The sequence below is a fragment of the Aquimonas voraii genome, from assembly GCF_900101825.1.
Lineage (GTDB): Bacteria > Pseudomonadota > Gammaproteobacteria > Xanthomonadales > Xanthomonadaceae > Aquimonas > Aquimonas voraii.
Genome location: NZ_FNAG01000005.1, coordinates 1 through 57211, shown reverse-complemented (window position 1 = coordinate 57211; position 57211 = coordinate 1). Strand labels below are relative to the sequence as shown.

45 protein-coding genes are annotated in these 57211 nt (G+C 68.7%); 21 read left to right on the top strand and 24 right to left on the bottom strand.

Features of this window, described 5'->3' with window-relative positions; translation table 11 throughout:
- Window positions 1-92 precede the first annotated feature (92 nt).
- Both BLP83_RS10155 and BLP83_RS10150 read right to left on the bottom strand, forming a co-directional pair.
- Window positions 93-1082 (bottom strand): polysaccharide deacetylase family protein, encoded by a 990-nt coding sequence (locus tag BLP83_RS10155; RefSeq protein ID WP_143006632.1) that lies wholly within the window; start codon window positions 1080-1082, stop codon window positions 93-95.
- Between the two features lie 133 nt (window positions 1083-1215).
- The gene (locus BLP83_RS10150; protein ID WP_091242165.1) at window positions 1216-2775 is read right to left on the bottom strand and encodes a lipopolysaccharide biosynthesis protein; all 1560 of its coding nucleotides are present in this window, start codon (window positions 2773-2775) and stop codon (window positions 1216-1218) included.
- Between the two features lie 122 nt (window positions 2776-2897).
- On the opposite strand from BLP83_RS10150, the gene BLP83_RS10145 reads away from it, so the two are divergent.
- The gene (locus BLP83_RS10145) at window positions 2898-4010 is read left to right on the top strand and encodes a glycosyltransferase (RefSeq protein WP_176764116.1); all 1113 of its coding nucleotides are present in this window, start codon (window positions 2898-2900) and stop codon (window positions 4008-4010) included.
- Between the two features lie 38 nt (window positions 4011-4048).
- Here the strand turns inward: BLP83_RS10145 and BLP83_RS10140 are convergent, their stop codons facing one another.
- The 4 genes from BLP83_RS10140 to BLP83_RS10125 form a co-directional block, all read right to left on the bottom strand.
- A complete protein-coding gene (locus tag BLP83_RS10140; protein WP_091242161.1) occupies window positions 4049-5191 on the bottom strand; it encodes a glycosyltransferase family 2 protein in 1143 nt (380 codons plus the stop codon).
- Window positions 5191-6384: a hypothetical protein gene (locus tag BLP83_RS10135; RefSeq protein ID WP_091242159.1), complete on the bottom strand. Its 1194-nt coding sequence runs from the start codon at window positions 6382-6384 to the stop codon at window positions 5191-5193. Before BLP83_RS10135 ends, BLP83_RS10140 begins: the two co-directional genes overlap by 1 nt.
- A gap of 55 nt (window positions 6385-6439) precedes the next feature.
- Window positions 6440-7780, bottom strand: coding sequence for an O-antigen ligase family protein (locus tag BLP83_RS10130; protein WP_091242157.1), 1341 nt, complete (start codon window positions 7778-7780; stop codon window positions 6440-6442).
- Between the two features lie 410 nt (window positions 7781-8190).
- Complete coding sequence (locus BLP83_RS10125; protein WP_176764115.1) at window positions 8191-10410, bottom strand: HzsA-related protein; 2220 nt, start codon at window positions 10408-10410, stop codon at window positions 8191-8193.
- 388 nt (window positions 10411-10798) lie between these two features.
- Here BLP83_RS10125 and BLP83_RS10120 point away from each other — a divergent pair, with 388 nt between their 5' ends.
- The 6 genes from BLP83_RS10120 (at window position 10799) to BLP83_RS10095 (ending at window position 16376) form a co-directional block, all read left to right on the top strand.
- A complete protein-coding gene (locus BLP83_RS10120; protein WP_091242155.1) occupies window positions 10799-11518 on the top strand; it encodes an alpha/beta hydrolase family protein in 720 nt (239 codons plus the stop codon).
- Window positions 11515-12342 (top strand): hypothetical protein, encoded by an 828-nt coding sequence (locus tag BLP83_RS10115; protein WP_091242153.1) that lies wholly within the window; start codon window positions 11515-11517, stop codon window positions 12340-12342. The genes BLP83_RS10120 and BLP83_RS10115 overlap by 4 nt, the downstream gene beginning before the upstream one ends.
- Window positions 12339-13331 (top strand): UDP-glucose 4-epimerase GalE, encoded by a 993-nt coding sequence (gene galE, locus BLP83_RS10110; RefSeq protein WP_091242150.1) that lies wholly within the window; start codon window positions 12339-12341, stop codon window positions 13329-13331. The genes BLP83_RS10115 and galE overlap by 4 nt, the downstream gene beginning before the upstream one ends.
- Window positions 13315-13698: a VanZ family protein gene (locus BLP83_RS10105; protein WP_091242147.1), complete on the top strand. Its 384-nt coding sequence runs from the start codon at window positions 13315-13317 to the stop codon at window positions 13696-13698. The genes galE and BLP83_RS10105 overlap by 17 nt, the downstream gene beginning before the upstream one ends.
- A 75-nt stretch (window positions 13699-13773) precedes the next feature.
- On the top strand, window positions 13774-15609 hold the full coding sequence (glmS, locus tag BLP83_RS10100; RefSeq protein ID WP_091242146.1) for a glutamine--fructose-6-phosphate transaminase (isomerizing): 1836 nt from the start codon (window positions 13774-13776) through the stop codon (window positions 15607-15609).
- 5 nt (window positions 15610-15614) lie between these two features.
- Window positions 15615-16376: a pyridoxine 5'-phosphate synthase gene (locus tag BLP83_RS10095; protein ID WP_091242523.1), complete on the top strand. Its 762-nt coding sequence runs from the start codon at window positions 15615-15617 to the stop codon at window positions 16374-16376.
- A gap of 77 nt (window positions 16377-16453) precedes the next feature.
- Here the strand turns inward: BLP83_RS10095 and BLP83_RS10090 are convergent, their stop codons facing one another.
- The 12 genes from BLP83_RS10090 to dnaA form a co-directional block, all read right to left on the bottom strand.
- Window positions 16454-16855 carry an ExbD/TolR family protein gene (locus BLP83_RS10090; RefSeq protein WP_176764114.1) on the bottom strand — a complete coding sequence of 134 codons (402 nt, stop codon included), beginning with the start codon at window positions 16853-16855 and terminating at the stop codon, window positions 16454-16456.
- Between the two features lie 358 nt (window positions 16856-17213).
- A complete protein-coding gene (locus BLP83_RS10085) occupies window positions 17214-17624 on the bottom strand; it encodes an ExbD/TolR family protein (protein ID WP_091242140.1) in 411 nt (136 codons plus the stop codon).
- 12 nt (window positions 17625-17636) lie between these two features.
- Window positions 17637-18059 carry an ExbD/TolR family protein gene (locus BLP83_RS10080; RefSeq protein ID WP_091242137.1) on the bottom strand — a complete coding sequence of 141 codons (423 nt, stop codon included), beginning with the start codon at window positions 18057-18059 and terminating at the stop codon, window positions 17637-17639.
- A 29-nt stretch (window positions 18060-18088) separates the two neighbouring features.
- A complete protein-coding gene (locus BLP83_RS10075; protein ID WP_245680018.1) occupies window positions 18089-18853 on the bottom strand; it encodes a MotA/TolQ/ExbB proton channel family protein in 765 nt (254 codons plus the stop codon).
- A gap of 92 nt (window positions 18854-18945) precedes the next feature.
- Window positions 18946-19605, bottom strand: coding sequence for an energy transducer TonB (locus tag BLP83_RS10070; RefSeq protein ID WP_091242132.1), 660 nt, complete (start codon window positions 19603-19605; stop codon window positions 18946-18948).
- A 133-nt stretch (window positions 19606-19738) separates the two neighbouring features.
- The gene (locus BLP83_RS10065) at window positions 19739-21001 is read right to left on the bottom strand and encodes a tetratricopeptide repeat protein (RefSeq protein WP_091242129.1); all 1263 of its coding nucleotides are present in this window, start codon (window positions 20999-21001) and stop codon (window positions 19739-19741) included.
- 194 nt (window positions 21002-21195) lie between these two features.
- Window positions 21196-22158, bottom strand: coding sequence for an alpha-L-glutamate ligase-like protein (locus tag BLP83_RS10060; protein ID WP_091242128.1), 963 nt, complete (start codon window positions 22156-22158; stop codon window positions 21196-21198).
- A gap of 3 nt (window positions 22159-22161) precedes the next feature.
- Window positions 22162-23727 carry an inactive transglutaminase family protein gene (locus BLP83_RS10055; protein ID WP_091242125.1) on the bottom strand — a complete coding sequence of 522 codons (1566 nt, stop codon included), beginning with the start codon at window positions 23725-23727 and terminating at the stop codon, window positions 22162-22164.
- Window positions 23728-23986: 259 nt separating this feature from the next.
- Window positions 23987-26410 carry a DNA topoisomerase (ATP-hydrolyzing) subunit B gene (gene gyrB / locus BLP83_RS10050; RefSeq protein ID WP_091242124.1) on the bottom strand — a complete coding sequence of 808 codons (2424 nt, stop codon included), beginning with the start codon at window positions 26408-26410 and terminating at the stop codon, window positions 23987-23989.
- A gap of 59 nt (window positions 26411-26469) precedes the next feature.
- Window positions 26470-27543: a DNA replication/repair protein RecF gene (recF, locus tag BLP83_RS10045; RefSeq protein ID WP_176764113.1), complete on the bottom strand. Its 1074-nt coding sequence runs from the start codon at window positions 27541-27543 to the stop codon at window positions 26470-26472.
- A 17-nt stretch (window positions 27544-27560) separates the two neighbouring features.
- Window positions 27561-28661, bottom strand: a complete 1101-nt coding sequence (dnaN, locus tag BLP83_RS10040; RefSeq protein WP_091242120.1) for a DNA polymerase III subunit beta — start codon at window positions 28659-28661, stop codon at window positions 27561-27563.
- 250 nt (window positions 28662-28911) lie between these two features.
- Window positions 28912-30261: a chromosomal replication initiator protein DnaA gene (dnaA, locus tag BLP83_RS10035; protein WP_091242117.1), complete on the bottom strand. Its 1350-nt coding sequence runs from the start codon at window positions 30259-30261 to the stop codon at window positions 28912-28914.
- A gap of 370 nt (window positions 30262-30631) precedes the next feature.
- Between dnaA and rpmH the strand changes: the two genes are divergently transcribed.
- The 6 genes from rpmH to BLP83_RS10005 all read left to right on the top strand — a co-directional run bounded on the left by rpmH (window position 30632) and on the right by BLP83_RS10005 (window position 36880).
- Window positions 30632-30766, top strand: coding sequence for a 50S ribosomal protein L34 (rpmH, locus tag BLP83_RS10030; protein ID WP_091242116.1), 135 nt, complete (start codon window positions 30632-30634; stop codon window positions 30764-30766).
- A gap of 128 nt (window positions 30767-30894) precedes the next feature.
- Window positions 30895-31410, top strand: coding sequence for a ribonuclease P protein component (gene rnpA / locus BLP83_RS10025; protein ID WP_281187123.1), 516 nt, complete (start codon window positions 30895-30897; stop codon window positions 31408-31410).
- The gene (gene yidC, locus BLP83_RS10020) at window positions 31407-33074 is read left to right on the top strand and encodes a membrane protein insertase YidC (protein ID WP_091242113.1); all 1668 of its coding nucleotides are present in this window, start codon (window positions 31407-31409) and stop codon (window positions 33072-33074) included. The genes rnpA and yidC overlap by 4 nt, the downstream gene beginning before the upstream one ends.
- A 92-nt stretch (window positions 33075-33166) precedes the next feature.
- Window positions 33167-34561 (top strand): tRNA uridine-5-carboxymethylaminomethyl(34) synthesis GTPase MnmE, encoded by a 1395-nt coding sequence (gene mnmE / locus BLP83_RS10015; RefSeq protein ID WP_091242110.1) that lies wholly within the window; start codon window positions 33167-33169, stop codon window positions 34559-34561.
- Window positions 34562-34857: 296 nt separating this feature from the next.
- Window positions 34858-35685, top strand: a complete 828-nt coding sequence (locus BLP83_RS19265) for an energy transducer TonB (RefSeq protein ID WP_091242107.1) — start codon at window positions 34858-34860, stop codon at window positions 35683-35685.
- Between the two features lie 187 nt (window positions 35686-35872).
- The gene (locus tag BLP83_RS10005) at window positions 35873-36880 is read left to right on the top strand and encodes an energy transducer TonB (protein WP_091242104.1); all 1008 of its coding nucleotides are present in this window, start codon (window positions 35873-35875) and stop codon (window positions 36878-36880) included.
- A 53-nt stretch (window positions 36881-36933) separates the two neighbouring features.
- On the opposite strand, the gene BLP83_RS10000 is transcribed toward BLP83_RS10005, so the two are convergent.
- From BLP83_RS10000 to BLP83_RS09990, 3 genes are all read right to left on the bottom strand, one after another.
- Window positions 36934-37575, bottom strand: coding sequence for a ubiquinone biosynthesis accessory factor UbiJ (locus BLP83_RS10000; protein ID WP_091242102.1), 642 nt, complete (start codon window positions 37573-37575; stop codon window positions 36934-36936).
- Window positions 37576-37667: 92 nt separating this feature from the next.
- Window positions 37668-38486 (bottom strand): TatD family hydrolase, encoded by an 819-nt coding sequence (locus BLP83_RS09995; protein ID WP_091242100.1) that lies wholly within the window; start codon window positions 38484-38486, stop codon window positions 37668-37670.
- Window positions 38487-38587: 101 nt separating this feature from the next.
- A complete protein-coding gene (locus tag BLP83_RS09990; RefSeq protein ID WP_091242098.1) occupies window positions 38588-40081 on the bottom strand; it encodes an AAA family ATPase in 1494 nt (497 codons plus the stop codon).
- A gap of 170 nt (window positions 40082-40251) precedes the next feature.
- On the opposite strand from BLP83_RS09990, the gene BLP83_RS09985 reads away from it, so the two are divergent.
- From BLP83_RS09985 to BLP83_RS09970, 4 genes are all read left to right on the top strand, one after another.
- Window positions 40252-43749, top strand: a complete 3498-nt coding sequence (locus BLP83_RS09985) for a trypsin-like serine peptidase (protein WP_143006631.1) — start codon at window positions 40252-40254, stop codon at window positions 43747-43749.
- Window positions 43750-43760: 11 nt separating this feature from the next.
- Window positions 43761-44237 (top strand): SixA phosphatase family protein, encoded by a 477-nt coding sequence (locus BLP83_RS09980; protein WP_091242517.1) that lies wholly within the window; start codon window positions 43761-43763, stop codon window positions 44235-44237.
- A gap of 104 nt (window positions 44238-44341) precedes the next feature.
- Window positions 44342-44854: a YceI family protein gene (locus tag BLP83_RS09975; protein ID WP_176764112.1), complete on the top strand. Its 513-nt coding sequence runs from the start codon at window positions 44342-44344 to the stop codon at window positions 44852-44854.
- Window positions 44855-44889: 35 nt separating this feature from the next.
- Complete coding sequence (locus tag BLP83_RS09970; RefSeq protein ID WP_091242092.1) at window positions 44890-46785, top strand: phospholipase D-like domain-containing protein; 1896 nt, start codon at window positions 44890-44892, stop codon at window positions 46783-46785.
- Between the two features lie 187 nt (window positions 46786-46972).
- On the opposite strand, the gene BLP83_RS09965 is transcribed toward BLP83_RS09970, so the two are convergent.
- The gene (locus BLP83_RS09965) at window positions 46973-47785 is read right to left on the bottom strand and encodes a DUF2145 domain-containing protein (RefSeq protein WP_091242089.1); all 813 of its coding nucleotides are present in this window, start codon (window positions 47783-47785) and stop codon (window positions 46973-46975) included.
- Window positions 47782-48219: a hypothetical protein gene (locus BLP83_RS09960; protein WP_091242086.1), complete on the bottom strand. Its 438-nt coding sequence runs from the start codon at window positions 48217-48219 to the stop codon at window positions 47782-47784. The genes BLP83_RS09965 and BLP83_RS09960 overlap by 4 nt, the downstream gene beginning before the upstream one ends.
- 126 nt (window positions 48220-48345) lie before the next feature.
- On the opposite strand from BLP83_RS09960, the gene BLP83_RS09955 reads away from it, so the two are divergent.
- A complete protein-coding gene (locus BLP83_RS09955; RefSeq protein ID WP_091242083.1) occupies window positions 48346-49086 on the top strand; it encodes a helix-turn-helix domain-containing protein in 741 nt (246 codons plus the stop codon).
- Window positions 49087-49245: 159 nt separating this feature from the next.
- Here BLP83_RS09955 and BLP83_RS09950 read toward each other — a convergent pair whose 3' ends face one another.
- A complete protein-coding gene (locus BLP83_RS09950; protein ID WP_091242081.1) occupies window positions 49246-52023 on the bottom strand; it encodes a fibronectin type III domain-containing protein in 2778 nt (925 codons plus the stop codon).
- A gap of 206 nt (window positions 52024-52229) precedes the next feature.
- Between BLP83_RS09950 and thrA the strand changes: the two genes are divergently transcribed.
- Genes thrA through thrC form a run of 3 tightly spaced genes read left to right on the top strand, consistent with a single transcriptional unit; the run spans window position 52230 to window position 56976 of the window.
- Window positions 52230-54740: a bifunctional aspartate kinase/homoserine dehydrogenase I gene (gene thrA / locus BLP83_RS09945; RefSeq protein WP_091242078.1), complete on the top strand. Its 2511-nt coding sequence runs from the start codon at window positions 52230-52232 to the stop codon at window positions 54738-54740.
- Window positions 54737-55669: a homoserine kinase gene (locus BLP83_RS09940; protein ID WP_091242076.1), complete on the top strand. Its 933-nt coding sequence runs from the start codon at window positions 54737-54739 to the stop codon at window positions 55667-55669. The genes thrA and BLP83_RS09940 overlap by 4 nt, the downstream gene beginning before the upstream one ends.
- Window positions 55670-55671: 2 nt before the next feature.
- On the top strand, window positions 55672-56976 hold the full coding sequence (gene thrC, locus BLP83_RS09935; protein WP_091242073.1) for a threonine synthase: 1305 nt from the start codon (window positions 55672-55674) through the stop codon (window positions 56974-56976).
- The last annotated feature ends 235 nt before the right edge of the window (window positions 56977-57211 follow it).

Here is a 57211-nt window from a genome sequence, read left to right as displayed (position 1 = left end):
TTTCAAGCCGGCCGCACCCCTGTCCGGGTTCGGCATTGCTCCTGCGCTCCCACCCGTGCGTTGTGGCAGTGCCCGCGAAAGCGAGCCCCCCCTCACCCCCCACAAAACACCCGCGGCAAGCCAAAAATCCCCTCGAACAAGGCCGGCGCCACATACGGCTCAATCGGTTCGCGGCGGATGTCGTAGTCATCCTCCGTGTCCATTCCGTGGAAGCCGCCGTAGTACGAGAACGCGTAGCGCACGCCGGTTTCTTTCAGCACCTGGCGGGTGTCGGCGTTGAAGCTGTCGCGGTTGCCGACCGGGTAGGCGAAGGCGCGCATCGGGCGGCCGAGTTCGGTCTGCAGGCGTTCGGCGCAGCCGAGGATTTCTTCGCGCTGCTCCTCGATCGGCAGGCGCGACAGCACAGGGTGGTGCATGGTGTGGCCGCCGATGTGCATGCCGTGGGCCTGCATCTCGCGCAGCATGTCCCAGCTCATCCACTGCTCGCTGGCGTCGGGCTGCTGCGCGTCGGGGAGCTCGCGCAGGCGCTGCAGCAGGGCGGCGGCGCGCTCGCCGGGCAGGCGCTTGTACAGGCGCAGCAGCTGGTGCACGGCGTCGGGGCGCTGCTCGGGGGCCAGGCTGAGCGGTGGCAGCTCGAACTCGGGCAGGTGCAGGCGGCGGGCGCTCGTGCTGTCGATCAGGGCGTTTATGGCGTCCCACCAGGACAGGCGCGGGTTGTCGATGTAGCCGGTGGCGATGAAGAAGGTGGCGCGCGCGCGCTCGTGGCACAGCACTTCGAAGGCGGCGTGGTAGTTGTCGCTGTAGCCGTCGTCGAAGGTCACCAGCGCGAAGCGGCCGCGGCTGCGGCGCGCGTCTTGAATCTCATCGGGGGTGATCAGCTCGGCGTGGCGCTTGAGAAACCGGATCTGCGCGGCGAACTGCTCCGCGCTGGCGCTGATCACGCCGGGGTCGCAATAGCGGGGCAGCTGGCTGGCGATGCGGTGGTAGTTGAGGCACAGCAGGCCGCGCGGGCGGTAGACCGTTCGCAGCAGGGCCAGGGCGCCGCTGCGCTTGAGTGCATGGGCCAGCAGCAGTCGCTTCATGCGGTGTCTCCCCTCAGAGGCCGCGATGGGTGGGATGCGCGGGGTGCCTTCGCAGCTGCCGCGGCGGTCGCGCGCCCGTCCGGGATGGAGTGGCAGCGGCGGGCGCTGTCGCGGCCCGGATCGCGCCGCGTGCTCATGCCTCATGCTCGCGCATGCGCTGGCCCCAGCTGTGCAGCCAGGGGCCGAGGCGGGTCTGCAGGCGCGGCAGGCGGGCCAGGGCTTCCTGCAGGGTGTCGGCGTCTTCGCTGCGCCAGGCCCGCAGCAGCAGGCCCAGGCCGATGAACAGCAGTGCGTAGAGCACGCCGGCCGCAAAGCGCAGCCAAGGGTCGGTGGTGAGCAGGGCCAGGCCCACGGCGGGCACGGCGGCCAGCACAGCGGCGGCGGCCAGCCGCGACAGTTCGCGCCAGGGCAGGCGCAGGCCCAGCGCGAGGCGCGTGCCGAGCACCAGCACGCCCATCAGCAGCAGGCGCGAGCTCGCGTGCGCGGCCAGCGCGCCCATCAGGCCAAAGCGCGGTATCCACAGCAGCGCCAGCACCAGGGTGAGCAGGATGCTGCTGGCGGCGATCAGCGCGCGCAGGCGCTGGTGGTCGGTGGTCGACAGCAGGGCGCCAAAGGCGCCTTCGCTGAGCGTGAGGCCGCCGACGACGACCATCCAGCGGAAGACATCGGCCACCGGGGCATAGGCGCTGCCGTAGAGGAGCTGCACGGCGAGGTCCGCGGCCAGGGCGGCGCTGCCCGCCAGCAGCAGCCCGAAGAACAGGAAGATGCGCACCGCATGGCCAAGCACGCGGCCGACCTGCTCAAGACCGTGGGCGCCGTAGGCGTGCGCCATCATCGGCATCAGCACGGTCGACAGGCCGGAGGACAGCAGGTCGACGCCGCCGCGGGTGAGTGCGGCGGCGATGGCGAAATAGCCGACGGCAGCCGAGCCGGTGAACAGGTTGAGCAGGTAGGTCTCGACCGACTTGTTGCCGAGCGCGGCGGCGATGACCAGCGCGATGGTCCAGAACAGGTGCGGACGCAGACGCGCCAGGAGCTCGGCCGGCGGTGCCTCGCGCGCGCCGCGCACGTCGGCGCGGCGTGCGCCGACGAAGCCCAGTACGCCGAAAACCAGGCTGGTGGCGGTGAACACCAGCAGGTAGGCCAGCAGCGAAGCGCCACGCCAGAACAGCAGGGCCACTGCCAGCGCGTTGACGAGGCCGAGAGCCACGGTGATGCCGGCCTCCAGCTCGAAGCGGCCGTGGCCCTTGGCCATCGAGGTGTAGAAGAGGAAGACCGACTTGCCGCTCATGCTGAGCACGGCCAGCGCGGTGAACAGCAACAGCTGCTCCTGCTGCCAGCCGCTGCGCTCGATGAAGGGCAAGGTCGCGGCATAACCCAGGGCCACCGCGATCAGGCACAACAGCTGCCGGCGCCACAGCCAGCCCTGCACGCGCGCGGCGGCGTCGCGCTCGCCGCGGCCCAGTGATTCGGACACGAAGCGGATGCCGGTGGTGGTCAGGCCGTTGTTGGCGATGATGCCGAGCACGCCGGACAGCCACACCAGATAGGCGTAGTGGCCGAAGCGGTCGGGGCCGAGATCGCGCGCGATCAACGCGCTGACCAGCAGGCCGAGCGCATACACGGCATAGGTCGAGCCGGTCATCATCAGGGCGCCGCGCAGGGCGGCGACGCGGCCGAAGGCGCCGCTCATGCCGCGGCCTCCCGTGCGCCACGCGTCGCCGCTGCGACCTGCGCGCTGTGGAACAATCGCCGCCCGCAGGCGCCCGGCCTGCGCTGGCCTGCGAGAGTCTGCGAATGCCTGCCGATGCGTGCGTGCATCCCTGTCTGCTGCATGTGGTCGACAGCCTTGAGACGGGAGGGCTGGAGCGCTTCGTCTGCGATCTGGCGCTGAGCCAGCACGCGGCCGGCCAGCGCGTGGCGGTGTTCAGCCTGAACCGCACCGAGGGGTTTCGCGGCGAGCTCGAAGCCGGCGGGGTCGAGGTGATCCAGGGCGACAAGCGCGGCGGCTTCGACCTTGCCTTGATTCGACGCCTGCGCACGCTGGTGCGCGAGCGCGGTGTCGAGGTGGTGCACAGCCACAATTTCGTGCCCAACTACTACGCGGCGATCGCCCTGCTCGGGCTGCGCTGCGCGCTGGTGAACACCTGCCACAACATGGGCACGCGGCTGGCGCAACGGCGGCTGCGCATGTTCTTCCGCTTGAGCCTGCTGCGCACCGCGCGCGTGGCCACGGTGGGCGAGGCCGCGCGCGCGCATCTGGTCGGCGCGGGCCTGTTGCCGGCCGCGCGCACGGTGGCGCTGGACAACGGCATTCCGGTGCAGCGCTTCGCCCGCGGAGACAGCGCCCGCGCCGAGGCGCGCGCGCTGCTCGGGCTGTCGGCCGAGGCCCCGGTGCTGGGCTGCGTCGGCCGCCTGGTGGCGCTGAAGAACCATGCGCTGCTGCTGGGCCTGCTGCCGGCCCTGCGCGCAGGCTTTGCCGACCTGCAGCTGATGCTGGTGGGCGATGGCCCGCTGCGCGCGTCGCTGCAGCAGCAGGTACACGCGCTGGGCCTCGTCGACTGCGTGCATTTCGCCGGCGACCGCAGCGATGTCGCGCGGCTGCTCTGCGCCTTCGATGTGTTCGTGCAGCCCTCGCGCACCGAAGGCCTGTCGATCGCCCTGCTCGAGGCCAGCGCGGCCGGCTGCGCGATCGTCGCGAGCCGCGTCGGCGGCAATCCGGAGATCGTGGCCGACGGCGAGCGCGGGCGGCTGTTCGAGAGCGACGATGCGGCCGCGCTCGAGGCGCTGCTCGGCGAACTGCTTGGCGACGCGGAACAGCGCCAGCGCCTGGGCGAGGCTGCGCGCGCCTGGGCCGAGCGCGAGGTCGGCATCGAGCGCGCGCGCGCGCGCTACGCCGGGCTGTACGCGCAGGCGCTGCGGCGCTGAGCGCTGCGCAGGCCGAGGCGAATCTGGCGGCAGCGCGCTCATCGGGTCTTCCAGATGTCCTGCGCCGGGCGGTGCAGGATGTCGATGAAACCGCGCACCACGCAGAGCTGCATCTGCACGAAGCCGGTGATCAGGCCGGCCAGCGGCAGGCGCTTCAGCGCAGGCACGGCGGGTGCCAGCAGGCCCAGTGCCCAGGCGCCGAGATGCGGCAGCAGCAGCAGCGCCCAGAAACCGCTGTCGCGCACCAGCATCAGGTGGGCGAACAGGGCGAGCGCGAGGAACAGCGGGCCGGCGAGTCGCAGCAGCTTGTGCCCGACGAAGCGCAGGAACAGCGGATTGGCGGCGGGGTTCAGCAGCCGCGGTTCCAGCGCCAGCAGCTGGAAGTTGCCGGCCAGCGTGCGCACCTTGCGACGGCTTTCCTGGTCGAGCCCGGCGCTGGGCCGGTCCCAGGCGATGGCGCCGGCCTCGAACAGCACGCGCTCGCCGGCCATGGCGCGGCGCATCGGGATCAGGACGTCGTCGAGGATCGTCTGCGGCGGGATCGGCGAGTAGTCGGCGCGACGCATGGCATAGAGCGCGCCGCTGACGCCGACCACCGAGCCGGCGGCCGATTCGAGCCGACGGACGCGCTTCTCGTAGCGCCAGTAGGCATCGACGGTATGGCCGAAGCCCCGGGTGCCTTCGGCCTCGAAGGCGAGCTCACCGCCGACCACGCCAACACCCGGCTGCAGCAGGCGCGCGATCAACAGACGCGCAGCGCCGAGCTCGATGCGCTGGCGCACATCGCAGAACAGCAGCACCTCGCCATGGGCCGCGGCCACGGCGTCGTTGAGGCAGGCGGCCTTGCCGCGCCGCTGGGCGAAGGCCAACACGCGAACGCGAGGGTCGTGGACGGCCTGCGCCGCGGCCTCGGTGCGATCGCTGCTGCCGTCGCAGGCCAGCACGATCTCGATGCGCTTGGGCGGATAGTCCAGCGCCAGCAGGTTGCGCAGCTTGCGGGCGATCGCGGCCTCTTCGTTGTGGGCGATCAGGATCACGCTCAAGCGCGGCCACTGCGTCGGCTCGGGCGCGGGCGCATTCGGCGCGGCGCGGCGCGCACGCAGCCACAGCAGCAGCGGGTAGCCGAGCCAGGTCAGCGCGATCATGCCGACGCCGAACAGCAGCAGCGCGATCCACGGCATCAGGCGGCCTCGACGGCGCTGCGCGGCGCATAGGCGGGGCGGGCGATGCGGTAATCGCGGTACTGCCCGGGGTTGCCGGTTTCGCCGGCTTCGGCGGCCTTGGCGATGTTGTACATCTCGCGCGCCGAGACGTAGTGCAGCTGCCAGCGCTCACCGTCGTTGTAGGCCTGTTCGAGGTGGGCGAAGGCCTCGCGCATCGGCGCGCCAAGCAGGGTGTCGAGATCGCAGTCCTGGGTGCCGTGGGTGTGGATCTTGACGAAGGTCCATTCGGGGCGGCCCTCGACGTGGATGCCAGCGCGCACCCAGTCGTCGATGCGCGCGGGTGAGGGCGGGCTGACCGCGCGGATGTCCGAGTTCTCGATTCGCGGCAAGAGGCCGTACTTGCGGCTGCGGAAGTTCAGGCCAAGCACGCCCTGGATCAGCATCAGGTCGCCCCAGGGCTGGCCGCCGACACGCACCCGCTGGCCACGCTCGTGTGACTTCGGCCGCTGCGGATCGTCCTTGGCGTAGTAGATGCGGTTGATGTTCGAGGGCTGGGTCGGGTCGGGCGCCGAGGGAAAGGTGAAGTCGGCATAGCAGCCCTCTTCGCGCAGCACGATCAACTCGTTGTTGACCCCGCAGCCGTGGCCGTACGGGTGGCTGTTGTCCAGCGCCCAGTTGCCATGGATGAAGGCCCACTGTGGCTGGCCGGTGGTGGGATCGACCGGCAGCGCATCGTGGCGCTCGACCAGCTGGCGGGTGAAGCGGCGCAGGGTCTGACGCAGGTTGGCCTCGGTGTCGCGGTCGTGGTGCAGGTGCACTTCGATCTCGCCCAGGCCCATGCGGCACAGCTCGACCAGGGCATCGAGGTGCTCGGCGCGGTATTCCTCTTCCGGGTAGAAGAAGGTGTGCACCGGCGCGCGGCCATCGGCGTCGCGGTATCCCTCGCAGACCTTGGGGTAGTCCCTGCGCCAGCGGGTCACCCGCGCGCACTCGCGCGCGTAGTCGGCGCGGCCCCACTGCGGCTCGTAGTGGTCGACGAAGCAGAACAACAGATGTCGGGTGACGCCCGTGGGCGCCGGCGCGCGCCAGTCCTGGCGCAGCCAGGCGCTGAGCCAGCCCAGCACATGGCGGCGGTGGGCGAGGTACAGCACCGCCGCGAAACCGGCCAGACCGGCGAGCAGCAGCAGGACGAACAGCAGGGTGAGGCTCATCGGTTCCTCGCTGCGGACCCGGTCCGCGAGGCATGGCGTGGGGACAGGTCGGTGTTCATCCGGTGATGCGCTCCAGCACGACGAAGGCATAGACGACGACGATGCTGCCGAGCGCGGTGAACACGGCGGCGAACTGCCAGCGTGGCGCCGGCCAGTTGTGGGTTTCCGGGCTGGCCAGCGCCCTCTCGCGGGCTGCCCAGGCCGCGGCGATGCACAGGCCCAGCAGCAGGTAGAGCAGCGGCTGGTAGGTGCGCGAAAGGAACCAGGCACAGGCCAAGAAGCCGAGCAGGGCCATGCGCAGGGCCTCGGCCATGCGCGCCTCGGTCGAGCCGGGCGGTGCGAGGCCCGCGACCTGGCCGAGCTCGCGCCAGGCCAGCACCAGCAGGGCGACCCAGGGCAGCAGCCCGACCAGACCCAACTCGGCGAAGCAGAGCACGAAGCTGTTGTGCGCGGTCAGCGGGTGGTAGTCGGTGAAAGCCCCATAGCCAACGCCGAACAGCGGGTTCTCGCGGAACATCTGCAGTCCTTCGTACCAGGCCTCGATGCGCTGTCCGGCCGACTGCTCCTGGGTCGAGAATTCGCGCCCACCAGCGAGGCCGAGGCCCATCGCCAGTACCAGGCCGAGGGCGCCGATGACGGCCGTGCGCAGGCTGCCCAGCCAGCCGCGCAGGGCCATCAGGCCCAGGACCGCGATGCCGAGCAGCGCACCGCGCGAATGGGTGAGATAGATGGCGTAGAGCATCAGGGCCATCGGCAGGCCGACGATCAGGGCATTGCGCAGCGCGCGCCGCGGGCGCCAGGCCAGCGCCAGCAGCGGCAGGCTCATCACCAGGGCCTGGCCGAAGTCGTTGGGGTCGTTGAGGATGCCCAGGCCGTGCACACGCCAGAGGCTCTGGCCGGTGTCGTCCTCGGCCGGCACGCCGGTGTAGCCGGCGGCGACCAGATCGGCCTCGTCGCCGGTGCCCTGGCGCAGCACGAAGTCGTCGGCACGATGGCCGGTTTCGTAGGCGTTCACCGCGAACAGGCTGAGCACGAGCATGCACAGGGTCACGGTGGCCAGCGTCCACTGCAGCCGACGCAGGCGGGTGAGGTTCATCGCCGCGAGTACGAGCAGCAGGGCCGAGGCGCTGAACTCGGAGACCGCGTCCATCGCCCCGCCGGCCCAGCCGTTGGCCACGCGCGAGAGCGCCAGCGCCGCGATGAAGGCGATGAGCAGCCCGGCGTGTACAGGACGCAGGGCGATACGGCGCTGCATCAGGGTCGACAGCAGGGCCGCCGCGAACGCGAGCAGCCAGAGCACGAGCATCGGCCGCGCCTCGGCGAGGCCCGGAGCGAACAGCTCCACCGGACGCAGGAAGGTGAAGACGACATAGAGCAGGAACAGCGCGAAGGCCATGGACTGGCTGCCCGATGCTCAGCGCCGGGCCCGCGCGCGCGGGCCCGCGTTGACGCCAGCCGTCGGGTGCGCGGGTTGAGCGAAGGCAGCCAGGAGGCGGGTCGACACCGAGCGTGAACCCCAGGGAATGTGGATTGGTTCGCATTTTGCGGCCTGCAAAATGCGATGGCAATCACGCTATTCGGGATCCGCAGGGTTGGCGCGGGTGGGGGCGCTGCGTTCGGTGGGGCGTGGCCCGTGCTTGCCCGCGTCCTTCAGTCGGGCCTGCACAGCGTCTGCGAAAGCGGCTTGGAGAGCTGCGAAGTGCCTGGCCGGAGGATGCGGCCGAGGTGGGCCGCAACTCCGGGGCCGGCGTCGGCGGGGCCCGGGTGCGGAGGCAACCGAAGAGTACGAGCGATGAACCGCGCGGCTCAGCCGTCCTCAAGGCTGTCGGCAAAAATGCGCAGGGCCTGGGACGCGTTCTCGGCCTGCCAGCGCGTGAGCAGATCGACGAAGGCATCGGCCACCTGGGTGCTTGCCGGCTGGCCCGACTGGCTGGCGGTGTTGACGCCATGGCAGCCGTCACAGGCGCGGACTTCGCCGGCCTGCACCGTCAGCCAGTAGCGCTCGCGCACCACCGGTTCGCCATTGGGTGCGGTGCTCTGCCAGACCAGGGCACGCCCAGCCGGCACGAAGGCCGCCACCGAGCCATCGCCGGCGATGCGCACGCTGCCTGCCGGTGCGCCGGGGGCGGCAGGGTTCAGGCCCACTGCTGCGCTTTCGTGCATGGGCACGGCCAGCACGCGTCGGCCCGCGCGGGGGCTGCTGCCGCCCATGGTCAGGCCGCGGGTCTGGTCGGCCTGCAGGAACTGCATGTGACTGACGGTGTAGACCGTGCCGGTCGGATTCGGCGGGTTCTGGTAGCCGCTGCCGTCGACCCGCAGGTTGAAGGGCTGCTGACGGTCGGCGCGATCGCGGGTGGTAACATCGCGCATCACCACCACGCCGAGCTTGCGCTCGCGCAGGAACTCGCGGAACGCCTGCAGGCTGACGCCGGCCTGGGCGAAGGCCGCCTGCTCGGGCGACTCGATGTCCTCGGCGGTCTGCGGTGGTGCCGGACGCGCGCGCACTTCGACGGCACTGAGTTCCCACATCGGGCCCTCGTAGGTCACCCGCACATCCGGATCCCAGTATTCGACGCGGCGGACGATGCCGGTCTCGCCCAGCAGGGGTGTCGCCGAGGCGGCGAGGCTGCCGTTGTTGGCGACGCTCAGCCGGGTCAGGCGGTATTTGTGGCTGGGGTTGGGGTTGGCGCGGGTGCCCAGCTCGCGCGCAAGGCCGGTGCTGGCGGTGTGCGAAGCGATCACGCTGCCATCCGACAGGGGCAGCGGGTTGCGGTAGTGGCCGCTGTGGTTGGCCGTGGTGGTGGTACCGCCGGTGTCGGGATGGGTCACCGACTGCAGCTGCATCTGGTCGGGATTGGCGCCCATGGCGGCGTTGAAGCGGATGATCTGGCCGCCGCTCAAGGTGCCGAACTCGGGCGCATTCAGGGCATAGAAGCGGCCGGGCTGGGTAGGGTCCTCGGCCAGGTGCAGCAGGTTCAGCAGGCGATAGCTGTTGCCGCCGGAGGGCGTGAAATCGCGCAGGTTCGCGTCGTTGCTGAAGCTGCGGGTGAAGTAGCTGTGCAGCTCATGGCGGCCGACGTGGTTGAGGGTCAGGGCGGCTGTGCCGTCCTGGTTCACCTGCCAGGGGAAGAAGTGATTGAAGCGCAGGCCCTGCACCTGTGAGCCGGCGGCCGCCACGCGCGGCTCGGGGAAGTGCTCGGTGCGATCCGTCGTGCGCTGCGAGTTCGCCGCCTCCGAGCTGTAGTTGAAGGCGCCGTAGGGATTGGAGCTGCCTTCGTTCTGCTGGTCGCGCTGCAGGTGGTCCCAGCGCGAGAACACCACCCGCCCCGAGCTGTCGACCAGCGGATCGAAGGAGCCCGAGGGGGAGTGCTCCAGCAGTTTCAACTCGCCCGCTGGCGAAAGCTTCCACAGCCCGCTGACCGTCGGCGTCGACTCGTACTCATCGAGCTGCGGGTAGAGGTGGCGCTCGCCGCTGCGCGGACGGTCGGAGGCGAAGATGATCGCGCCGTCCGAGCCGTAGGTCGGCTGGATGTTGTTGTAGTTCTCGGGCTGCTGGGCCACGCGCGTGATGACAGCCGTCTGGCCCTGGCCCAGGCCGCTGACCTCATACAGCTGCCAGTAGAAGTTGTCGGCGCCGTACTGCTGGCTGGGTGCGCCGACCACCATGCTGAAGACCGCCTTGGTGCCCGACCAGTGCACCGCCGGGTCGCGCACGGCGATGGCATTGGCGCCCTGGAAGGCCGCCGCCGTGCCGAAGCCGGCCTCGCGGGTGAGGTTGCGCAGGCTGCCATCGGGATAGCGGAGGTAGAGATCGCCGCCGCGGCCGACCAGGCCCATGTTCGCCCGGTGGTTGGCGAACACCGAGCCGATCGCGGCGAAATCCGCCGAGATCGGCATCTGGGTGACGAACAGGATCGGATGCGGCGTGGTCTGCGGGCTGGTCTGCGCCACTGCCGTGGGCGCTGCAGCCATGCCGGCCACCAGGACGAGGACGATGCTGCCGAAGAATGCGGGGAGACGGGTCATGGGCGTGGCACCAATGTTTACAACCGCAGGCTACGCGGCCGCTTCCCGGGGTTTCGCGGGGTGGTTGGCACAATTGCGAAACAATTCGGTGACCCACTGCGCAGCTTGAAAAATCCGTTTTTGGACATGCACTTGCGGTCACACCAGGAGTGCGAGCAGGAACACGGGGCGCAAGGCTGGGGGATGGGAGTGGCAGGCCTGCGGGCTGGCAGCCATGCGGCCAGGACGAGCACCGCTGCTTTATGTGCGCCAGTTCACGGTTTGCCGGTGCAGCTGTTATCGTTCGCCGCCCCTCTCTGCTCGGCTCAGGACCCCACGACACCGTGCCCGCAGCGCCTCCGATTCCGCTGTCCGCCGCCTCCAGCCGGTGCCTGCTACGGGCTGCTGCATGAGCGCGCTGACCTTCGCTCCGGTGCGCATCCATGGCGCCAGCGGCTGGCTGGCCGGCCTGTATGCCGCGAGCGCGAAGCACGGGCCGCGGCTGCTGCTGGTGCCACCGTTTCCGCACGAGTGGCAGCGCGGCTATCGCCTGTTCGCCCTGTTGAGCCAAGCGCTTGCCGAACACGGCATCGGTAGCCTGCGCTTCGATCCCACCGGCTGCGGCGATTCCAGCGGCGAGGATTCGGCCTTCTGCCTCGACCAGCTGGGTGAGGACACGCGGCTGGGCCTGGCCTGGCTGCGCGCGGTGGACACGGGCCCGGTGCTGCTGCTGGGCGTGCGCGCGGGTGCGCTGGTGGCGTCCGCGCTGGCGCCGGAGCAGGGCGTGGACTGGATCGGCTGGCAGCCGGTGACCTCGGGCGCCACCTATCTCGCCACGCTGGAGGCGCGGGAACGGCAGGAGCTGCGCAGCCCGAACCGCTACGGCAGCCGCTCCGCCTGCAGCGAACCTGCCCCCGATGTGCTGCTGGGGCACCGCCTGCATCCGCGCTTGCGCGAACAGCTGAGCACGGCGCGCGTGTCGCTGCCGCCGCGTTTCGCGCTGGACGCCGAGCTGCCGCCGGCGCTGTCCGGCTGGGTGGAGGAGATCAACCTCAGCACGCCCTTCCCGGTGGTGCAGGTCCGCGCGCTGGCGGCGGAGCTGGCTCGACGCCTTGCGGGTGCGGGGTGAACGAGTCCGTGCTCGAACTCGATGGCGGTCGCTTCGGCGTCCTGCACGAAGCCATGGGCGCGACCGAGGTGGTGTTCGTACTGCTGAACGCGGGCTCGGTGCACCGACAGGGGCCGTTCCGGCTCTACGTGCATCTGGCCCGCCAGCTGGCGAGCCTGGGTTTCGCCAGCTTCCGCTTCGATCAGCCGGGTATCGGCGACGCGGTGATGGCAGCCGAACGACCGCAGCAGGCGCTGCTGACGGACGTGCTCGACCGACTGCAGGCCCGCACCGGCTGCCAACGCTTCGTGGTGGGCGGGATCTGCAGCGCCGCCGACGCGGCCTGGCAACTGGGGCTGCGCGATCCGCGCGTGCAGGGCCTGCTGCTGCTGGATCCGGTGGCCTACGGCGGGCGCTGGTTCCAACTCGCGCGCCTGCTGCAGCCGCGCTCGCCCGCCGCCCTGTGGCGCGCGCTCACGCGTCGCCTTGCCGCGCGAGGCGAGCGCGGACAGGCGGCGCCGGCAGCGGTCGAGGCCGACTATCGCGACTGGCCGCGGCCCGACGAGGCGCCGCTGCAGCTCGCCGCGCTGTGCCGGCGCGGCGTCGAGGTGCTGGCCCTGTACACCGGCGGGATTGCGCACTACTTCCTGCATCCACGACAGTTCGCGGCCACCTTCGGCGCGGCCGCCCGCGATCGACGCGTACGCTTCGATTACTGGCCGCGCGTCGATCATCTGTTCTACCGGCCTGCCGATCGCGAACGCCTGATCCGCCACGTCTGTGGCTGGGCGCAGGCGCGCTTGTCGGCAGCGTCGCCCAAGGAACCCCAGCGAGGATACCCATGAGTCGCAGCCCCATCCTGGTCACCGGCGGCGCAGGCTATATCGGCAGCCACGTGGTGCTGCAGCTGGTCGAGGCCGGCGAACGGGTCGTCGTGCTCGACAACCTCAGCACGGGCTTCCGCGAGGCGGTGATCGGTGCCGAGCTGGTGGTCGGCGAGGTGGGCGATCGCGAGGCCGTCGAGGCCCTGCTGCGCGCCCGCGGCATCCGCACCGTCATGCACTTCGCTGCCCGCACCATCGTGCCGGAGTCGGTCGAGGACCCGCTGCGCTACTACGGCAACAACACCTGCGCCACGCGCAACCTGCTCGACGCCTGCGCACGCGCGGGCGTCGAGCATTTCGTCTTTTCCTCCACCGCCGCCGTCTACGGCATTCCCGCCGGCGGCCGCGCCCGCGAGGACGCGCCGACGGCGCCGATCAATCCCTACGGCACCAGCAAGCTGATGAGCGAGTGGATGCTGCGGGATCTGTCCGCCGCCAGCACGCTGCGGCACGTGGCCCTGCGCTACTTCAACGTGGCTGGCTGCGACCCGGAGGGACGGATCGGCCAGTCGACCGAGCGCGCCACCCTGCTGGTCAAAGTCGCCGCCGAGGCGGCCGTTGGCACGCGCGCCGCGGTGCAGGTCTTCGGCACCGACTACCCGACCGCGGACGGCACCGGCGTGCGCGACTACATCCATGTCGTCGATCTCGCGGCGGCGCATCTTGCGGCGCTTCGCTATCTGCGCGAGGGCGGCGCCTCGGTCACCTTGAACGCCGGCTATGGCCACGGGTACAGCGTGCGCGAGGTGCTGGCGGCGATGTCGCGTGCGGCCGGGAGCACCGTGCCACACGTGGATCAGCCGCGTCGTGCGGGGGATCCACCGGAGCTGGTAGCGGACTGCACGCGGATCGGCGAGGTGCTTGGCTGGCGGCCCGCGCTCGACGATCTCGACGCGATCTGCGCCAGCGCACTCGCCTGGGAGCGGCGTCTGCATGCCCGGCGCGGATGAGGCCTCGTCGGTCTGGCCGCTCGCTCTCTTTGTCGGGCTCAGCGTGCTTGGCCTGATCGGGCTGCTGCTGCCGCTGCCCGAAAGCAGCGCTGCCCTTCGGCTGGCGTTGAACCTCGCCCACCTGCCGCTGTTCGCGCTGTGGAGCGGCCTGCTGCTGCGCCTGCATCTGCAGATGCGTGGCCCTGACCGGGCGCTGGCGGTGTGTGGCGCAATCGCCCTGCTGGTGGCGCTTGGCAGCGAGGCTGCGCAAGCGCTGCAGCCGAGCCGCGAGGTCGATCTGCGCGATGCGTTCAGCAATCTGGCCGGCGCCGGGCTGGGTCTGGCAATTGCGCGATGGCGTTTGCGCGCGCGGTTCGCGAAGGCCTGAACTGGGCTCAGAATGACGGGCCTCTAAGGCATTTTTCATTGACAGGGCGCATGCGCCCGCAGCGGAGCTGATCCCATGTGTGGAATCGTTGGAGCCGTGGCCGAGCGCGATGTCGGCGCCATCCTGATCGCGGGCCTGCACGCGCTCGAGTACCGCGGCTATGACTCGGCGGGGCTTGCCGTGCTGCAGGACGGGCAGCTGCAGCGCCGCCGCGCCAAGGGCAAGGTTCGCGATCTGGAGCAGCTGCTGGCCGAACAGCCGGTGGCGGCGAAGATCGGCATCGCCCACACCCGCTGGGCCACGCATGGCGTGCCCAGCACCCACAACGCGCATCCGCATGTGTCGGCGGACCGCGTTTCGGTGGTGCACAACGGCATCATCGAGAACCATGCCGAGCTGCGCGCGGAGCTGCAGGCGGCCGGGTATGAGTTCACCTCGGAAACCGATACCGAGGTGATCGCCCACCTGGTCGAGTCACTGCTGAAGCAAGGTCGGGACCTGCGCGCCGCCGTCGTTGCGGCGACCCAGCGTCTGCATGGCGCCTATGCGATCGCGGTGCTGTCGAGCGAGGAACCGGGGCGCCTGATCGGTGCGCGCCGCGGCAGCCCGCTGGTCGTGGGTATCGGCATCGGCGAGCACTTCCTGGGCTCGGACGTGCAGGCCCTGCTGCGGGTCACCAACCGCTTCGTCTACCTGCAGGAAGGCGACATCGTCGAGATCCGCCGCGACGGCTATGCGGTCTTCGACGCCAGCGGCGTCGCGGTCGAACGCGAGGAGCGGGTGACGGATCTTTCGGCCGATGCGGTCGAGCGCGGCGAGTACCGCCACTACATGCTGAAGGAGATCCACGAGCAGCCGGAAGCGGTGGCGCGCACGCTGGAAGGACGGATCAGCGGCGAGCGTATCCTGCCGAACGTGTTCGGGGTTGATGCCGAGCCGTTGCTGGCCAAGGTGAAGCAGTTGCATATCGTCGCCTGCGGCACCAGCTACCACGCCGGCATGGTCGCCAAGTACTGGATCGAAGCCCTCGCCGGCCTGCCCTGCTCGGTTGAAGTCGCCAGCGAGTACCGCTATCGCACCACCGTCGTGCCGGAAGGCACGCTGTTCGTGGCGATCTCGCAGTCGGGCGAAACCGCCGACACCCTGGCCGCGTTGCGTTCGGGCCGCGAGACCTCGCGCTACCTGGGCGCGTTGGCGGTTTGCAACGTGCCGGAATCCTCGCTGGTGCGCGAGTCTGATCTCGTGCTGATGACCCGGGCCGGCCCCGAGATCGGCGTGGCCTCGACCAAGGCTTTCACCACCCAGCTCGCCGCACTCGCCCTGCTGACCCTGGAGCTGGGCCGCCTGAACGGCATGGCTGAGCAGAAGTACGCGCGGTTGGTGAACCAGCTCGCTTCGCTGCCGCGCCTCGTGGCGGATGCGCTGAAACTGGACTCGCAGGTGCATGCGCTGGCGGAACGTTTCGTCGACAAGCAGCACGCGCTGTTTCTGGGTCGCGGTGCGAGCTATCCGATCGCCATCGAGGGCGCGCTGAAGCTCAAGGAGATTTCCTATATCCACGCAGAGGCCTATCCGGCCGGTGAGTTGAAGCACGGCCCCTTGGCCCTGGTGGACGAGCACATGCCAGTGATCGCGGTGGCACCGAACAACCAGCTTCTGGAGAAGCTCAAGTCCAATCTCGAGGAGGTTCGCGCACGCGGTGGCGAGCTGTTCGTGATCGCCGACAACGAGGTCGAGGTGCCGCTGGCGCCTGAGCGCGGCGCGCTGCTGAAGCTGGAGTCCGGCGGCAATCTGATCGGACCGGCAGTCTTCAATATTGCGCTGCAGCTGCTGGCCTACCACGTCGCCGTGCTGAAGGGCACCGATGTCGACCAGCCGCGCAACCTCGCCAAGTCGGTGACGGTGGAATGAGCGCCATGCACACGATGCTGAGCGTCAACCTCAACAAGATCGCGGTGCTGCGCAATTCGCGCGGCGGCAGTGAGCCTTCGATGCTGCGCGCCGCGCAGACCGTCGTCGATGCGGGCGGCTTGGGCATTACCCTGCACCCGCGCCCGGACTGCCGTCACGTGCGTCCGCAGGATGTGCTGGACATCGCCGCCTGGCGTCCGCAGGGCGTTGAATTGAATCTTGAGGGCAATCCCTTCGCCGGCCCTCGCCCGGGCTATCCCGGCTTCATGGAGCTGGTCGAGGCGGCGCGTCCGCAGCAGGTGACCCTGGTGCCTGATGATGATGGACAGATCACCTCGGACCACGGGTTCGACCTGGTGCGCGATGCGGCGCTGCTGGCGCCGATCGTCGCACGCTTGCACGCGCTCGGCGCCCGCGTCAGCGCCTTTGTCGATCCAGGCAGCGCCGGTGCTGCTGCGGGTGCGGCAATCGGCCTTGATCGCGTCGAGATCTATACCGGCCCCTATGCCGAGGCCTTCGCAGCGGGTAGCCCCGATACGGCGCTTGACGACTGCGCGCTGACGGCGTCGGATGCGCTGGCGGCTGGGCTCGGTGTCAATGCCGGGCATGACCTGAGCCAGGCCAATCTGGGCCTGTTCGTTTCACGTGTGCAGGGCGTGGTCGAAGTGTCGATCGGACACGCCCTGATCGGTGAAGCCCTGTACGCGGGCCTGGACGCCACGGTGCGTGCCTATCTGCGGATCTTGGAAGGGACGTCTTCGCGCTGAGGGTCAGCGGTCTTGGGGCACGCTGGCGGCTGCAGCGCCTGCAGGTCAGCGGGCGCTGCACTCCGGCGTTCTCGGCTTCAGTGCGTCTGCAGCTCGAAACGCTCCAGTCCGTGGCTGCGCGCCAGCGCCAGCACCTCGGTCATGCGCGCGTAGGCAGCCTCCGGCGCTACGTCGACCTGCAGCACGGGCGGCTGCTCGCGCAGCGCTTCCACCTGCAGGATGCGATCCAGCGCCGCGAGGCTCATGGGACTGCCGTCCAGCTGCAGAGCGCCGGCGGCGTCGATGCGCAGCAGCAGCTGGGCCTGTTCGACGTCGGGCTTCGGCGGCGTGCCGGTGAGCGGCAGTTCGATCTGCCGCACCAGCACGGGTGCTGCCACCAGGAAGATGATGAGCAGAACCAGCATCACGTCCACCAGGGGGGTGATGTTGATCTCGGCTTTGTCCGCGCGTGAAGGAACATCCGCAGTCATGAAGGCCATGGTCGTGCTCCCGTCTGGGCCGTCCCTTGCCTGCTGCCCGGCCTCCGAGGCCGATGGCGGCGCATGCCGCGGGTTCGACATTGCGCCTGAACTCAGTTCGCCGGCAAGCGCTTGCGGTTCTTATGAAAATGTCGACGCGCCGAGCTGTATTCAGCCACGCGTCCGTACTTGCTTCGGTGATGCCCAGCGCCTTGGCTTCTGCCGTTGTGGCTCGTTTCGCTGGAGTTCCGGCGAAGACGGTTCTCACCGGACGCAGCAGAGGCGACGGCGGTCGGTCCCTGTCTGACGCGTGTGCGGCCAAATAGCACAAGGCCGCCCGAAGGCGGCCTTGCAGGTTCAACCCAGCAAGTAGGAAGGCCTACAGCGTCTCGACGAAGCCGATCTTCTTCATGTCCGCGTTCTTGGCCTCGGACAGGACCTCGGTCAGAACGTGGTACTGCACTTCCTGATTCGCCTCGATTTCCAGCAGCGGCTGCGGGTCGCGGCTGGCTTCCACGCGCAGCGAGGGCAGCAAGGCCGCCTTCGGCATGGGCGAGTTGTCCCAGAACAGGCTGCCGTCGGCGTCGATTCGCAGTCGGATCGGCTGCGGCGGGTCGACGACTTCCTCGGGCTGCTTGTTGCTCTGCTGCGGCAGGTCGATCTCGATCTCGCGCGTCAGCATGGGCGCCGTCACCAGGAAGATGATCAGCAGCACCAGCATCACGTCGACCAGCGGCGTGACGTTGATGTCCGCCATCGCGCCGCCGCCACCCCCAGTAGTAAATGCCATGGTGGACTCCTGTTACCGTTCCGGGGTGATCACGAAGCCGACTTTGGCCATGCCGACGTCCTTGGCGATCTTCACCACATCCGACACCACGCGGTAACGCGTGGTGCGGTCGGCGCGGATCTCGACGCGGGGCTGGGGCTTCTTCTGCGCTTCCACCGCCAGCTGCGATTCCAGCAGGCTGCGCTGGATCGGCTGGTCGTTCCAGTACATCTCGCCCGTGTCCTTGATCGCGATGGTGATGGGCTGGCCCGGCACCGCTGCGAGTTCAGGGACCTCCAGCCGGTTCTCTGGCAGCTTCACCTGGATCTTGTGGGACATCAGGGGCGCCGTGATCATGAAAATGATCAGCAGCACCAACATCACGTCGACCAGCGGCGTGACGTTGATTTCCGCCATCGGCCCGCCCTGCTGGTCGTTTCCGCTGCTGAAGGCCATGGTTCAGGACTCCCGGTTCAACCGAAGGCTCAACGCTTGGACGCGCCTTCGCCGACGCGGGAGCCGGTGGCGAAGAAGTCGTGCAGGTCGTGGGCGAAAGCGTCAAAGGCCGCATTGGTGGTGCGGTTGATGCGGTTGAAGAAGTTGTAGGCCATCACCGCGGGAATCGCGACGACCAGACCCAGCGCGGTCTTCAGCAGCGCCTCACCGACCGGACCCGCCACGGCGTCCAGCGATGCGGAGCCGGAGGCGCCGATCTTGATCAGGGCCTTGTAGATACCCCAGGTGGTACCGAGCAGACCGATGAAGGGCGCGGCCGAACCGGTGGTCGCGAGGATGGTCATGCCGTTCTCGAGCTTGGAGCTCTCGCGGGTGACGGCCTGGCGCAGGGCGCGATCGATGAACTCGGAGCGCGACAGGGTTTCGGCCAGACGCGAACCTTCATTCTTCTGGTGGTGGGCCGCGGCGGTGGCGCAATCCAGGGCGATCTTGGAGAACGGCTCGTTGGCCGGCTGCTCTTCCATGAAACGGATCGCTTCCTGGGCGTTGGTGGTTTCCCAGAAGGTCCGGATCACGTGGTTGGCGCGGGCCTTGATCACCTGGTTCTGGATCGTCTTGACGACGGTGTAGTACCAGCACGCGATCGACATCAGCACCAGGGTCACCACGACCACCCAGGTCACGGCGAATTCGCCCGGGTGGGCGACCATGTTGTTCAGCAGGCTCGCGATGCCCATTTCCTTGAGCGCTGCTGCGTTGGTGTCAGCGACGACGCCACCGATGACCTGATCCATCGGCGCCGGCGTGGCAGCCTGGGTAGCAGCCGCGGCTGCCGGCGTGTTAGAGGCTTCTTGGAGCATTTCCTTACCCTTTTGCTAGTTAGGCGTCAGTCACTGAGGGAGAACTTGATCGGGACGAGCACCCAGCTCTGCACCGGGACGCCCTCCTTCATACCTGGGTTGAACACCCACTCACGCACCGCCTGGATGGCGGCCTGGTCCAGCAAGCGCGAGCGGCTGGACTTTTCCACCTCGATCTGGACCGGGCGACCATCGGTGCCGACCAGAACGCGGAGAAGCACTTCACCCTCCTCCCGGCGACGCATCGCCTGGGGCGGATAGCGCGGCGGCTTCGCCCGGCGGTAGGAGCTGTCCTCGGTCGCGCCGTAGCTCGGCGCGGGTGCCGAAGGCGCCGGCGGCGCCGGCGGCGGCGCCGGAATCGACATCGGCGTAGCCTCCTCCAGAATCACCGGCGGGGGTGCTTCCGGCGGGGGCGGGGTCGGTCGGGGACGCTCGATGATCTTCGGCGGCGGACGCTTGGGCGGCTCCGGCGGCGGCGGCGGCGGCGGCGGGGGCGGCGGCGGCGGCTCGATGAAGGTGACTTCAACGATTTCCGGGGGGCGCTCTTCCATCTGCGGTGGCGCCACCGGCACCAGCATCAGCACCAGGGCCATGGCATGCACGCCGATGGCGGCGGCCAAGCCGGCGATGCGCAGCCAGCTGAGCTTGCGGCCCCCGTTTTCCTGAATTTCTTGCTTGTCTGTCATGCGCAGTGTCGTGGTCGGAGATCAATCCATCCGCGCTGCCAGTCCGCCTGCCTAGACAAGCTGAACGACACGGGAACGGCATAGCTTATACCAAGAGGTCCACCTTGCCTAAGCCCAGCAAGGTGAACGAGTTTCAACGGTTGACCTGGCGCAGGTATGACTCGGCCATCGCCTTGGTTTCAGGGTACTTCGCGGCCTCGCGGTAAGCGGCGATCGCCGCGGGCTGGTTGTCCAGACCGAACTCCGCGGCGCCGAGGATCACGTAGGCATCACCCGGACGCTTGACGCCCTTGCTGATGGCGCGATTGGCGGCCGCCTTGGTCTCCGGCCAGCGCTCCAGCTCGGCCAAGGTACGGGCGTGGTTCAGGGCCATTTCGCCGTCGGTGGCGAGTTCATCGGCCTTGCCGAAGGCTTCCGCCGCCTGCGGGATGTTTTCCGAGAAGTAGTAGGCCTCGCCGAGGCCGCGGTAAACCTCGAAGCTCGGCTGAACCTTGCCGTCCTGCAAGGCTCGCGTGATCAGTTCGGCGGCCTTCAGATCCTGCTCGGCGTAGCGGTACATCTTGGACAGTTCGATGTAGTCACGCTCCTCGGTGAGGACGCCGCGGTCGATGCCGCCCTGCATGGTTTCAATCGCCTTGCCTGTCTCTTCCGCATTGATGTAGATCGCTGCGAGGTTGCGGATCAGGCTGACGTTCTGCGGATCGTTGGCGAGCAGGCCGGCAGCGATCTCGGCCGCTTCGGACGCCCGACCCAGCTCGAACAGGCTGCCCATCAACAGCTGGGAGACGGAGGCATCTGGCTTCTCCTGAAGCGAGATGGCTTTGCGCAGGTCTGCCACCGCCGGCTCGTACTGCTCCATGCGGTAGTAGGAGTTGCCGCGGAGCGCATAGATCTGCGCGGATTCGGCGCGGGTCTCTTCCAGCATCCGGGTGAAGGTCGCAGCGGCGTCGCCATACAGCTCCTCCTGGAACTGCAGCTGACCGATGTTCTGCATGATCTGGTAGTACTGGTTGTTCTTCAGGCCGCCCGCGTCCAGCGCCGCCTGGAAGTAGCCGATGGCACCGGGGTAGTTGTCGCGATCCAGCTCGATCTGGGCGAGGATCTGGTTGGCGAACGACTTCTCATAGGGGCCCGCCGCGCTGGCCGCGAGTATCGCCTTGGAGGCTTCTTCCGTCTGCGCCTCCTTGCCCTCTTCCTGCGACAAGTCGAACATCTGCTTCATCTGCCGCTGCAGACGGCCGACCGGCTTCAAAGTCGGCTCTTCACGCGTGGCATTCGGATACAGCACTTCCTCTTCGGCCTGCTTGCCGCGTCGCTGGGCGTCGGCCGTCGCGGTCAGTCCAAGCCCAAGGGCAAGAAGGAGGCTGGTCTTCAGGACGAAGAGTGGAGTACGCATCGCAGTGTTCCTGGGGAGGGAGCATGGCGCAAATGGCCAAGCAGGGCCGCCAAGCCTAACCGCAGTTGAACTGGCGACTCAAGGCGCGTTGCAGTAGTTGCGACACGTGAAATCGCCGGCTCTTGTTAAGGTCTACGCGCCATGCGCGAGCGAACGGAACTGTTCGATGTGGCGTCTGTCCGCTTCTGTTTTGTTCAGATGGTGGCGAAGTGTTCGCGTGCGTAGGCAACCCGCTCGGCGGGGATCGTACTGAGGCCACCGGATTCCATCAGCGCCTCGACCTTGCGCAGACGGTGCAGCAGACCATTGCCGTTCGCAATCTGGATGGCGAGTCCCGGACGTGCGTTCAGCTCCAGGATCATCGGGCCATGGTTGCGGTCGAGGACGAAGTCCACGCCGATATAGCCCAACTGCGACAGTTCGTAGCAGCGCGAGGCCATCTCCAGCAGTTCCTCCCAGCGCGGGATCTGCAGGCCAACGATGCTGTGCTCGGTGTCGGGATGTTCCTTGACCGGCTCGGTGCCCCAGACTCCGCGGCGCGTGGTGCCGGTCGGGATGTCGATGCCGACGCCGATGGCACCCTGATGAAGGTTGGCTTTGCCGTCCGAGAGGCGCGTGGGCAGTCGGATCATCGCCATCACCGGGTAGCCCATGAAGACGATGATGCGGATGTCGGGCACGCCCTTGTAGCTGACCTGATCGAAGATCGGGTCGAACTGCACGCAGTACTCGACCAGCAGGTGGTCAGGGTGGCCGCCAAGCGAAAACAGGCCGGACAGTCCGTTCGAGAGGTGGTGCTCGAACTCCTCCCGATTCATAAGCTGGCCGTTCGAGCGACGGTACTTGTCGCCGCGACGGCCGGTGATCACCAGGATGCCGTCGCCGCCGGATCCGTGGGCGGGCTTTACGACGAACTGCTCGCGCTGCGCGATCTTCTGGTGCAGTTCGTGGATCTCATGCTCTTCCCGCACCACGGCATAGAGTTCGGGCACGGGCAGGCCGGCTTCGATCGCGAGCTGCTTGGTGATCAGCTTGTCGTCGACGCGCGGATAGAAGCGGCGGCGGTTGTAGCGCAGGATGAACTCGGCGTTGCGCTGGCCCAAGCCCATCAGACCGATCGTGCGGAGACGGCGCGCTACGGCAAACAGGTTGAGCATGGTTCAGCCCTTTGCCGGAGTGCCGGTGGCAGCTTTTTCCTTGGCTTCCAGCTCCCGCGCCAATGCGCGGAAACGGAACAGTTCGCTCAGGCGATAGCCGGAATAGCGACCGATGACCAGGGTTGCAGCGAGCAGGATGAGGAGCGATTCCGGGAACACGAAGATGAAGTGCTCCAACGGTTCCCAGCTCATCGCCACATAGGCCATGCAGGCCACGACAAGGGAGCCGATGCCCTCCTTCAGCGCATAGCCGGGGCCGCGTTCTTCCCAGGCGACCGACATGCGCTCGATGGTCATCGCCATGATCACCATCGGGAACAGCGCCACCGAGAGCCCGACCTCGATGCCGAGACGGTTCGCCAGGATCGACACCGCCGCCATCAGCAGGACGACCAGGATCAGCACCGAGGTCAGTCGCGGCACCAGCAGCAGTCGCAATCGCTCCATGTAGAAGCGGACCAAGAGGCCGGCGCCCACCACCAGCACGAACAGGGTGACGCCGGCCAGCAGCTGGGTCTCGCGGAATGCGATCGCGATCAGCACGGGCATGAAGGTTCCGAAGGTCTTGATGCCGATGATGTTGCGCAGCAGGAGCATCAGGAAGGCGCCGATCGGCACCATCAGCAGCACCTTGTAGACCTCCTGGGTCTGCAGCGGCAGGCTGAGCAGGGAGTACCGCACCAGATCCGCGTTCTGCACTTCCAGGCGTCGCTCGGCCACAGCGATGGCATCGGCGAGATTGCGGCTGATGGAGAAGCTCAGCTCAGGTCGCGCAGCCTCCTCGATTTGCAGCAGGGGTGCGCGGGCGCCGGTCCACTGGAACAGGTTGTCTGGCCAGCCATCGACAGCGGTCTGCAGGTCGATGGTGGTCCAGGCGTTGCCGTCATGGACCTGCAGCCAGGGGCGGATTTCGGCGCTGGATTGACTGTCGCCCAGCATCAGTCCGCGAACGATGCGCGCCGGAATCTGGCGCATCGCCAGCAGCTGGGTGATGAAGTCTGCGCGGGCTTCCGGGTCGCTCAGGTTCTCGGTCAGCAGCGCCACCTCTTCACTGGGCGCGGCCACGTTCATCTGGCGCACCAGCTCCTTGGCATAGGTCGGCACGTTGGACGAGCCCAGGCGGACGTTGTCGAGCAGGGTCTGTGCGGCGGTGGCGAAGGGTTCCTCGAGTGTGGGCGGAGTCGCCAGCCGCGGCGCGACCTCGGTGGCTTCGGATTGCTTGCTGCGTACTACCGTAGCCCGGTAGTACAGGGCCTGACGTCCGGTGGCTCGCCGGATGGACCACTGGACCTCACGGCCCTCGCGCCTCGGCTCCTCGAGCTTGGAATAGTTCCGGGCAACGAAGCGCTCGTCGAGGATGGTGAATCCGGGGGTCACCGAGGGCAGCTGCAGGACCACGGTGTTCGCCGGCTTTCGGGGCTGGTATTCCACCCGCGCCTGGAGCGTCCAGACCTCGACCTCGGCCGCCGGCTGCAGCGGAAAGTCGAGGAACTTCCATTTGTAGTAGATCGCGCCGCCGCCGATGAGGCACAAGGCCAAAGCAAGCAGGTAGAGATGGGCTTTCTTCATGGGGCTGGGCGTCGCATGGGCGGGCGGCGTGGAAGGCCGCATTCAGCGGCAGTATAGCCAGCGCCCCGCGTGCGATCTTCGGCGGGCGGAGTCTTGGCTGTTCTTTGCGAGGATCGCTGCCGTATCCCTTGGCAAGGCTACGGAGACTTCAGGCAGCAGGCTTTCGTTCGGAGAGGGTCTTCGCGCGTGGTAGGCAAGCGTCGCCGGTGTCATCCGGCGACGCGTTGACGGCCGCGGTCGCGTCAGACCCGTTCCAAGGCTAGATGTCGAGGTTCGCCACTTTGAGCGCGTTGTCTTCGATGAAGTCGCGGCGCGGCTCGACCACATCGCCCATCAGGGTGGAGAAGATCTGGTCGGCGGCGACGGCGTCCTCGATGCGCACCCGCAGCAGGCGCCGGGTTTCCGGGTTCACCGTGGTCTCCCAGAGCTGATCCGGGTTCATTTCACCCAGGCCCTTGAAGCGCTGGATCGTGCGGCCGCGCTTGGCTTCCTCGAACAGCCAGTGGTGGACATCGGCAAAGCGGATCACCGGCTGGCTGCGATTGCCGCGGCTCACGCGAGCGCCCTCCTGGAGCAGGTCATGCAGCTCGCGGGCGGCATCCACGACGGGCTTCAGTTCACCGGACTCGAACAGCGACAGCGGCCAGACCTGCTCGACCGAAAGGCCATGGTGCTGGCGTTGGACGCGCAGGGCCGACGGTTGGCCGCTTTCGGCGGCGATCCAGTCGAGGAGATAGCGCGGTTTGCCCAGGCCCGATCGGGCCAGCTTCTGCTGCGCCGCAGCAATCCATGCCTTGGCCCGGCTGGCGTCGGCGAACAGCTCGACGGTCAGCGGCGGCAGTTCAAGCAAGGCCTCCAGGATCGCGGGGTCATGGCGGTGGCTCAGGCGGCGAATGGCGTCCTGGGCGCTGCCGTAGAGGCTCAGCAGGTGCTCCAGCGCCGACGCGCTGACGGCCGGCTGGCCCTCGCCGCAGACCAGCTCCGCGCCTTCGACGGCATGGCTGATCAGGTAGGCGTTGAGCGCCGCATCGTCCTTGAGGTAGAGCTCCTGCTTGCCCTGTTTCAGCTTGTACAGCGGCGGCAGGCCGATGTAGACGTGACCGCGCTCGATCAGCTCCGGCATCTGCCGGTAGAAGAAGGTCAACAGCAGGGTGCGGATGTGCGATCCGTCGACGTCCGCGTCGGTCATGATGATGATGCGGTGATAGCGCAGCTTGTCCGGATTGAACTCTTCCCGGCCGATGCCGCAGCCCAAGGCGGTGATCAGAGTGCCGACCTCGGCCGAACCCAGCATCTTGTCGAAGCGCGCCTTCTCTACGTTCAGGATTTTGCCGCGCAGCGGCAGGATCGCCTGGGTGCGGCGGTTGCGTCCCTGCTTGGCCGAGCCGCCCGCCGAGTCACCCTCGACGAGGAACAGCTCGGACAGCGCTGGATCCTTTTCCTGGCAGTCGGCGAGTTTGCCGGGCAGTCCGGCGATATCCAGAGCGCCCTTGCGGCGGGTGAGATCGCGAGCCTTGCGCGCAGCTTCGCGGGCGCGGGCGGCGTCGACCACCTTGGCGGCGATGGCGCGGGCGTCCTGCGGATGCTCCTGCAGGAACTCCTCGAAGCGCTTGGAGACGATGCTCTCCACCGCCGTCTTGACCTCGGAGGACACCAGCTTCTCTTTCGTCTGCGATGAGAAGCTCGGGTCCGGTACCTTGACCGAAAGCACCGCGACCATGCCCTCGCGCATGTCGTCACCGCTCATGCTGACCTTGGCCTGCTTCAACAGCCCGGACTGCTCGATATAGGCACCCAGGGTGCGGGTCAGTGCCGCGCGGAAGCCCGCCAAGTGGGTGCCGCCGTCCTTTTGAGGGATGTTGTTGGTGAAGCAGAACATCGTTTCCTGATAGGCGTCGGTCCACTGGACGGCGACGTCAACCACGATCCCGCTTTCCTCGCCCGAGAGCGGGATCACCGCCGGATGCAGGGGCGTCTTGAGCTGTGCCAGATGCTCGACGAAGCTGCGAATGCCGCCTTCGTAGCGGAACTGGTCACGCTTGTCGCTGCGCTCATCGGTGAGGTCGATGCGCACACCGGAGTTCAGGAACGACAGCTCACGCAGGCGCTTGGCCAGGATGTCGTAGTGGAACTCGACGTCGGAGAAGATCTCCTTGCTCGGCAGGAAGCGGACTTCGGTACCGCGCTTGCTGGAGGGCGCCACCTGCTTGAGCGGGTACAGCGGCTCGCCCAGCTTGTACTCCTGCTGATGTTCGAAACCATCGCGCCAGATGCGCAGGCTGAGATGCTCCGAGAGGGCATTGACCACCGAGACGCCCACGCCGTGCAGGCCGCCGGAGACCTTGTAGCTGTTGTCGTCGAACTTACCGCCGGCGTGCAGCACGGTCATGATGACCTCGGCCGCCGAGCGCTGTTCTTCGTGGTGGATATCGACCGGAATGCCGCGACCGTTGTCCTGGACGCTGACACTGCCGTCTGCGTGGATAGTCACCAGTACAGTGTCGCAATGGCCGGCCAAGGCTTCGTCGATGGCGTTGTCGACGACCTCGAAGACCATGTGATGCAGGCCGGTACCGTCGTGGACGTCACCGATGTACATGCCGGGACGCTTGCGCACGGCTTCGAGGCCGCGCAGCACGGTGATTCGACTGGAATCGTAGTCGTTCGAGGTCTGGTCGCTCATGGGTTCCCTGCTTGGCGGGACAGCCGTGGCGCATCGGCCGGCGGCATAAAGGCCGCGAATTATAGCAGGGGGGTGATGGCGCCCCGTTCCACGTGGAACAAGGCGTCTGCCGGGCCGCGCCCCCACTCGGGACGCGACACGCCAGTAATCAACACCTGCGCATTCGCTTCACGAAGTACCGCCAGAACGCGAGAAGCGTGGCCCTGATCCAGCTCGCTGCAGAGGTCATCGAGCAAAAGCAAGGGCCAGCGACCCAGACGCTGGGAAAACAGCCGGGCAAGCGAAAGCACCAAGGCCAAAGCAATCACCTTGGATTGTCCGCGGCTGACACGCTCGCGGGCATCCGCCCCCTGCCAACGAAGGACTATGTCGGAACGGTGGGGACCCGATCCTGTGAACCCCAACTGCACATCCGTGTCCCGCTGCGCGCGCAAAGCCTCGAGCAGACCGGCATGCGCCCTGCCCCACCCGCGTCGGAACCCGAACTCCAGATCTGCCAACTCCGGCGACAGCCAGGCTAGCGTGCGCGTCGCTTCTGACAACCACACCGCAACGAACTCGGAACGCGCAGCGGTGAGCTGTTCACCGCGCTGGGACACAACCGCGTCGTAAGCATCCAGCGCTCCGAGGTCTCGACGGCGGAGCGCCTCGTTGCGCTGCTTCAATGCGCGCAGCCATTCAGACCATAAGCCGCTCGGCGCCCGTTCCACGTGGAACAAGCCCCAGTCCAACAGCCGTCGACGACGCTCAGCGGGCCCGGTCACGATGGCATGCGCACCTGGCTCAAAGCACAACATGGGAGCCCGAGCCGCAAGGTCCAAAGCACGAGCGACCGAGACACCATCCATGCGGTAGCGCCAGCCGCCGCCCCGCTGTTTGGCACAAGCGATACGCGATACCTCACCGCCAGCGGACAGCCATTCCGTGAACACAAAGGCTTCGTGGTCACCGGTTCGCAGCGCGCTGTCGAAATGGGCACAGCGAAACGAACGCGCGTGCCCGAGCGCATAAAGTGCCTCGAGGACACTCGTCTTGCCCGCCCCATTGTCCCCAACCAACCAGGACAAACCTGGACCCGGAAAAAAATCAGCCCCGGCGAACACGCGGAGCCCGCCGAGGCTGATGTGAGACAAGCGCATCGGGTTGGCTATTACAGGCGCATCGGCATCACGACGTGGCGATTCCGGCCGTGGCTGGGCTCGCGGACCAGTGCGCTCGAACCCGAATCCCGGAACAGCAGGAGCGCGTCGTCCTCTGACAGCGCACCCAACGCCTCAAGCAGATAGCTCGCATTGAAGCCGATCGACAGACCGGAAATCGTCGTGTCAGCCTCGACCTCCTCAACCGCCTCTTCCTGCTCCGGGTTGTGCGCCGACACCCGAACGACCTGCGGGTCGATCTCGATCCGGACACCACGGTACTTCTCGTTCGAGAGGATCACAGCCCGCTGCAGAGCTGCACGCAAGGCGTCCCGATTGACTTTCACCTCCTTGTCGGCACCCAGCGGGATCACTGCCTCGTAGTCCGGGAAGCGACCATCGATCAACTTGGAACTGAACGACACGTCCTCTCGACGCAGGCGAACGTGCGTGCGTCCGACCTCGAGTTCGATCTCTCGATCGCTGTTCTCAAGCAGTCGCAGCAGTTCAAGCACGCCCTTGCGCGGCACGATCAGCTGGCGGCGCACTTGGGGACCGGACAACAGCGCAGTCTCGCTGAGCGCGAGGCGGTGGCCATCGGTTGCGACACAACGAAGCTCGGTGCCGCTGGCATCGAGCAACAGACCGTTCAGATAGAAACGCACGTCCTGCTGTGCCATCGCGAACGCGGTGCTGTCGAACGCTCGCTTGAGCGCTCCTTCGGGCAAACGCAGCCGCTCGACGATCTCCGACTCGTCGCTGTTCGGATACTCGTCGGCGCTCAAACCGGCCAGGGTGTAACGGCTCCGACCCGCGCTCACCGCGATGCGGTCGCCGCTGACCGACACGCTCACCAACACCCCATCGGGCAGAGCGCGCACGATCTCGAAGAACTTGCGCGCGGGAATAGTGATCGCGCCTGGCTCACCGTCGCTGCAGCCCACCCGGGCCACAAGCTCAACCTCGAGATCCGTGGCGGTCAGCGAGAGCGTGCCCTTGTCCAGAACGACGAGGAGATTCGAGAGTACCGGCATGGTCTGGCGCTTCTCGACCACGCTGACCACCTGCTGCAAAGGCTTCAACAACACTTCGCGCGTCAGACTGAACCGCATACCTCAACCCTCAAGTTCTTGAAGCTTTTAAAAGACTGTTGGTGATGATGGACTTCCGGCAAAACCGGGGATAAGCCCAACAAACCACTGAGTTCAAACGTTTTTTGGGGGACCACCAAGCTGTGGGGGAAGGCGCGTGCTCCTGTGGGGAGCCTGTGGATAAAAAAGCCGCCTTTCCGTAGTACCCGCACCATCTGCAGCTTATCCACAGCTTACCAAGTTGGATCGCGCGCACCGCGTCGCGAAGGGCTTACTCGGTAAGCCGACGAACCAGCTTGTCCCAGTCCTCGCGCGCCTTGGGATCGTCGCCAACCAAGGCGCGAACGACCTTGCACGCATGCATCACCGTGGTGTGGTCGCGGCCGCCGAAGGCGTCTCCGATCTCCGGCAGGCTGTGCTCGGTCAATTCCTTGGCCAGGGCCATCGCCATCTGCCGCGGTCGCGCCAGCGAGCGCGTGCGGCGCTTGGATAGCAGGTCCGAGACCCGCAGCTGGAAGTAGTCCGCCACAGTCTTCTGGATGTTCGCCAGCGAGATCACCGCCTGCTGCGCGCGCAGCAAATCGCGCAGGGCCTCCTGGGCGAACTCCTCGGTGATTGCCCGGCCCATGAAGTTGGCGCGAGCCGCTAGCGTGTTGAGCGCGCCTTCGAGGTCGCGCACGTTGGAGCGCATGCGGCGGGCAATCAGGAAGGCCACGTTCTCCGGCAGCGGCACGCCCTTCTGCGCGGCCTTGGCGAGCAGAATCGCCGCCCGGGTTTCGAAATCCGGGGGTTCGATCGCCACCGACAGGCCCCAACCGAGGCGCGACTTCAGCCGCGGCTCCAGGTTGTCGACCTCCTTCGGATAGCGGTCGCAGGTCAGGATGATCTGCTGCTTCAGCTCGAAAAGCGCATTGAAGGTGTGGAAGAACTCTTCCTGGGTGCGGTCCTTGCCGGCGAAAAACTGGATGTCGTCGATCAAAAGCGCGTGCACCGAGTGGAACTGCCGCTTGAACTGCTCCATGGCCTTGTCGGCCAGCGCCTTGACCATGGCCGCGAAGAACTGCTCCGAACGCAGGTAGAGCACGCGCATGCCCGGGTTGCGGGCCAACATGTAGTTGCCAGCGGCGTGCATCAGATGGGTCTTGCCCAGGCCGGTGCCGCCGTAGAGCAACAGCGGGTTGTAGGCCTTGCCCGGGTCCTTGGCCACCTGCAGGGCGGCAGCGCGGCCGAGCTGGTTCGAGCTACCCTCGATGAAGGTATCGAAGGTGTAGCTCGGGTCGAGGTTGCTTGCGATCGGCTTGCCCTGGGGACCGCTGGCCTGCAGCCGCACCGCTCCCGCGGCGCTGGCGGCCGGCGCTGCCGCCGGCTCGCGTTCACGGCTGCGCGGAGTGCCCAGTTCGAGGCCCACCTGCAGGCCGGCATCCTCGGCGTAGTGCCTCAGCAGCTCGGTGATGCGCGGCAGGTATTCGTCGCGGACGGTTTCAACGACGAAGGCATTGGGAGCCAGCAGGGACACGCCACCCTCGCGGGCTTCGGCGTGCAGGGGCTTGATCCAGGTGTAGAAACTCTCGGCCGGCAGTTCGGCTTCAAGGCGTTCAAGACAGCGCAACCAGGGCGACATGCAGCTTCCCGAGTAGAGCCGAGCCAGACCCCACGCAAGGCCGGACGGGCGCTGCACGGATCAGGCGGGCATGGGGATGGGAGGGAGCCCGACGCTACCGGAGCGGATGCCGCCTTGAGGTACAGGTCGTGCGGTCGCCGCTGCCAGCGATCCCGGACCGCGAGCTGCAGAACCGGGCCGTTGTCCCGCCTTTTCCTGGGCGGTGCGGCATGCGCGCTGCGATTCCTCGACAGGCACCCAGCCCCGGCTGACCGGGCGGCCTGCCAGTCTACGCCGCGCGGCTGGCAGTGCCAACCGCGCCGCGCTTGACAGACGACGAACACGCCCCGTATGCTCCGCGGTCTTTCTGCCCAGACATCGAGTCGCTGTCATGAAGCGCACCTTCCAGCCCAGCAACCTCAAGCGCGCCCGCACCCACGGTTTCCGTGCCCGCATGGCCACCGCCGACGGCCGCAAGGTCCTGTCCGCTCGCCGCGCCAAGGGTCGCAAGCGCCTCTGCCCGTAAGCGGGCACGCGTTCCCCAGCGGTGCCTGAAGGCGCCGCGGCGCTTGCCGACGAAGCTTCCACGCGTCGATCGGTATTCGCAGGCCTGGCATCCGCCGGGCCTGTTGCGTTTGCGGGGTCGCCACTCCTATGCGCGAAGACGCCTCCGATACCGCTGCCCGGCCGCGCCTGCGGCCTTCGGCACGCATGCGCCTGCCGCGTGAGTTCAGCCGTTGCCTCGATGACGGCCAGCGCATGGGCGGCGCCTACTACCGCTGTACGGTCCTGCTGGACCCGCAGGCCTCGGGACCGCGGATCGGTTTTGCCATCTCGCGCAAGGTCGACAAGCGTGCGGTGGTGCGCAACCGCCTGAAGCGTCTTGCGCGTGAAGCGTTCCGCCAGCTGCGCGCTCGCCTGCCGGCGGGCGACTATGTGTTCATGGGCAAGCGCGAGGCGGCCAGCGCCAGTCCCGCGCAGCTGCGACGTGACTTGGAACGCCTGCTGGAACGGGCCCGCGCGTTGAAGCCCCCTGCCGCGCACGTCACAATGCCGCCCGCATCCACGCCCTGCCCCGGCCCCGCCGACGCTGCGCCGGGCGCCCCATCGTCTTCCCTTCCGCAAGCCGGGTCTGCTCCCCGCCCCGGCGACGACCGAGTGTCCGAATGAACCAAGCGCGCACCTTCCTGTTGATTGCCTGGCTGATGGTCGCCTACCTCGCCTGGGACACCTGGCAGCAGGACTACAGCCGGCCGCGGCCGCAGGCGGCCGAGCAGATCGAGCAGGCGACCCCGCCGGCTGCCGGAGAGCTGCCAGAGTTCCAGCCGGGCGCCAGCACCAGCGCTGTTGCAGGCGCCGCGCCTGCCGCCGCCACGGCCTCCGCGGGCCAGCGCCTGAGCGTGCGCACCGATGTTCTCGATCTGGTCATCGACACCCAGGGCGCCAGCCTGGTGCAGGCCGACCTGCTGGCCTATGCGCAGGAGCCCAAGTCGGGCTCACCGCCCGTGCGCCTGCTGAGCACCCAGGCACAGCGCTACTTCATCGGCCAATCCGGCTACGTGGGCACGCGCGCCGACCTGCCCAACCACCTGAGCCTGTTCCGCGCCGACACCGATCGCTTCGATCTCGGCGACGAGGCGCGTCTCGAAGTGCCGCTGCGCTGGACCTCCGCGGATGGCCTGAGCCTCGTGCGCACCTTCGTGTTCGAACGCGGCAGCTATGTCATCGATGTCCAGGACCGCTTCGAAAACGCCAGCGGCGAGCCGGTTCAGCTGAGTGCCTACCGCCAGCTGGTGCGGGTGACGCCGCCGGCGCTGCCGGGTTCGAGCTTCACCAACCCGGCCGCCTACAGCTTCGTGGGAGCGGCTTGGTACAGCCCGCAGACGAAGTTTGAGAAGCGCAAGTTCGTCGACTTCAGTGAAGGCCCGACCGAGCTCACAGCCAGCCAGGGTTGGGTGGCGATGCTGGAGCACTACTTCTTCGCCGCCTGGATTCCGACGTCCGAGGAAAGCCAGACCTTCAGCACCGCCACCGAGGATGGCGGCCGCCATCGCATCCGTGCGGTCGGCCCGCAACTCAGCGTGGCCCCGGGTGCCGCCATCGAGAACAGCGCGCGGCTCTATGTCGGGCCGAAGCTGCAGGATCGCCTGGAAGCCATCGCCCCGGGCCTGAAGCTGACCATGGACTACGGCGTGTTCACCCTCCTCGCCCAGCCCATGGCCTGGCTGCTCGGCGTGCTGCATGACATCACCGGCAACTGGGGCTGGGCGATCGTCCTGCTGGTGGTCATCCTGAAGCTCGCCCTGTTCAAGCTCTCTGAAGCCCAGTACAAGAGCTTCGCCAAGATGCGCGCGGTGCAGCCGCGCATCGAAGCGCTGAAGGAGCGCTATGGCGAGGATCGCCAGAAGTTCCAGACGGCGATGATGGAGCTCTACAAAAAAGAGAAGATCAACCCGATGGGAGGCTGCCTGCCCATCCTGATCCAGATCCCGATCTTCATCTCGCTGTACTGGGTGCTGATCGAAGCGGTCGAGCTGCGCCACGCGCCGTGGATCCTGTGGATCCACAACCTCACTGCGCCGGACCCCTACTTCATCCTGCCGGTGCTGAACCTTCTGACCATGTGGGCCACCCAGAAGCTGTCGCCGACGCCGGGCATGGATCCGATGCAGAAGCGGATCATGCAGATCATGCCGATCGCCTTCGGCGTGATGTTCGCCTTCTTCCCGGCCGGTCTCGTGCTGTACTGGACCACCAATGGTGCGTTGGGTCTGCTGCAGCAGTGGATCATCCTGCGTCGCCACGGCGATCAGGCCACGCCCAAGGCGGCCTGATTCGCCATCGGGAACTCACGATTCTCGACAGAACCAGCGGCCGCGGCGCGCAAGCACGCGGCCGCTGCCGCATCCGGAGGGAGGAAAACGCCATGCGCCACGCTTCTGCCGGGTCGCAGTCCGCGGCCTCCGCCGCGTCGTCGAGCGAGCGCACCGACACCATCGCCGCCATCGCCACCGCCGCGGGCCCCGCGGGGCTGGGCGTGGTCCGGCTGTCGGGGCCTCAGTCGATCGCGATCGCGCGCCGCCTGGGCGGTATCGAGCCCAAGCCGCGCCACGCCCACTACGTACGCTTTCGCGATGCCGAGGGCGAGGTCATCGACGATGGCCTGCTGATCGCCTTCGTCGCTCCGGCGTCCTACACCGGAGAAGACGTGGTCGAGCTGCAGGCCCACGGCAGCCCTGCCCTGCTGCGCCTGCTGCTGGCGCGCTGCGTCGAATTGGGCGCACGCCAGGCGCGACCCGGCGAGTTCACCGAGCGGGCCTTCCTCAACGAGCGACTGGACCTCGCCCAGGCCGAGGCCGTGGCCGATCTCATCCATGCCTCGTCGGAAGCCGCGGCCCGCGCCGCGCGGCGTGCACTGGACGGCGAGTTCAGCCGTCGCGTAGACGCGCTTACCGAGGCCCTGATCGCCTTGCGCATCTACGTCGAGGCGGCAATCGATTTTCCCGAGGAAGAGATCGATTTCCTCGCCGGCCCTGAACTCAAGTCCCGTCTGCAGCAGGTGCGCGAACTGATGCAGGCCCTGCTGCGCGAGGCCCGTCGCGGCCAGCGACTGCGTGACGGCCTGCACGTGGTGATCGCCGGCCCGCCCAATGCCGGCAAGAGCTCGCTGCTGAACGCGCTGGCCGGCAGCGAGCGCGCCATCGTCACCGACATCGCCGGCACCACCCGCGACCTCCTTCGCGAATCGGTGCTGATCGACGGCATCGAGCTCACCCTGGTCGATACCGCCGGCCTGCGCGAGGGTGCCGATGTGGTCGAGGCGGAAGGCATGCGCCGCGCCCGCGCCGAGTTCCAGCGCGCAGACCTCGCGCTTGCCGTCGTCGAATGCGGTTCCGAGCAGGCCCAGGTTCCCGCCCTGCGCGAGGAACTGGCCGCCCTGCCGCAGGTGTTCTGGCTGCACAACAAGTGCGAGCTCGCTGCTGAGCCCGCTCGTCGGCAAACGCACGACGATGGCGAGCACTTCTGGCTGTCGGCGCGCGAGGGGATCGGCCTCGATGCCCTGCGCGATGCCTTGAAGCAGACCGCCGGCCTCGGCGAAGCCGCCGAGGGTGCGGTCAGCGCACGCGCCCGCCACGTCGAGGCCTTGCAGCGCGCCCACACCCAGCTTGAAAGCGCCGCCGAACGGCTGGCCGAAGGCAGCGGCGAACTCGCTGCCGAAGACCTGCGTGCCGCCCAGGAGGCGCTCGGTGCGATCACCGGCCGCGTGAGCGCGGATGATCTGCTCGGCCGCATCTTCGGAAGCTTCTGCATCGGAAAGTGATACGCATCGCGGAACCGCGATCACTTCGCCATTTTTTGCAACGCTGCCAGAGCCCGACTTGCGCACGAATGTGAGCGTGTGCCCAGAATCGCAGGCGAAGGTCCGTTGAACAGTGCGCCGGGGGTGGCGCCACGGGCCCGATCGATCCTCACGGGGGAATTGCAATGGGTAAGTTCAGGCTGCGCGGCTGCCCAGTGTCGATGCTGGCGGCTGCACTTTTGGCCGCATGTGGGGGCTCCGAGACGCCACCGGCCGATCCCGGGACCGCGGCAACGCCCGCCCCTGCAGCGCAACCGGTGGCGGCAGAAGCGGCGCCAGCACCCGCACCGATCCTTGTCGAGGGCGCGGGCAGCATCGAGGTCGCGGAAACCGCTCTGCGCGAGCAGCGGTTGTTCACCCCGGCCGGCGACAACGCCTTCGAACTGTTCCTATTGGCGATGGATCGCGACCCGGCTTCGCAGCGGGTCAAGGATGCGCTGACCGACCTGTTCCCCTATGCGGTGCTGCATGTCGAGCAGCGCACTGCCGCCCGCGATGCCGATGAGGCGCGCCGTGTGCTTGGCCTGATGGCCCGCGCCCAGCCGGATGCGCCGGCGTTGGAACGCCTGGAACGTGGCGTCGAGGCCCTGGAGCGTCGACTGGCCGCCGAAGCCGCCCAGCAGCAGGCCGCCGCCGCGCGCGCCAGTGCGCCCGCTCCCGCGCCGACGCCGGCGCCACAGCCTGCCCCGGCGCCGGTCGAGACCGCCCCGGCCACCCCGCCGCCTGCCGCTGCCGTGCCTGCACCGGCTCCCGAGCCTGAGCCTGAGCCCACGCCGACCCCAACGCCGGCGACCGCTGCCGCGCCGGTAGCCCAGGCGCCAGCCCCTGCACGGCCGCCGCGCGTGCTGCGCCAGCCATCGTTGCGCTACCCCGATCAGGCGATGCGCCAGGGCATCGAGGGTAGCGTTACCCTCGATTTCCAGATCAACGCCGATGGCAGTGTCTCGGATGTCCGAGTGATCCAGGCGACTCCGCAGGGTGTGTTCGAGCGCGAGGCCATGTCGGTGGTGCGCCGGACCCGCTTCGAACCCCCGCCGGAACCCACCCGCGCCCGCCGCACCATCGAATTCAGCCTCGGCAACTGAGCCGATAGGCGCTGGCCGTGGCCCCATTCGCGGGCCGCGGCCAGCGAGCGGAGGCCCTAGCTTCGCGTGAAGTGCATCGCAGCTTCAAAGCACAACGCGCGGCCCGCATCGAAACTGCAATCCACGCTTGGCATCCTGTAGGGCTTGCCGCGCCGCTGAAAGTCGCGGCGCCATCAGGGGTAGTGCCATGCGAATCCGCACCAAGCGTCTGCCGATGACCGGCCCGAGACAGGCATTCCGTTTCGGCACCGGCCTTTGCCTTCTGAGCTTCGCGCTGCTGCTCGGCGCCTGCAGTGGCGACAAGAATGCGCCCGCGGAAGAAAGACCGGCGGAGCCGAACTCCACCGATCTCGGCAGTAAGCTGCAGTCGGCCGCCCCGGTGTCCGCGATCGCCGCGGGCGATGCCGCCGAGCGGGGTGAGATCGCGCTGCGCGAACAGCGGCTGTTCGTGCCGGCGGGCGACAACGCATTCGAGCTGTTCCTGGCTGCGGTCGAAGCGCGTCCCGAGGACGAGCGTTCGCGACTCGCCCTGCAGGATCTGCTGCCCTATGCGGCACTGCACGTGGAGCAGCGCCTGGCTGCCAACGACGCCGACGGGGCCGAGCGCGTCCTCGCCCTGCTGGTGCGGGCATCGAGCGATGCGCCGGCGTTGCCACGCCTGCAGGCGGGCCTTGCCGCCCTTCGCGAGCGCGAGGCCAATACGCGCGACGCCGCCGGCCGTGCCGCCGCCCCCACCGCGGTCCCAGCCGCCCCGGCCCCCGCCCCGGCGGCTTCCGTCTCCGACCCCACCCCGAGCGCGGCCCCGTCGCCGCCCGCGTCGCCGGTGCTCGCCGTCGCCAGCGAACCCGGCCCGCAGCCGCCGCCATTGGAGCCCGTCGAGCAGGCGGCGGCCGCTGCGTCCCCCGCGCCGTCGCGTGCCGAGCCCGCTCCTTTGGCGCAGCCCGTTCCCGAGGTGGTGTATCGCCCACCGCTGCGCTATCCGGCCATGGCCGAGCGCCGCAGGTTGGAGGGTTTCGTCGAAATCGAGTTCACCATCGGCGCGGACGGCAGCGTCTCGCAGCTGGAAATCCTGCGCAGCCAGCCCGAGGACGTGTTCGATCGCGAGGCGCTCGCCGCGATGCAGCGCTGGCGCTTCGCGCCGCCTGCGGCGCCGATGCGCGCGCGGCGCACCCTGGAGTTCAAGCTCGCGCGTTGACCCTGCTGCCGCCGTCGCGCGCGGCAAGCGCCGGAGCGCGCTCCGCCTGCGCCTCAGGATTCCGAGGGCAGCCGCTGCTGCAGGCGCTGCAACCTGCGCTCGCTGCGCTCGACGCCATCGCGCAGAGAATCGACGTCCTCACAGAAGGCGTCCAGTTCGGCCCGTCCGACCAGCACGCCGGCTTCATCGCGCAGGTAGTCGGCGCCGGCTGCGGTGAGTTCGCGCGAACCGCGTCGGACCCCTTCGAGGGCGGCCCGCAGGGCCTTGGCGATCTGCACGCCCACGATGTCGCCCAGTCGGGCCGACAGTGCGGCCTCGAGATCGGGGCTGTAGCGCTGCGCGATCCGTTGCAGGGCCTGGGCGAGCTCGATGTCGCCGGCGATCTTCATGCGTCCCGGCGTGGCCTGGGTCGCGCCCGGCAGCACCCGCGACAGCACCGCGCCGAGCGTGGCCTTCAAGCTCAGGTCGGGCTCCTGCGTGGGCTGGGCGGGACCGACCGCGAGCCGCCCCGCCTGCACCTCGATGCGTGCGGCCAGCTTCGGTGCGGCCAACTCCAGCTCGATGCTGCGCCCTTCCAGCGACTGCAGCTGGCCGGGCAGGTCGGGGTCAAGCGCCACCGCGCGATTGAGCGCGAACTCCAGCGCCTGGCCGCCGAGAGCGAGCAGGGGATTGGGGCGGGTGGGGCTGTCGGACATGGCGGGCTCGGGCAGGACGGGGCGATGAGAATCCGGAGGTGCGGCATACGCCCGCGCTGGATCAAGCAGCGTGAGGCTGCGCGCAGTATCGGTCAGGAGGCGCGCGCGTAGGCGCCCACGCCCACCTCGGGCAGGTGGAAGAAGGCACGCGCGGTCGACGTGGTGTCGGCCTCGACCTGGGCGTAGCTGACGCCGCGGTCGCGGGCCAGCTCCTCGGCGATGTGCTGCAGGTACATCGGCTCGTTGCGGCGGTGCGAGGGCATGGGCTTCAGGTTGCGCGGCAGCAGATAGGGCGCGTCTGTCTCGATCATCAGCCGGTTCGCGGGAATCTCGCGCACGAACTCGCGCAGGTGCTGGCCGCGGCGCTCGTCGCAGAGCCAGCCGGTGATGCCGATGTGGCAGTCGAGGTCGAGGTAGTCGTACAGCGCCTCGCGACTGTCGGTGAAGCAGTGCACCACGGCCGCCGGCACGCGGTCGCGCACCTGCTTCAGGATCGCCATGAAATCGCCGTGCGCCTCGCGCTGGTGCAGGAACAGCGGCTTGCCGAGTTCGACCGCGATGTCGAGCTGGCGCTCGAACGCGCGCCGCTGCGCCGGCCGCGGCGAGAAATCGCGGTGGTAGTCGAGACCGGTCTCGCCGACTGCGCGCACCTCGGCATGCGCATGAATGGTGCGCAGCTCGCGATCGGCTTCCTCGGTGTACTCGATGGCGTGATGCGGATGCACGCCGGCGGTGGCGAACAGGCGGCCGGGATAGCAGCGAGCGAGTTCCAGCGCGTCCGCGCTGCCCTGGCGGCTGGCGCCGGTCACCACCATCTGCGCCACGCCGTGCGCGGCGGCGCGCGCCAGCACGGCCTCGAGATCGTGGGCGAAGGATTCGTGGGTGAGGTTGGCGCCGATGTCTACGAGCATGGGATTCGGGATGGGTGATTCGGGATTCGATTGGAGCAGGGCGTGGCAAGTCTTGCAGTCAGCGCTTCGGATCAACGACACGAGCCTGCCACCGGATAAGTTCAGGCAGGATCAGGCTCATCGGCGGGCACGCAGCGCTCGGCGGCCCATTGGCGCAGGCGCGCGACCTGTTCGGCCATCACCACCGAGATCGGGCGAGTGCCGCGCAGTGCGCGCAGCAGATGCGACTGATCGAGGCGCTGGCCCTCGGCGTGGCTGTCGTAGAGCGCGGCCACCACGGCCTGTTCGATCTCGGCGCCGGAAAAGCCCGCGCTGGCCGCCGCCAGGGCCGCGAGATCGAAGGCCTCGATCGACTGCTGTCGTCGGCCCAGATGAATCGCGAAAGCGTGTTCACGCGCCGAGGCACCCGGCAGGTCGACGAAGAAGATCTCGTCGAAGCGGCCCTTGCGCAGCAGCTCCGGCGGCAGCTGTTCGATGCTGTTGGCGGTGGCGACCAGGAACACCGGCTGCTTGCGCTCGGACATCCAGGTCAGCAGGGCGCCGAGCACGCGGCGGCTGACGCCATCGTCGCTGTTCGAGGTGGCAAGGCCCTTCTCGATCTCGTCGCACCACAGCACGCAGGGCGCCATCGCCTCGGCGGCGCGCAGGCTGTCGCGCAGGTTGCGCTCGGTCTCGCCGTGGTACTTGTTGTAGAGCGCGCCGAAATCCAGCCGCAGCAGGGGCACGCCGAAACCTCCGGCGCAGGCCTTGGCCGCCAAGGACTTGCCGGCACCCTGCACGCCCAAGAGCAGCAGGCCGCGCGGCGGGTCGAGGCCAGGTGGACCCTTGCCCTCGATGAAGATGCGCCGGCGCTGCTCGATCCAGCGCTTGAGCCGAGAGAGCCCCGCAACCTGATCGAAGTGTGCGACATCGGCTTCGAAGTGCAGCACGCCCCCCGAACCCAGCAGCTTGAACTTGGCCTGCTGCGCGCGGGCCACATCGTCATCACGGATCGCGCCGTCATCGTGGATCAGCTGGCGCACGATCTGGCGGGCGTCGAGTAGGGACAGCCCGCGCAGGTGGCGCAGCAGCTGGCGCTGGGCAGCCGCTTCGACCTGCACGCGCTTGCCGCCGTGCTCACGCGAATAGGCGAAGGCCTCCTCGCGAAGCATCTGGCCAAGCCGCGCCTCGTCGGGCAGGCGCACCTCGAAGCGGGTCGCCAAGGGTTCCAGTTCTTCCGGCAGTTCCACCTTGGCGCCGACCAGCACCACGCTGTGCTTGGCCGCAGCCTGGCCCAGCACCACTTCGCGCAGGCGGCGAATGCTCATCGCGTAGCGCAGGTAAGGCGAGAAGTCGAACAGCAGCCAGATCGAGCGGCGTGCATCGGCGTGCATGAGCTCCAGCAGCTGGCTGGAATCGTTGCAGGCAGCTAGCCCTTCCTCGTCCAAGTCGAGGCGCTGCAGACCCTGGGTGATGCTCCAGCTGAACAGCGGTCGCAGCAGTTCGGCCACCACCTGCCTGAAGGCCTCCAGGAGCAGGCCCTCCTCGTGGGTCTCGACGACGACGAGCGGCGCGCCGGAGCGCAGCAGGGCGGCGAGATCGCGGGCTTCGAACATGCGCTTGACGGGGCTCGCAGGAGCGTTGCGGGGGCGCCAGTGTAGCGGCCTGCGTCGGGCTGAACGCGCGTTCACGCCTGCGTCGGCGGTCGCGGGCAGGGGTGTATCCTCGCCCCTCGACCGTCATTCCACCCATGACCCTTCGGGCCGCGCTGTCCGGGAGCCTCTGCATGAAGCGCACGACTCGTCTTTCATTTTCACCTTGCCTGCTCGCGCTCTTCGCGCTCTCCGCAGGTTCCTTGGCCCAGGCCGAGCAGCTGACGCTGCCGAGCCTGGACCTCGCCAAGCTCGCGGCCGAGGATCGCGGGCTTGATGGCAAGGCTGGCGTGCCCCTGCGCTACGGCCAGGTGCAGGACTTCGGCGACAAGGCCCTGGGCCTGCCCGAGCGCGGCCTGCATGCGGGCGGCAGCTGGACCACGGCGAAGGACGGTCGCGCCCAGTGGTGGCTGCAGGTCGAGGCCGCCCAGGCGCGCAATCTGGCGCTCCACTTCGAGGCCTTCCGCCTGCCTGCGGGCGCCGAGCTGCGCCTCTACGCCGCCGGCGAAAAGACCTCCCGTCTCGTCTACACCGATGCCGACAACCGCCTCGAGGGCGATCTGCGCACGCCGATGCTCGACGGATCGAGCCTGCGCATCGAACTTCTGGTGCCGCAGGAAAAGCGCGATCTCACCCGGCTGCAGCTGGGCAGCGTGGTGCAGGGCTACCGCGACCCCTTCGTCGCCCTGACCCAGCTCAAGTCGGGCAGCTGCAACATCGACATCGCCTGCCCGCAGGGCGATGCCTGGCGACCCCAGAGCCGCTCGGTGGCCCACTACACCTTCAACAGCGGCGGTGGCAGCTTCGTCTGCACCGGCCAGCTGGTGGCCACTGGCAATCCATCGCAGGACGTTTCAAGTCCACGCTTCCTGACCGCCCACCACTGCGTCAGCACGGCCGCCGAAGTGCAGTCGATGACCTTGTACTGGCGTTACGAGAGCCCGACCTGCCGCGCTCCGGGCAGTGCCGCCAGCGGTCAACCGCTCGCCAAAGAACCAAACACCGTCGCCACCCAGAGCGGCGCCAGCCTTCTGGCTACCCATCAACCGACCGACTTCACCGTGGTCGCGCTGAACGCTCCGGTGCCCGCCGCGGCCGAGGCCTGGTACACCGGCTGGGATCGCAGCAGCAGTGCGCCCACCGGCGCCATTGGCATCCACCATCCCGCCGGCCACGAAAAGCGCATCAGCATCGACAACGATCCGCTGACCACCGGCCCGAGCTGCATCATCAGCGGCGCCACGGCCAACACCCATTGGTTCATCGGTGCCTGGGACGAGGGCACCACCGAAGGCGGCTCTTCGGGCTCGGGTCTGTGGCGACGCGACAGCGGCCGACTGATCGGCGTGCTCTCCGGGGGCCAAGCCTTGTGCAGCAATCTCACGGGCTTTGATTGCTATGGCGCCCTGGACAAGGGCTGGACCGGCGGCGGCACGGCGACGACGCGCATGAGCGACTGGCTCAATCGTGCCGGCGGCAGCCCGACGACCCAGGACGGCCACGGTGGCTGCACGGCGCCCTCAGCCGGCCTGAACTCGACCGCCTTCGCCAGCGGCGTGCGGGTCGGTGATTCCGTGAGCTTCACCGCCAGCGCCAGCGGCGGCAGCGGCAGCGGCTATGTCTACGAGTGGGATCTGGATGGCGACGGTACTTACGAGCGTCGCGGCAGTGCGAACAGCGTCAGCCTGCGCTATGCCAAGGCCCAGAGTGGGCAGGTGCGCCTGCGGGTGAGCGATGGTGCCGGCTGCTCAAGCGTGGTCAGCCGGGCGCTGGACGTGCAGTCCGCCCGCATCACCGCCAGCGGCGGCACCGCCCAGCAGGTCTGCGGCAACGGCAACGCGGGGCTTGACCCCGGCGAGCGCTGGCGCCTCCCGGTGACACTCACCAACACCGGCGATGCGCCCCTGCCCGCGGGCGCGCACGCCCTGTTCGCGAATGCGGTCGGCGGCGGCGCCAGTCTTTTCGGCCCCGACAGCTTCGGCTACCGCGGCACCAACAGCGCCACCGATCCGGGCGCCTGTGGCTACGGCTTCGTCGACATTGGCGATGCCCCGGCCCTGGCGCTGACGCCGGCCGGCACCTTCCCGGCGGCCGACGATGGCCGCAGCAGCGTCATTGCCCTCGGTGGCGCGGGCTTCCGTCTGTATGGCCAGACCCACACGCAGGCGGTCATGTCGACCAACGGCTACGTGTCCTTCTCCACTGCGGACACCGGCGGCGACTTCGACAACAGCTGCTCAGGCGTGATGGACAACGGCGGTGCCGGTCCGCGCCTGCACGTGCTGCACGACGATCTAGTGGTGGGCAGCGGTGGCGCGTTGCGCTATCGCTACTACACGGACTGCCCGCGCGCGCCGATCGGCGGCGCCGACCAGTCCTGCCACGTGTTCCAGTGGGACGCGATGCAGGACTACTCGCAGACCGCACCCAGCGGCAACGCCTCCTTCCAGGCCATTGCCTATCCGGGCAACGGCCAGGTCGTCTACCAGTACCGCAGAGCCAACAGCAACGCCGGCGCGGGTGCCACCATTGGCCTCATCAATGGCAGCGGCAGCACCCAGCTGCAGGCGTCCTGCGATACCAGCAATGCCGCGCCCGCTGAATCAGCGATCTGTGTCTTCGACCCGCAGAACCTGCCGGTGACCTCGGCCGCGCTTCTGCTGGAGTCGCCCACGGTGTCGGTGCCGGCACTCGCGGTTGGCGCCAGCACCACCGTCGAGCTCAATCTGCGGGTGCCCGAGGGTTCGGACTGTGGAGCACCAGTCGGCCTCGACTACCTCGCCACCGCCCTGCATGGCCAGCACAGCATGCAGCCCTCGACTGTGTTCGCCGGCCAGCTGGCCTCGAACTGCGCCGCGGTCAGCAGCTGCCCGGCGGCGGCATCGCGCCCGCTGCCGCGGCGCGGCTTCTTCAATGATCCGGCGCGCGATGGCAACGGGCTTGCCCTGTTCAACTATGGCGATGCCGCCAATCCGGTGCTGGGCGCGATCTGGTACACCGGCGACCGCAGCTATCTGAGCGACTGGTACACCTTCGCTGGCCCGCTGCGCGGCGGCCTGATGGAGGCCTCGCTCGCGCGCACCCGCAACACCCAACCCTCGGGCTTCGCGCCGGTCACCAGCGAAATCGGCCGCAGCTGGCTCGCCAGCGTGGATGCACGCACCCAGCTGTTCGCCTGGGATTTCGGCAACGGTGAGCGCGGCGCCGAGCTGCTCAGCACCACGGCCGGCACCCTGCCCTATGCGTCGACCAACCACACCAATGCCTGGATCCAGAGCGGCCAGAGTGGCTGGGGCCTGGGCATCGAGAGCGTGCAGCTGCCCGACCGCGCCCTTGAGTTCCACGGCGTCTACCTGTTCGACGCCAACGGTCAGTCGCGCTGGCTGACCGGCGATTCGTCCGACCTCAACGGCGGCGCCGTCCAGCTCAGAAGCCAGCCGACCCACTGCCCCGGCTGCCCCTTCTATGCCGACAACGCTGCCCTCGCGCAGCCTGCCGGAACGCTGACCCGCAATTACGTGAATCGAATCCGCGCGACCATGAGTACCAGCATCACCCTGCCCGCGCCGCTGTCGGGCACGTGGAACCGCAGCAACGTCGAAATCACCGCCTTCGGAGAATCCAACCCATGAGTGAACGCCGCCTGCGCCGCCTGATCCTGCTGCGCCATGCCCACGCCCAGCCGCAGCAGCCGGGCCAGCTCGACCGCGAGCGCCCGCTGTCGGACACGGGCGAGGCCGAAGCCGACGCGGCTGGACGCTGGCTGCGTGAGCACGGCCCGCTGCCGCAGCGTCTGGTGGTGTCGCCGGCCGAGCGCACCCGCGCCACCGCCGAGCGCGTGCTGGCCCAGACCGGCTACATCGACCAGCGCAGCGATGCGCGCATCTACGAAGCCAGCCCCGGCGACCTGTTCGAGGTGGTGGTGAGCCATGCCGAGGTCGAGGTGCTGATGCTGGTCGGCCACAACCCCGGCTTCGAGTCACTGGCGGCCCTGCTGTCGACCGGCCAGAGCGGCGACCATCGCGGCATGCCGCCGGCCGGCATCGCGGTGCTCGACTTCGAGCCGGGAGCCGAGATCGAGCCCGGCGCCGCCCGCCTGTCTGCGTTTTGGGCACCCTGAGCCCATCACTGCGAGCCATGCCGGCGGCCACGGCCAGACCCTCACGCTTGGGAGCGCTGGCCGCCGGCCTTCTCGCATGTGCCCTGAGTTCGGCGTCCGTGCCGATGGCGGCAGACGAGCCCGGCCTGCGCATCGACACCGCGCACTCCTTTGCCGGCTTTTCGGTGCGCGCGGCTTGGGTCAAGCGCATCGATGGCCGGTTCGCCCACATCGAGGGCGTGGTTCGGCCCGAAGCCGGCCAGGCCTGGCTGCTGGAAGTGCGGGTCGCCTCCGGCAGCGTGCTGATGGGGCGCGAGAGCCATGAGGACTGGGCGCGCTCGGCCGACTTCTTCGACGCCGCCCGCCACCCATGGATCGAGTTCCGCGCCGCTGGTCTGTCCAAGACCCTGCTGCAGGAGGGTGGCGCGATCGAAGGCGTGCTGAGCCTGCGCGGCATCAGCCGTCCGGTGCGCTTCGAACTCCTGCCCACCGAGTGCGCGCGGCCGGGCGTCGAGTGTCCGGTGCAGGCGCGCGGCGAGGTCGACCGCAGCCAGTTCGGCATGACCGCGCGCCGCGTCTTCGTCAGCGACAAGGTCAAACTCAGCTTCGACATCCGCCTGCGTGAACCGGCGGCATAGCCTGCCGCGCAGCTCCAGAGATCGTCACACGCACCATGCCTCCGCACCGCCTGCCTCTGCTGTCCTGCGCCTTGCTCTGTCTGCTGCTGGCGGCCTGCACGCCTTCGCGCGAGCGCGTGCGGGTGGATGTCGAGCGCGCGGCGGCGCACCAGGACCGCAGCCTCGACTGCGTCCGCGCCGATCGCTGCGCCGAGTGGTCGCTGCTGCGGGTGGCCGCCGCCGAAGCGGTGCGTGACTCCACGCCCGAATCGCCCCGCCATGTGGTGCTGAATCTGGAGAGCGGCCACGACGCCCTGCTCGCCCGCCTGCATCTGATCCGCGCGGCGCGCCACAGCATCGAAGTGCAGAGCTTCATCTACGCCCAGGACGACGCCGGCTTCCTCGTGCTGGACGAGCTGCTGCGGGCGGCGCGCCGCGGCGTGCGGGTGCGCGTGCTGCTCGACCAGCTGTTCTCGATCGAGAACGTCGAGCTGCTCGCCGCGCTCGCGCAGGCGCATGCCAACTTCGAGCTGCGCCTGTACAACCCCACTTTCGGCAAGGGCGCGACCAGCAAGTTCGAGTTCGTCGGCGGCATCCTCTGCTGCTTCACCCAGTTCAACCAGCGCATGCACAACAAGCTGCTGCTGGTCGATGGCCTGGTCGGCGTCACCGGCGGGCGCAACTACCAGGAGCGCTACTTCGATCTGGATCCGGGCTTCAACTACCGCGACCGCGATGTCGTGGTGGGTGGTCCCGTGGCGGCGGCCATGCAGCGCAGCTTCGAGCAGTTCTGGCGCGCCGAGCGCAGCCTGCCGGCCGCCGGCCTGCGCGATGTGCGCCGGCGACTCGATGCGGCGCCGCGCGGCCGCGCCGTGCTGGCCGAACTGCCGCTGCGCCAGCGCGCGCGCATCGAAGCCCTGCGCCGCGAGCTGGCCGACCCCGAGCGCCTGCGCGCCGTGCTGATCACGCCCTTGCACCGCGTGGGTCGCGTCGACTTCTACTCCGATGGCCCGGAGAAGCAGCTCGGCCGGATCGAGCCCGGCCGTCGCGACAGCAGCGACAGCCTGCGCCGGGCTGTGCAGCGCGCGCGCCACGAGATCGTGCTGCAGACGCCGTATCTGGTGCTGTCGCGCGAGGCGCAGGCCGCGTTCCGCCGCCTGCAGCAGCGCGAGGCGCCGCCGCGCGTGCGCATCAGCACCAACAGCCTGGCCTCGACCGATGCCTTTCCCGTCTACGCCCTGAGCCACAAGTACAAGCGCACCTACCTGCGCGAGTTCCGCTTCGAGATCCACGAGTACAAGCCGCGGCCGGAGAACGCGCCGATCGCCCTCAAGCTCGACCCCGAAAACGATGCCATCAGCCTGCCGGCACGCTTTCTGCGCAGCGAATCGAGCCGCGCCTTCGGTTCGGCGGCCGGCGCCAGCGCCGACACCCCGCGCCGGCGTGCGCTGCGTGGGCCGCTGCCGCTGCAGACCTTGGGCATGCGCATCGGCCTGCACTCGAAGTCGATGGTGATCGACGGCGAACTGGCGGTGATCGGCAGCCACAACTTCGACCCGCGCTCGGACCGCCTCAATACCGAATCGCTGGTGGTCATCCACGACCGCGATTTCGCCAACGAGCTGCGCGACATCCTGCTCGAAGACATGAGCCCGGCCAACGCCTGGGTCATCGCCCCGCGCCCGCGGCCCCCGCGCCTTGTTCGCGGCCTGAACTACAGCCTCGGCAAGGCTTTCGAGTTCCTGCCCATCCTCGATGTCTGGCCCTGGCGCTACGCGACCAGCTGGGAGTACACCGGCGGCCCCGGCTGCACGCCGATGTCACCCTTCGACCCGCGCTTCGCCGACTGCCACACGCCGGTCGGTGACTTCCCCCAGGTCGAGATCCCCTTCAAGGCCATGAACACCCGCATCCTCACCGCCTTCGGCGCGGGGCTGGCGCCGATTCTGTAGGGCAACACGGATCCAGTCCCTGCTGGCCTTGATCCGTGGTCGCGAGTCCGGCACAGGTCCGGACTCGTTCGGCCGCTGACCGGCGACGCCTTCGCTTCGCTCGGTCACGCTGGCTCAAGCATCGCGCGCTCGATCCGCGGGCGCGCCTTCCATGGCGCGCGGCAATGCTGAATTCTTCAGCCTTGCCCTAGGCCGGCCCCATCCGCTCACTCTCGATGCCCCCGCGCCACTCGCGCTGAGCCTTGATGAGTTCACGCGACTCCAGAAAGCGCAGGATCGCCCGCACCGTGACCACGGGATAGCGGCCCGACAGTCGGGTCGCGACCGGGTGGTCGGTGAATACCAGGTTGTCCGCCAGCAGGCCGCCGGCGATGCGCTTGCTGTAGGCGATGCGCACTTCATCGGGCACGAAGCCGCTGGCGAGCGCATGCGCCTGCGCGCTGCGGCGGTCGAGGGCGGCGCCGTATTCGGCGGCGGCCAACAGCTCCAGCACCCAGGCGGTGGAATTCTGCGTGCGGCGGCTGTCGGGCCGTGCGATCAGGTTGTAGCGCGGTTCGTGCAGGGCGTGGATGTGCGGGGACTGCAGCAGGCGCGCCAGCCGCTGCTCGAACCGTGGCTCCAACCAGACGATGCGGGCGTCCTGGCGGTGCAGGTCGTCGGCGAAGAAGTTGACGAGGCCCTCGGCGAAGAGGGCCGAATCGCCGCGGGCGCAGTGGTTCAGAAGGTGTACCACCGTCCAGCGCCCCTGCGGGTGCTCGCGCAGCACGAAGCCGACGTGGCTGTAGTGCAGGCCGTGCTTCGACAGATCGGTGCCAGCACGTGCCAGCAGAGCGACTTCGGCCTTGCTGGCATCCAGCGCCGCGGCCACGGTCAGCGCGCTCTCTGCGGCGGCGGCCCACTGCTGCGGCGACAACTCGGCCGCATCGCAGTGCCGACCTGCCTGAGCCGGAAGCGCGAAGCACAGGCACAGCCACAGGCGGATCCAACGCAGGGCGCTCATCGCCGCAGCTCCGTGCGGTGGACGTGCGGCGCGAGGCTTTCGTCAGCGACGAAGGCGACGGCTTCCGAGCCCGACCACAGCAGATGGCCACCGACCACGGCGCTGGCGTAGAGGCTCACGCCTACCGCCACGCCGCTGGCTTCCAGCGCAGTGCGGCCGACGGTGAAGCTGAGCCGGGCGCCATCGGCCGCGCCGAGCAGCACGACTTCGACGCTGTCGCCAACCGGCCGCAGGGCGGCGACGCTGAACTCGCCGCCGGCGCTCAGCAGATGCACGCTGGCGCGGGGCAGCACGAAGACACTCTCCGAGACGCGCACCGAGGCGCGGCTGGCCGCGCTTTGGGCGGAGGCGGAAAGCGGCAGGACCGCGGCAAGCAGCGCGGTGCTGGCAAGTGCATGGAGGCGGCGGCAAGCAGGGATGCGAGCGGGCGACATGGTCGACTCCTGTGACGGGAGGCCGCAGGCTCGACTGGGCACCAGACCGAGTGCAACTTCAATCGACTGGGATGCGATTGCTTGCGCCTCAGGTATCGTAATCCGATACCCAATGATGGACATGCCATGGCCCTGCGCAGCGAACTTGTCGATGCCCTGAAGCGCCTGCTGAAGGCCCAGGGCCTGACCTATGCGGCCTTGGCCGCGCGGCTCGGCATCAGCGAGCCGACCGTAAAGCGCATGCTGTCCAAGCGCACGCTCACGTTGGAGCGTCTGGAGCAGATCTGCGGCGTGCTGCAGATCGGCCTCTCCGAGCTTGCCGAGGAGGCGCAGCGCGGCGCGCCCGCGCTGGCCGAACTCAGCGTCGCCCAGGAGCAGGCCCTGGTCGAGGATCCGGCTCTGCTGCTGGCCCTGTATCTCGTACTCAATCGCTGGAGTCAGGGGGAAGTGCTGGCGCGCTACCGCTTCAGCGAGCCGCAGTGGACCCTGCTGCTGGCGCGTCTGGATCGTCTGGGCATCATCGAGCTGCAGCCCGGCAATCGCGCCCGCACGCGCACCGCGCGCAACTTCCGCTGGCGGCGCGAAGGCCCGATGCAGCGCTTCTTCCAGCAGCAGCTCCTGCCCGACTACTTTGGTCGTGGCTTCGAAGCCGAGCACGAGCGCCTGCTGCTGCTGAGCGGCATGGTCTCGCGGGCGTCGGCACTGCAGCTGATGCAGCGGCTGGAAGACTTCGCCGCCGAATTCGATCGGCTGATGGCCCAGGATGCCGGCCTGCCGGCCGCCCAGCGCGTCGGCCTCAGCCTGGTGCTGGCGCAGCGGCCGTGGAGTCTCTCGCTGTTTTCCGAGCTCAGGCGCGCTGCGGCTTGAGTCGTTAGGGCGATGCTGGAGAATTCAGCGTTGCCGCGCGCCAAGGAAGCCGCGACCACCGATCAAGGCCAGGAGGGACTCGATCAGTGTTGCCTCAGGTGGCCCAGAACGCAGCGCGCCCGGCACAGGGCCGGGCGCGCTGCGCAGCCTGGATCGCGTTTAGTTCACCGTTTCGAAACCGTCGGCGAAGATCGCGGGCAGGTTGGCCGGTTCGCAGGTCGTGCCCTGGGCGATGCGCACATCGTCGATCCACCAGCCGTTGCCGCCCAGCGAGCTGTCGCTGCCGGCGCGGAAGCGGAAAAGCACCGATTGGCCGCCGAAGTCGGCAAGGCTGACCCGGCTGACCACGAATCCGGAAACGCTGCCGTGCCAGGCGGCACGGCCGTTCAGCGGGTTCGTGCCTCCCCCCACGCTCAGCGGACCGACATAGCCGCCAGCGAGGAAGCGGCTGGCATTCGCAGGTACGCTGCCCTGCGCACCCAGAATGTCCGTCCAAGTGGTACCGCCATCCAGCGAGTACTCCAGCACACCACCGTCCCAGTTGGCTTCGGTCTGATAGCGGTGCGCGAACTCGAGCGTTGCATTGCTACCCGTCGCGAGGCTCACCGGGTTTGCAAGGGTCAACTGACGGTCCGAAACCGCAGTCGGATCCGGTACGTACCAGCTTCGGGTGGGCGAGTTCGCCGCCGTGCTGACGATCGCGAAATCGGCACCGGCGCCGGTTCCGGCCACCGCCCACGCATCCGGGCCTGACTCGACGTCGTCCGAGAACACCACGGTATCCGGGCCGAAGGCGGCAGCGCTGCGACGGATCAGGTTGGTTTCCTCGACACCGTTGCACTGGCCAGCCGCGGGAGTGGCGCCAAGGTCCTCCGCACGCACGATGTAGTGCTGGGTGACGCCTGATTCGACTTCGATGTCTGCCAGCGCCGTCGCACTGATGCAGGACTCAAGCAGGTTGGCCGGAGCGGGGGTGAAGTCCGGGCTGCTGCCGCGGTACACGTTGTAGCGCAGCTGCGAGCCGCTGCCGCAGTTGCCGGTGGCTGCGGGCCACTGCAGGGCGATACCGCAGGTCGCGGTGCCCGCGCTGCTCGCGCTGGCGAGGCCGGAGAAAGTCGGCGGAAGTGCGCAGGTGCCGGTTGCCGTGGCTGCACTGCAGCTGCCCTGCACCGAGGGACATTCCGCGGCGGTGTCGTAGGAAGCGACGCGATAGACGTAATCGGTGCCGCCCGACACGGTCGTATCGACGTACGTGGTGACACCCGTCACCTCGGCGATCTGAACGTAGCCGCTGCCGGGGCAGGTGCCGACGCTGCGGAACACGCGATAGACGTTGATACCCGACACCGCGTTCCAGCTCAGGCTGATCTGGTTGGGGGCGCTGGCCGTGGCGGTCAGCCCGGTCGGTGCCTCCGGCGCTTCGCAGTTGCCGATGCCGTCGATCGACTCGGGGTTCAGCCCCAGCGGGTCCAGGTGGTCCTTCATGCGGCTGGTCGGGGTGCCGAGGCCATCCCAGGCGTGGAACAGGCCACCGTACTGGTCACGCAGACTGGTGCCCGTAGCGCCACAGGCCGAGGGGCCGCCGGAGAGCACGCCGACCAGCCGCTGCTGGGCGTTGTACAGGGGCGAACCCGACGAACCCGGCTCGGTGACCGAGGGCGGCAGGGTGGCCGGCATCGGGCTGATGTTGGGCAGCCGCGGCGGGGTCGGATCCCAGTTGGCGCGCCAGTGCACGCCGGTGGCGCCCGAGATGTTGTCGATCACGAGGTCGCTTTCGACGAAGGTGATGCGCTTCTCATCGACGCCGGGGTGGTGGATCGACGCACACAGGCCTGCCGTGCTGGCAGGGTCGCTGGGTGCGGCGCAGGACATCACACCCGCGGCCGGCGGCCGACGGTCCCAGCCTGCCCAGAACAGGTTGAAGCTGTTGTTGGGGTCCGGGGTCGCCAGCTCCAGCAGGGTGAAGTCCGAGCGGTCGCCCGCGGGCGCCGTGCCGCTGAAAGGGTTGGCGGTCTGTGCGAGGAAGCGCAGGCCGGGCGTGGTGGTCGAGGGCTTGGGCAGGACCGGGCTGCTGCCGCTTGCTGCCGGCACACGACAGGTGGGCGACTCATAGTTCCAGTACACCAGCACCGTGGCTGCAGCCGCATCGTTCGCGACTCCGCAGTGGGTCGCGGTGGCGAACAGCATGCGGCGGTCATTGGCCGTGTTGTTGACCAGGGAGCCCGTGCAGGTGTCGGTGCCGGCCCGGGTCCAGGCGCCGACCGCGCGGCGCGGCAGGTTCCAGGGGTCGTTCTCCGACAGACAGGCGACGTCGGTGTTGCAGGCGCCGGACTTGCAGGCTTTCGACTTCGCACCGAAGGCGCGGTAGCCGTGATTGACCGAATCGAACTCCAGTACCACCTCGCCCAGCCCGGAAGCGGGTACGCGCAGGTGCAGCAGTGCTTCTTCGCCCAGCACCACCGGCGTCCACAGCTGGCCGTGCGGCAGCATGTCCTCGACGGTGTAGGGCCCGATCTTGTTCTGACCCGAGGCGGAGACGATGTTGAGTTCGGCGCCGGGCGGCAGGGCGAAGCGCTTGAAGCCGAAGTTCAGGTGGGCGGCGTCCTCGGCAGCGACACGCAGCTGCCACAGCCAGTCGCCCTCGGGCGTGCGGGTCCAGGCGCCGGTGTTGGCCGTGTTCCAGTCGACCTTGTGGGCGATGGCGAAGCGCTTCGGCGTGCCGGGTGTGTCATCGCGGATGGCGTCCTCGGTGGCGAGGGCGTCGAGGTCGAGCTTTCCGAAGCTCTTGGCCGGAGCTTGATCGGCCTCGGCCAGGAAGGACGCATAGGGCGCGCTGGCATCCACGGTGGCCGTGGCCCAGGGGCCCGTCAGCAGCAGGCTTGCGCCCAACAGCGCACGCGCAGCCCAGCGGCCGCGAGGCAGGTGCAGGTGACTCATGGTGTTTTCTCCCCGTTGAAATGTCCCAGCGCCGGGCTCCCTCCCGGCCCTGGGTCCGCCAAGCCTACACCTGTGTATGCCGCCCAACGAAATTCCGTCGGGACCTGCGCGCCCACCAGCCCCGCTTCGCCTGCTCGCCGCGGTCCAACCCAGTCCACCTGGGCACAAGCCCCTGACGCGTTGCAGCAGGCCTCGAAGCCGCTGCTATGCTCGCCCTACACTTGGATTTCACGAGGCGGATCGTCGTGGCGGCAGACCAGCAGCAGACCTGTGTGGCGCACAAGTTCGGAGGCTCCAGCCTCAAGACCGCAGAGCGCATTGCCCATGTGGCCGGCCTGCTGCGAGGTCGAACCGAACCGACACAGATCACCGTGGTCTCGGCCATGGGCGGTGTCACCGATGCCCTGATCGGCCTGGTGCATGCGGCCAGCCGCGATCCCGACCAGGCCCAGGCCGAACTGGATGCGCTGGCTGCGCGCCATCGCGAGGCCGCGCGTGGCTTGTTGGGCGATGCCGCCGAAGCCGCGCTGGCGCCGCTCGAGCGCGACTGGCAGGACCTGCGTGCCCTGCTCCGCGCTGTCGCCTTGCTGGGTCACCCGGCCACCGACCTCCTCGAATACGTACAGGGCCTGGGTGAGGTCTGGTCGGCACAGCTGCTGGCCGCGCGCCTGCGCGTCGAGGGTGAACGCGTCGATTGGCTGGATGCACGCGCCGTGCTCGTGATCAGCCCGTCGGCCCTGGGCGCGGTGGTCGACTGGGTGGAATCCGGCCGCCGCCTGGCCGCCTGGCGCGCCACCCACAGCGCGCCGCGCGTGGTCGTGACCGGCTTCGTCGCCCGAGACAGCGAAGGCCGCATCACCACCCTGGGTCGCAACGGCAGCGACTACTCGGGCGCGATTTTCGCGCGCCTGTTCGCGGCGGCCGAGCTGCACATCTGGACCGATGTCGACGGCGTGCTGAGTGCCGATCCGCGGCTGGTACCCGAAGCCATCCTGCTGCCGCGCATGAGCTATGACGAAGCCTTCGAGCTGGCCTATTTCGGCGCCAAGGTCGTGCATCCGCGCACGATGGGCCCGGTGCTCGAAGCCGGCATTCCGGTATGGGTGCGCAACACCTTCAAGCCCGACTGCCCGGGCACGCGCATCGGCCCCGAGCACGAGGACGGCGCCGGCCCGGTCAAGGGCCTGACCATCGCCCGCGAGATGGCGCTGGTCGAAGTGGAAGGCACCGGCATGATCGGCGTGCCTGGCACCGCCGAACGCGTGTTCGGCGCCCTGCGCGATGCCGGCGTGTCGGTGGTGATGATCGCCCAGGCCAGCTCCGAGCATTCGATCTGCTGCGTCGTGCGCGAGGCCGATGCGGCGCGCGCCGCCGAAGTGCTGCGCCGCGCCTTCGCGCGCGAGCTGGACGCCGGCCTGCTGCAGGCGGTCGACGTCGAGCGCGGCATCGCGGTGCTGGCGGCGGTGGGCGACGGCATGAGCGGCCACACCGGCATCGCCGCGCGCCTGTTTTCCGAGCTGGCGCGCGCCGAAGTCAACGTGCGCGCGATCGCCCAGGGCGGCACCGAGCGCAACATCTCGGTGGCGGTGCGCGATGCCGACGCCGCGCGTGCCCTGCGAGCGGTGCATGCCGGCTTCTACCTGTCTCCGCAGACCGTCAGCATCGGCGTGATCGGCCCCGGCAATGTCGGCGCCACCCTGCTCGACCAGCTGGCCGCCGTCGCGCCCAAGCTGCGCGAGCAGAACAATCTCGACCTGCGCGTGCGCGCGATCGCCGGCAGCCAGCGCTGGCTGCATTCGGACAGCGGACTGGATCTTGCCGACTGGCGTGCGCAGTACGCCGCCAGCAGCGAGCACTTCGACTTCGAGCACTTCACCCAGCACGTGCGCGCGCCGCACCTGCCGCATGCGCTGATCATCGACTGCAGCGCCAGTGCCACGGTCGCCGCCCACTATCCGCGCTGGCTGGCGGCGGGCATCCACATCATCACGCCGAACAAGCAGGCCGGCGCGGCGCCGCTGGAGCTGTATCGCCGAGTCAGGGAAGCGGCCCGCCACGGCCACTGGCGCTACGAGGCCACAGTCGGCGCCGGCCTGCCGGTGATCTCGACCCTGCGTGATCTGCTCGACACCGGCGACGAAGTGCATGCAATCGACGGCATCCTGTCGGGCACCCTGTCCTACCTGTTCAACGCCTACGACGGCAGCCGGCCCTTCTCCGAGCTGCTGCTGGAAGCACGCCAGCTCGGCTATACCGAGCCCGATCCGCGCGACGACCTGTCCGGGCTCGACGTCGCCCGCAAGCTGGTGATCCTCTCGCGTGAATGGGGCCACGAGATCGAGCTGGCCGATGTCGATCTGGTCGGGCTGGTACCGCCCGAGCTCAGCGAGATCGACCGCGAGGCATTCCTGGCCCGCGCGGGGGAACTCGATGCGCCGATGCTGCAGCGCTTCCAGGCCGCGCAGGCGCGCGGCTGCGTGCTGCGCTTCGTGGCCCACGTGGATGCCGAACGCGCCACCGTGGGCCTGGTCGAACTGCCGCGCGACCACGCCTTCGCGCATCTGAAACCCACCGACAACATCATCCAGTTCAGCACCGCCCGCTACAGCGGCAACCCGCTGATCGTGCAGGGGCCGGGTGCGGGCCCTGAAGTCACCGCTGCCGGCGTTTTCGCCGACCTGCTGCGGGTGGCGCAAGGCCTGGGGACGCGCCTGTGAGTCGAGACAGGGCGCGGGCCTTTGCGCCCGCCAGCATCGGCAACGTGGGCGTCGGCTTCGACCTGCTGGGCCTGGTGATCGAAGGCGCCGGCGACACCGTCACGGTGAGCCGCAGCGCCGAGCCCGGCGTGCGCATTCGTGCGATCCGCGGCTCGGACGTCGAATTGCCCACGGAGCCCGAGAACAACACCGCCGGCCGCGCCCTGCTCTCGCTGATCGAGCGCGCGCAGCCCGGCTTCGGCTTTGAAGTCGAGATCGACAAGGGCATCGCCTATGGCTCGGGCATGGGCGGTTCGGCGGCGTCCGCCGTGGCAGCCGTGATCGCGGCCAATGCGTTGCTGGGATCATCGCTCGATGTCGACGCGCTCTACGCCTGCGCGCTCGACGGCGAAGCCGTCGCCAGCGGCGGCCGCCACGGCGACAACGTGGCGCCGATGCTGCTCGGCGGCCTTGTGCTCACGGTCGGCGATGCGCCGCCGCTGAAGCTGCCGACGCCGGCCGGCGTCTACTCGGTGCTGGTGCATCCGGACTGCGTGCTGGAAACCCGCCGCGCCCGCGCCGCGCTCGCCACGCCCTACGCGCTGCACGAGTTCGTGACCCAGAACGGCCACCTCGCGCGCTTCATCGCAGGTCTGTACCGCAATGATCTCGACCTGATCCGCGCGGGCCTGCGCGACGAACTGGTCGAACCGCGTCGGGCTGCGCTGATTCCCGGCTTCGACGAGGTCAAGCGTGCTGCGCTCGACGCAGGTGCGCTCGGTGCCAGCATCTCGGGTGCGGGTCCCAGTGTGTTCGCCTGGTGCCTGGGCCGTGAAGCCGCCGAACGCGCCGGTGCGGCCATGCGCGCGGCCTTTGCCGCCCATGACCTCGACAGCCAGATTTACATCTCACCGCTGGACGCGCCGGGCGCGCGCCTGCTGGAGGACTGAGCATGCGCTTCATCTCGACCCGTGGCGGCGGTGCGCCGCAGACGCTCTCGAACGCGCTCGCGCTGGGCCTGGCCGAAGACGGCGGTCTGTTCGTTCCCGAAGCATTCCCCTCGCTGCCGACCCTGCCGCAGGCCGGGCGCGGCCTTGCCGAGACCGCGAGCACGCTCATTGCGCCTTTCTTCGCAGGTGACGCCCTCGAAGCCGGGCTGCCGGCGATCTGCGCGGAAGCGCTGGACTTCCCGGTGCCGGTGCTGCCGACGAAGGATCCGCGCACCGAGGTGCTGGAGCTGTTCCATGGCCCCACCGCGGCCTTCAAGGACGTGGGCGCGCGCTTTCTGGCGGCCTGCTTCGCGCGCCTGCCGCGTGAGTCCAACGCGCAGCCGCTGACCATCCTGGTCGCCACTTCGGGCGACACCGGTGGTGCCGTCGCCGCGGCCTTCCATGGTCGGCCGGGCTTTCGCGTGGTGGTGCTGTATCCGGACGGCCGCGTCAGCCCGCGCCAGGCGCACCAGCTGAGCTGCTTCGGCGACAACATCCACACCTACCGGGTGCAGGGCAGCTTCGACGACTGCCAGCGCATGGTGAAGGCGGCCTTCTCCGATCCCACGCTGCGCGCGGCGATCCCGCTGTCGTCCGCCAACAGCATCAGCCTTGGCCGCCTGCTGCCGCAGATGAGCTACTACGCGCATTCGGCGCTGGCGCATCAGGCCAAGTACGGCGAGCCCGCGCGCTACGTCATTCCCACCGGCAACCTGGGCAATGCACTGGCCTGCCTGTGGGCGCGGCGGCTGGGCCTGCCGATCGGCGAGGTGCTGCTGGCGACCAATGCCAATCGCGTGCTGCCCGACTTCATCGACAGCGGCGACTACCGGCCCGGCCCGAGCGTGTCGACGCTGGCGAACGCGATGGATGTCGGCGCCCCCAGCAACCTCGAACGCCTGCGCCACTGGCTGCCGGAGATTGAAACGCTGCGCACCGCGGTCGGCGCCCAATCGATCGGTGACGACCGGCTGTCGGCGGTGATGCGCGAGGCCGAAGCCCGCTACGGCCACACGCTGTGCCCGCACACGGCCGCCGCCTTCGCGGTGATCGAGGACCGGCGCGCGGCGGGTGACGAGGGCCGCTTCATCGCCGTCGCCACCGCGCATCCGGCCAAGTTCGAGAGCGTGGTCGAGCCCCTGGTCGGCCACGCCGTGCCCGTGCCGCCGGCGCTCGCGGCCCTGCTGGCGCGGCCAGCGCAGGCGCAGCCGCTGGCAGCGGAGGATGCCGCGCTCAAGGCGGTGTTGAAGGGCATGGCCCACGCCTGACGCGGGCCTAGGTGCCGGGAGCTGTTCGGGCGGCTGTGCCCTGCGGCCGTCATAGGGTGGGCCCTGGCCCACCATGAGCTTCACTCTCGCCTCGGTTTTGTTTCGTCGCTTCGTGTTTGGAGGCGAAGAGCAAGAGCTTTCGGTCAGCCCTGCGGGCTGCCCGACCTACTTCTCTTTGCGTGGCCAAAGAGAAGTAGGCAAGAGAAAGGCCACCCCTCGTCCGCGCCCTTCGCGC

Excerpts from the sequence above, each read along its gene's own strand:
- BLP83_RS10075 (WP_245680018.1), bottom strand. The coding sequence starts at position 18,853 with ATGGATCAGGTCATCGGTGGCGTCGTCGCTGACACCAACGCAGCAGCG.
- BLP83_RS10095 (WP_091242523.1), top strand. The coding sequence starts at position 15,615 with ATGCACACGATGCTGAGCGTCAACCTCAACAAGATCGCGGTGCTGCGC.
- BLP83_RS09965 (WP_091242089.1), bottom strand. The coding sequence starts at position 47,785 with ATGAGCGCCCTGCGTTGGATCCGCCTGTGGCTGTGCCTGTGCTTCGCG.
- thrC (WP_091242073.1), top strand. The coding sequence starts at position 55,672 with ATGCGCTTCATCTCGACCCGTGGCGGCGGTGCGCCGCAGACGCTCTCG.
- yidC (WP_091242113.1), top strand. The coding sequence starts at position 31,407 with ATGAACCAAGCGCGCACCTTCCTGTTGATTGCCTGGCTGATGGTCGCC.
- BLP83_RS09950 (WP_091242081.1), bottom strand. The coding sequence starts at position 52,023 with ATGAGTCACCTGCACCTGCCTCGCGGCCGCTGGGCTGCGCGTGCGCTG.
- dnaN (WP_091242120.1), bottom strand. The coding sequence starts at position 28,661 with ATGCGGTTCAGTCTGACGCGCGAAGTGTTGTTGAAGCCTTTGCAGCAG.
- BLP83_RS10130 (WP_091242157.1), bottom strand. The coding sequence starts at position 7,780 with ATGGCCTTCGCGCTGTTCCTGCTCTATGTCGTCTTCACCTTCCTGCGT.
- BLP83_RS10125 (WP_176764115.1), bottom strand. The coding sequence starts at position 10,410 with ATGACCCGTCTCCCCGCATTCTTCGGCAGCATCGTCCTCGTCCTGGTG.
- BLP83_RS10120 (WP_091242155.1), top strand. The coding sequence starts at position 10,799 with ATGAGCGCGCTGACCTTCGCTCCGGTGCGCATCCATGGCGCCAGCGGC.
- rnpA (WP_281187123.1), top strand. The coding sequence starts at position 30,895 with ATGCGCGAAGACGCCTCCGATACCGCTGCCCGGCCGCGCCTGCGGCCT.
- BLP83_RS10085 (WP_091242140.1), bottom strand. The coding sequence starts at position 17,624 with ATGGCATTTACTACTGGGGGTGGCGGCGGCGCGATGGCGGACATCAAC.
- BLP83_RS10135 (WP_091242159.1), bottom strand. The coding sequence starts at position 6,384 with ATGAGCCTCACCCTGCTGTTCGTCCTGCTGCTGCTCGCCGGTCTGGCC.
- BLP83_RS10080 (WP_091242137.1), bottom strand. The coding sequence starts at position 18,059 with ATGGCCTTCAGCAGCGGAAACGACCAGCAGGGCGGGCCGATGGCGGAA.
- rpmH (WP_091242116.1), top strand. The coding sequence starts at position 30,632 with ATGAAGCGCACCTTCCAGCCCAGCAACCTCAAGCGCGCCCGCACCCAC.
- BLP83_RS10060 (WP_091242128.1), bottom strand. The coding sequence starts at position 22,158 with ATGCTCAACCTGTTTGCCGTAGCGCGCCGTCTCCGCACGATCGGTCTG.
- BLP83_RS09990 (WP_091242098.1), bottom strand. The coding sequence starts at position 40,081 with ATGTTCGAAGCCCGCGATCTCGCCGCCCTGCTGCGCTCCGGCGCGCCG.
- BLP83_RS10090 (WP_176764114.1), bottom strand. The coding sequence starts at position 16,855 with ATGGCCTTCATGACTGCGGATGTTCCTTCACGCGCGGACAAAGCCGAG.
- BLP83_RS10105 (WP_091242147.1), top strand. The coding sequence starts at position 13,315 with ATGCCCGGCGCGGATGAGGCCTCGTCGGTCTGGCCGCTCGCTCTCTTT.
- gyrB (WP_091242124.1), bottom strand. The coding sequence starts at position 26,410 with ATGAGCGACCAGACCTCGAACGACTACGATTCCAGTCGAATCACCGTG.
- BLP83_RS10000 (WP_091242102.1), bottom strand. The coding sequence starts at position 37,575 with ATGTCCGACAGCCCCACCCGCCCCAATCCCCTGCTCGCTCTCGGCGGC.
- BLP83_RS09970 (WP_091242092.1), top strand. The coding sequence starts at position 44,890 with ATGCCTCCGCACCGCCTGCCTCTGCTGTCCTGCGCCTTGCTCTGTCTG.
- BLP83_RS09975 (WP_176764112.1), top strand. The coding sequence starts at position 44,342 with ATGGCGGCAGACGAGCCCGGCCTGCGCATCGACACCGCGCACTCCTTT.
- galE (WP_091242150.1), top strand. The coding sequence starts at position 12,339 with ATGAGTCGCAGCCCCATCCTGGTCACCGGCGGCGCAGGCTATATCGGC.
- BLP83_RS09955 (WP_091242083.1), top strand. The coding sequence starts at position 48,346 with ATGGCCCTGCGCAGCGAACTTGTCGATGCCCTGAAGCGCCTGCTGAAG.
- BLP83_RS10140 (WP_091242161.1), bottom strand. The coding sequence starts at position 5,191 with ATGCCGTGGATCGCGCTGCTGCTGTTCGGCGTCGGCATGATCGCGCTG.
- BLP83_RS10005 (WP_091242104.1), top strand. The coding sequence starts at position 35,873 with ATGCGAATCCGCACCAAGCGTCTGCCGATGACCGGCCCGAGACAGGCA.
- BLP83_RS10055 (WP_091242125.1), bottom strand. The coding sequence starts at position 23,727 with ATGAAGAAAGCCCATCTCTACCTGCTTGCTTTGGCCTTGTGCCTCATC.
- BLP83_RS10070 (WP_091242132.1), bottom strand. The coding sequence starts at position 19,605 with ATGACAGACAAGCAAGAAATTCAGGAAAACGGGGGCCGCAAGCTCAGC.
- BLP83_RS10065 (WP_091242129.1), bottom strand. The coding sequence starts at position 21,001 with ATGCGTACTCCACTCTTCGTCCTGAAGACCAGCCTCCTTCTTGCCCTT.
- thrA (WP_091242078.1), top strand. The coding sequence starts at position 52,230 with ATGCTCGCCCTACACTTGGATTTCACGAGGCGGATCGTCGTGGCGGCA.
- BLP83_RS09960 (WP_091242086.1), bottom strand. The coding sequence starts at position 48,219 with ATGTCGCCCGCTCGCATCCCTGCTTGCCGCCGCCTCCATGCACTTGCC.
- mnmE (WP_091242110.1), top strand. The coding sequence starts at position 33,167 with ATGCGCCACGCTTCTGCCGGGTCGCAGTCCGCGGCCTCCGCCGCGTCG.
- dnaA (WP_091242117.1), bottom strand. The coding sequence starts at position 30,261 with ATGTCGCCCTGGTTGCGCTGTCTTGAACGCCTTGAAGCCGAACTGCCG.
- BLP83_RS10155 (WP_143006632.1), bottom strand. The coding sequence starts at position 1,082 with ATGAAGCGACTGCTGCTGGCCCATGCACTCAAGCGCAGCGGCGCCCTG.
- BLP83_RS09985 (WP_143006631.1), top strand. The coding sequence starts at position 40,252 with ATGAAGCGCACGACTCGTCTTTCATTTTCACCTTGCCTGCTCGCGCTC.
- glmS (WP_091242146.1), top strand. The coding sequence starts at position 13,774 with ATGTGTGGAATCGTTGGAGCCGTGGCCGAGCGCGATGTCGGCGCCATC.
- BLP83_RS09995 (WP_091242100.1), bottom strand. The coding sequence starts at position 38,486 with ATGCTCGTAGACATCGGCGCCAACCTCACCCACGAATCCTTCGCCCAC.
- BLP83_RS10150 (WP_091242165.1), bottom strand. The coding sequence starts at position 2,775 with ATGAGCGGCGCCTTCGGCCGCGTCGCCGCCCTGCGCGGCGCCCTGATG.